General features: G+C 25.2%; 53 protein-coding genes, 1 other RNA gene and 1 pseudogene (1 of these 55 running past the window's edge). 28 read left to right on the forward strand and 27 right to left on the reverse strand.

Annotation, left to right across the window (positions count from 1 at the left end; translation table 11 throughout):
- Positions 1-184: 184 nt before the first annotated feature.
- The 5 genes from AWT65_RS03925 to AWT65_RS03945 all read left to right on the forward strand — a co-directional run bounded on the left by AWT65_RS03925 (position 185) and on the right by AWT65_RS03945 (position 9,589).
- Positions 185-394, forward strand: coding sequence for a hypothetical protein (locus tag AWT65_RS03925; protein ID WP_066728757.1), 210 nt, complete (start codon positions 185-187; stop codon positions 392-394).
- Between the two features lie 48 nt (positions 395-442).
- Positions 443-802 carry a DUF2513 domain-containing protein gene (locus tag AWT65_RS03930; RefSeq protein ID WP_066729578.1) on the forward strand — a complete coding sequence of 120 codons (360 nt, stop codon included), beginning with the start codon at positions 443-445 and terminating at the stop codon, positions 800-802.
- Between the two features lie 244 nt (positions 803-1,046).
- Positions 1,047-3,110: a hypothetical protein gene (locus AWT65_RS03935; protein ID WP_066729580.1), complete on the forward strand. Its 2,064-nt coding sequence runs from the start codon at positions 1,047-1,049 to the stop codon at positions 3,108-3,110.
- A gap of 8 nt (positions 3,111-3,118) precedes the next feature.
- Positions 3,119-8,131: a S8 family serine peptidase gene (locus AWT65_RS03940; protein WP_066729582.1), complete on the forward strand. Its 5,013-nt coding sequence runs from the start codon at positions 3,119-3,121 to the stop codon at positions 8,129-8,131.
- Between the two features lie 12 nt (positions 8,132-8,143).
- Positions 8,144-9,589, forward strand: a complete 1,446-nt coding sequence (locus AWT65_RS03945) for a hypothetical protein (protein ID WP_066729584.1) — start codon at positions 8,144-8,146, stop codon at positions 9,587-9,589.
- 30 nt (positions 9,590-9,619) lie between these two features.
- Here AWT65_RS03945 and AWT65_RS03950 read toward each other — a convergent pair whose 3' ends face one another.
- A complete protein-coding gene (locus AWT65_RS03950; RefSeq protein ID WP_066729585.1) occupies positions 9,620-10,348 on the reverse strand; it encodes an HAD family hydrolase in 729 nt (242 codons plus the stop codon).
- A 103-nt stretch (positions 10,349-10,451) separates the two neighbouring features.
- Between AWT65_RS03950 and AWT65_RS06795 the strand changes: the two genes are divergently transcribed.
- The 22 genes from AWT65_RS06795 (at position 10,452) to AWT65_RS04060 (ending at position 33,231) form a co-directional block, all read left to right on the forward strand.
- Positions 10,452-11,447 (forward strand): thymidine kinase, encoded by a 996-nt coding sequence (locus AWT65_RS06795; RefSeq protein WP_269744840.1) that lies wholly within the window; start codon positions 10,452-10,454, stop codon positions 11,445-11,447.
- An 8-nt stretch (positions 11,448-11,455) separates the two neighbouring features.
- Entirely contained in the window at positions 11,456-11,974 is a 519-nt protein-coding gene (locus AWT65_RS03960) for a hypothetical protein (RefSeq protein WP_066729586.1), read from the forward strand.
- A 1-nt stretch (position 11,975) separates the two neighbouring features.
- Positions 11,976-12,659: an ABC transporter ATP-binding protein gene (locus AWT65_RS03965; RefSeq protein ID WP_066729588.1), complete on the forward strand. Its 684-nt coding sequence runs from the start codon at positions 11,976-11,978 to the stop codon at positions 12,657-12,659.
- 2 nt (positions 12,660-12,661) lie between these two features.
- Positions 12,662-15,370 carry an ABC transporter permease gene (locus tag AWT65_RS03970; RefSeq protein ID WP_066729590.1) on the forward strand — a complete coding sequence of 903 codons (2,709 nt, stop codon included), beginning with the start codon at positions 12,662-12,664 and terminating at the stop codon, positions 15,368-15,370.
- Positions 15,370-16,044 (forward strand): tRNA threonylcarbamoyladenosine dehydratase, encoded by a 675-nt coding sequence (locus tag AWT65_RS03975; RefSeq protein ID WP_066729591.1) that lies wholly within the window; start codon positions 15,370-15,372, stop codon positions 16,042-16,044. The genes AWT65_RS03970 and AWT65_RS03975 overlap by 1 nt, the downstream gene beginning before the upstream one ends.
- Before the next feature lie 32 nt (positions 16,045-16,076).
- Positions 16,077-16,442, forward strand: a complete 366-nt coding sequence (locus tag AWT65_RS03980; protein ID WP_066729593.1) for a hypothetical protein — start codon at positions 16,077-16,079, stop codon at positions 16,440-16,442.
- 68 nt (positions 16,443-16,510) lie between these two features.
- Positions 16,511-17,209 (forward strand): pseudouridine synthase, encoded by a 699-nt coding sequence (locus AWT65_RS03985; protein WP_066729595.1) that lies wholly within the window; start codon positions 16,511-16,513, stop codon positions 17,207-17,209.
- A 1-nt stretch (position 17,210) separates the two neighbouring features.
- The gene (locus AWT65_RS03990; RefSeq protein WP_066729597.1) at positions 17,211-17,999 is read left to right on the forward strand and encodes a Rossmann-fold NAD(P)-binding domain-containing protein; all 789 of its coding nucleotides are present in this window, start codon (positions 17,211-17,213) and stop codon (positions 17,997-17,999) included.
- Positions 17,999-18,679, forward strand: a complete 681-nt coding sequence (locus tag AWT65_RS03995; RefSeq protein ID WP_066729599.1) for a hypothetical protein — start codon at positions 17,999-18,001, stop codon at positions 18,677-18,679. The genes AWT65_RS03990 and AWT65_RS03995 overlap by 1 nt, the downstream gene beginning before the upstream one ends.
- Before the next feature lie 10 nt (positions 18,680-18,689).
- Positions 18,690-20,054, forward strand: coding sequence for a DNA polymerase III subunit gamma/tau (gene dnaX, locus AWT65_RS04000; protein WP_066729601.1), 1,365 nt, complete (start codon positions 18,690-18,692; stop codon positions 20,052-20,054).
- 18 nt (positions 20,055-20,072) lie between these two features.
- Positions 20,073-20,525 carry a 50S ribosomal protein L9 gene (rplI, locus tag AWT65_RS04005; protein ID WP_066729603.1) on the forward strand — a complete coding sequence of 151 codons (453 nt, stop codon included), beginning with the start codon at positions 20,073-20,075 and terminating at the stop codon, positions 20,523-20,525.
- A 2-nt stretch (positions 20,526-20,527) separates the two neighbouring features.
- A complete protein-coding gene (dnaB, locus tag AWT65_RS04010; protein WP_066729605.1) occupies positions 20,528-21,898 on the forward strand; it encodes a replicative DNA helicase in 1,371 nt (456 codons plus the stop codon).
- Entirely contained in the window at positions 21,895-23,154 is a 1,260-nt protein-coding gene (locus AWT65_RS04015) for a peptidase U32 family protein (protein ID WP_066729606.1), read from the forward strand. Before dnaB ends, AWT65_RS04015 begins: the two co-directional genes overlap by 4 nt.
- Before the next feature lie 9 nt (positions 23,155-23,163).
- On the forward strand, positions 23,164-23,835 hold the full coding sequence (locus AWT65_RS04020; protein ID WP_066729607.1) for a response regulator transcription factor: 672 nt from the start codon (positions 23,164-23,166) through the stop codon (positions 23,833-23,835).
- Positions 23,832-25,319 carry a sensor histidine kinase gene (locus AWT65_RS04025; protein ID WP_066729608.1) on the forward strand — a complete coding sequence of 496 codons (1,488 nt, stop codon included), beginning with the start codon at positions 23,832-23,834 and terminating at the stop codon, positions 25,317-25,319. The genes AWT65_RS04020 and AWT65_RS04025 overlap by 4 nt, the downstream gene beginning before the upstream one ends.
- A 38-nt stretch (positions 25,320-25,357) precedes the next feature.
- Complete coding sequence (truB, locus tag AWT65_RS04030; protein ID WP_066729610.1) at positions 25,358-26,248, forward strand: tRNA pseudouridine(55) synthase TruB; 891 nt, start codon at positions 25,358-25,360, stop codon at positions 26,246-26,248.
- Positions 26,199-27,083 (forward strand): UTP--glucose-1-phosphate uridylyltransferase GalU, encoded by an 885-nt coding sequence (galU, locus tag AWT65_RS04035; protein WP_066729612.1) that lies wholly within the window; start codon positions 26,199-26,201, stop codon positions 27,081-27,083. Before truB ends, galU begins: the two co-directional genes overlap by 50 nt.
- Positions 27,080-28,408: a bifunctional ADP-dependent NAD(P)H-hydrate dehydratase/NAD(P)H-hydrate epimerase gene (locus tag AWT65_RS04040; protein ID WP_066729614.1), complete on the forward strand. Its 1,329-nt coding sequence runs from the start codon at positions 27,080-27,082 to the stop codon at positions 28,406-28,408. The genes galU and AWT65_RS04040 overlap by 4 nt, the downstream gene beginning before the upstream one ends.
- 750 nt (positions 28,409-29,158) lie before the next feature.
- Positions 29,159-29,362 carry a helix-turn-helix domain-containing protein gene (locus tag AWT65_RS04045; RefSeq protein WP_066729616.1) on the forward strand — a complete coding sequence of 68 codons (204 nt, stop codon included), beginning with the start codon at positions 29,159-29,161 and terminating at the stop codon, positions 29,360-29,362.
- 66 nt (positions 29,363-29,428) lie between these two features.
- Positions 29,429-30,427, forward strand: coding sequence for a DNA (cytosine-5-)-methyltransferase (dcm, locus tag AWT65_RS04050; RefSeq protein WP_066729618.1), 999 nt, complete (start codon positions 29,429-29,431; stop codon positions 30,425-30,427).
- Entirely contained in the window at positions 30,424-32,013 is a 1,590-nt protein-coding gene (locus AWT65_RS06620) for an AAA family ATPase (protein WP_198142950.1), read from the forward strand. The genes dcm and AWT65_RS06620 overlap by 4 nt, the downstream gene beginning before the upstream one ends.
- A gap of 15 nt (positions 32,014-32,028) precedes the next feature.
- Positions 32,029-33,231 (forward strand): LlaJI family restriction endonuclease, encoded by a 1,203-nt coding sequence (locus AWT65_RS04060; RefSeq protein WP_066729620.1) that lies wholly within the window; start codon positions 32,029-32,031, stop codon positions 33,229-33,231.
- 154 nt (positions 33,232-33,385) lie between these two features.
- On the opposite strand, the gene AWT65_RS04065 is transcribed toward AWT65_RS04060, so the two are convergent.
- From AWT65_RS04065 to AWT65_RS04140, 15 genes and pseudogenes are all read right to left on the reverse strand, one after another.
- Positions 33,386-34,597, reverse strand: coding sequence for an ABC transporter permease (locus AWT65_RS04065; protein WP_066729622.1), 1,212 nt, complete (start codon positions 34,595-34,597; stop codon positions 33,386-33,388).
- Positions 34,597-35,289, reverse strand: coding sequence for an ABC transporter ATP-binding protein (locus AWT65_RS04070; protein ID WP_066729624.1), 693 nt, complete (start codon positions 35,287-35,289; stop codon positions 34,597-34,599). The genes AWT65_RS04065 and AWT65_RS04070 overlap by 1 nt, the downstream gene beginning before the upstream one ends.
- Entirely contained in the window at positions 35,289-36,347 is a 1,059-nt protein-coding gene (locus AWT65_RS04075) for an efflux RND transporter periplasmic adaptor subunit (protein WP_066729626.1), read from the reverse strand. Before AWT65_RS04075 ends, AWT65_RS04070 begins: the two co-directional genes overlap by 1 nt.
- A gap of 7 nt (positions 36,348-36,354) precedes the next feature.
- On the reverse strand, positions 36,355-37,464 hold the full coding sequence (locus AWT65_RS04080) for a TolC family protein (RefSeq protein ID WP_066729628.1): 1,110 nt from the start codon (positions 37,462-37,464) through the stop codon (positions 36,355-36,357).
- Positions 37,465-37,478: 14 nt separating this feature from the next.
- Positions 37,479-38,942 (reverse strand): murein biosynthesis integral membrane protein MurJ, encoded by a 1,464-nt coding sequence (murJ, locus tag AWT65_RS04085; protein ID WP_066729630.1) that lies wholly within the window; start codon positions 38,940-38,942, stop codon positions 37,479-37,481.
- Complete coding sequence (locus AWT65_RS04090) at positions 38,935-39,627, reverse strand: segregation and condensation protein A (protein WP_066729632.1); 693 nt, start codon at positions 39,625-39,627, stop codon at positions 38,935-38,937. The genes murJ and AWT65_RS04090 overlap by 8 nt, the downstream gene beginning before the upstream one ends.
- Entirely contained in the window at positions 39,608-40,474 is an 867-nt protein-coding gene (locus AWT65_RS04095) for a bifunctional riboflavin kinase/FAD synthetase (protein ID WP_066729634.1), read from the reverse strand. Before AWT65_RS04095 ends, AWT65_RS04090 begins: the two co-directional genes overlap by 20 nt.
- Before the next feature lie 172 nt (positions 40,475-40,646).
- Complete coding sequence (locus tag AWT65_RS04100; RefSeq protein WP_066729635.1) at positions 40,647-41,063, reverse strand: HD domain-containing protein; 417 nt, start codon at positions 41,061-41,063, stop codon at positions 40,647-40,649.
- Positions 41,064-41,087: 24 nt separating this feature from the next.
- On the reverse strand, positions 41,088-41,762 hold the full coding sequence (locus tag AWT65_RS04105; protein WP_066729636.1) for a DNA alkylation repair protein: 675 nt from the start codon (positions 41,760-41,762) through the stop codon (positions 41,088-41,090).
- Positions 41,763-41,841: 79 nt separating this feature from the next.
- Positions 41,842-42,885, reverse strand: a complete 1,044-nt coding sequence (locus AWT65_RS04110; protein WP_066729637.1) for a Fic family protein — start codon at positions 42,883-42,885, stop codon at positions 41,842-41,844.
- An 85-nt stretch (positions 42,886-42,970) separates the two neighbouring features.
- Positions 42,971-43,150 carry a tail tape measure protein gene (locus tag AWT65_RS04115; protein WP_066729639.1) on the reverse strand — a complete coding sequence of 60 codons (180 nt, stop codon included), beginning with the start codon at positions 43,148-43,150 and terminating at the stop codon, positions 42,971-42,973.
- 1,074 nt (positions 43,151-44,224) lie between these two features.
- Positions 44,225-44,830 (reverse strand): CadD family cadmium resistance transporter, encoded by a 606-nt coding sequence (locus AWT65_RS04125; RefSeq protein WP_066729641.1) that lies wholly within the window; start codon positions 44,828-44,830, stop codon positions 44,225-44,227.
- A gap of 615 nt (positions 44,831-45,445) precedes the next feature.
- A pseudogene (locus tag AWT65_RS06750) lies at positions 45,446-45,772 on the reverse strand (replication initiator protein A); the annotation flags it as partial.
- Positions 45,773-46,052: 280 nt separating this feature from the next.
- Complete coding sequence (gene rlmD, locus AWT65_RS04135; protein ID WP_066729643.1) at positions 46,053-47,408, reverse strand: 23S rRNA (uracil(1939)-C(5))-methyltransferase RlmD; 1,356 nt, start codon at positions 47,406-47,408, stop codon at positions 46,053-46,055.
- Positions 47,402-48,562 carry a M20 metallopeptidase family protein gene (locus AWT65_RS04140; protein ID WP_066729645.1) on the reverse strand — a complete coding sequence of 387 codons (1,161 nt, stop codon included), beginning with the start codon at positions 48,560-48,562 and terminating at the stop codon, positions 47,402-47,404. The genes rlmD and AWT65_RS04140 overlap by 7 nt, the downstream gene beginning before the upstream one ends.
- A 137-nt stretch (positions 48,563-48,699) precedes the next feature.
- Here AWT65_RS04140 and AWT65_RS04145 point away from each other — a divergent pair, with 137 nt between their 5' ends.
- Complete coding sequence (locus tag AWT65_RS04145) at positions 48,700-49,164, forward strand: C40 family peptidase (RefSeq protein WP_066729647.1); 465 nt, start codon at positions 48,700-48,702, stop codon at positions 49,162-49,164.
- Positions 49,165-49,176: 12 nt separating this feature from the next.
- Here the strand turns inward: AWT65_RS04145 and AWT65_RS04150 are convergent, their stop codons facing one another.
- The 11 genes from AWT65_RS04150 to AWT65_RS04200 form a co-directional block, all read right to left on the reverse strand.
- The gene (locus tag AWT65_RS04150) at positions 49,177-49,794 is read right to left on the reverse strand and encodes a putative ABC transporter permease (RefSeq protein WP_066729648.1); all 618 of its coding nucleotides are present in this window, start codon (positions 49,792-49,794) and stop codon (positions 49,177-49,179) included.
- Positions 49,787-50,608, reverse strand: a complete 822-nt coding sequence (locus AWT65_RS04155; protein ID WP_066729649.1) for a tRNA pseudouridine synthase A — start codon at positions 50,606-50,608, stop codon at positions 49,787-49,789. Before AWT65_RS04155 ends, AWT65_RS04150 begins: the two co-directional genes overlap by 8 nt.
- A 7-nt stretch (positions 50,609-50,615) precedes the next feature.
- Positions 50,616-51,506 carry a hypothetical protein gene (locus AWT65_RS04160; RefSeq protein WP_066729651.1) on the reverse strand — a complete coding sequence of 297 codons (891 nt, stop codon included), beginning with the start codon at positions 51,504-51,506 and terminating at the stop codon, positions 50,616-50,618.
- Positions 51,503-52,468, reverse strand: a complete 966-nt coding sequence (gene trpS / locus AWT65_RS04165; RefSeq protein WP_066729653.1) for a tryptophan--tRNA ligase — start codon at positions 52,466-52,468, stop codon at positions 51,503-51,505. The genes AWT65_RS04160 and trpS overlap by 4 nt, the downstream gene beginning before the upstream one ends.
- Positions 52,469-52,483: 15 nt before the next feature.
- Positions 52,484-53,911 (reverse strand): nicotinate phosphoribosyltransferase, encoded by a 1,428-nt coding sequence (locus tag AWT65_RS04170; protein ID WP_066729655.1) that lies wholly within the window; start codon positions 53,909-53,911, stop codon positions 52,484-52,486.
- Between the two features lie 68 nt (positions 53,912-53,979).
- Positions 53,980-54,308: a transfer-messenger RNA gene (gene ssrA / locus AWT65_RS04175) on the reverse strand.
- Positions 54,309-54,324: 16 nt separating this feature from the next.
- Positions 54,325-54,759 (reverse strand): SsrA-binding protein SmpB, encoded by a 435-nt coding sequence (gene smpB, locus AWT65_RS04180; protein WP_066729657.1) that lies wholly within the window; start codon positions 54,757-54,759, stop codon positions 54,325-54,327.
- Entirely contained in the window at positions 54,740-56,542 is a 1,803-nt protein-coding gene (locus AWT65_RS04185; protein ID WP_066729659.1) for a ribonuclease R family protein, read from the reverse strand. Before AWT65_RS04185 ends, smpB begins: the two co-directional genes overlap by 20 nt.
- Positions 56,532-57,092 carry a bis(5'-nucleosyl)-tetraphosphatase (symmetrical) YqeK gene (gene yqeK, locus AWT65_RS04190; RefSeq protein WP_066729661.1) on the reverse strand — a complete coding sequence of 187 codons (561 nt, stop codon included), beginning with the start codon at positions 57,090-57,092 and terminating at the stop codon, positions 56,532-56,534. The genes AWT65_RS04185 and yqeK overlap by 11 nt, the downstream gene beginning before the upstream one ends.
- A 44-nt stretch (positions 57,093-57,136) precedes the next feature.
- A complete protein-coding gene (locus AWT65_RS04195; protein ID WP_066729664.1) occupies positions 57,137-57,589 on the reverse strand; it encodes a GerMN domain-containing protein in 453 nt (150 codons plus the stop codon).
- Positions 57,590-57,597: 8 nt separating this feature from the next.
- Positions 57,598-57,671, reverse strand: the 3' portion of a protein-coding gene (locus tag AWT65_RS04200; RefSeq protein ID WP_066729666.1) for an N-acetylmuramoyl-L-alanine amidase family protein. 955 nt of this gene lie beyond the right edge of the window; the window shows 74 of its 1,029 coding nt (coding positions 956-1,029); its start codon lies off the right edge, out of view — the gene reads right to left on this strand; its stop codon occupies positions 57,598-57,600.

Raw genomic sequence — 57,671 nt, forward strand, 5'->3', positions numbered from 1 at the left:
GTGAAATAATTGTGACATATAATGGTAATAATCTTCAATATTATGAAAATTATTATCACAATAGTGATATAGGAAAAACTTGGGATAGAATAAAGTTAATACATTATGATACTAAAAAGACTAGAACAATATATTCTAAAAAAGGATATCATGTGTATCCTGTATATTAAAATAGGAGGTAGGTATGTTAAAAGATGAATTATTAAAAAATATAGGTAAAACTATGAACATAAACACCAAAAGAAAAACAAAATATGATTTCAAAAATCTTAAATTAGTTGGAGTATATTATGATGAGGATTATCTTGAAACTTGGATGGCAAAATTTGATTTAGAAATATGTGGTTTAGAAATCGTAATAGATTGTATAGAATCAATAGATATATTAGATTAGAGCAACTGTAAAAGGTTGCTTTTTTTTTAGCTAATTAAGGAGGGATAAATGATATTAGATAAAGACTTAATAAGGCAAATACTACTGTATGTTGAAGAAAATGGAAATGATAAAATGCCAGTATATAACATTGAAATTGACGGATATACAGATGAAGAGATTAAGTACCATTTTAAACGATTATTAGAAGCAGATATTATTAATGGAGAAGTTGTAGGACTTCAAGGTAACAAGATCAGGTTTAATTGTTTAACTTGGTATGGTCATGAATACTTAGATAGCATAAGAGATAAAGGATTGTGGGAAAAGGTAAAAAGAGATATAGAGGTTTATGGTGTTAAAAGTGTTACTTTAGATATTATAAAAGCTTACGCAGAAAAAATAATTAAAGAAAAATTGGGAATATAAAAAAATATTGTCTTTGTAGCTAGACATTAAAGAAGCCTTTTTTAGTACATACAAAAATCATAAATAATACTAGAACTCACTAGAATAAAAAAGAAGAAAGGAATGATAAAGGTATGAAAGAAGAAATATTAAAGTTAGAAATTAGAGATAAAATTGGAACTAATTTAAAATAAAAGTGGAAAAAATATTTATTTTTTGTTAAAATTAGTTAATATTAATTTCAAAAAAGGAGATATTGAACAGTATGAAAAAAACATTCTTATTACTTGCATCGCTTATTACTTGTGCAGGATTTGCACATGAAGGCTATGTAAAAACAGGTATAAAAGTAGAAACTGAGTTTATACCTCGTACAAAAAATGAAGAAAAAAAGATAGATGAAAGTAAATTTTCATATAACAAAGTTATGTATGATGTTAACATTATAGATTTTAATATGAAATTTAAAAAATTAGGTCTTGATTTTGGGGGAGTAATAAAATCAAGAAGAAATAATTTAGAATTAAATGATTGGGACAATGATAAAAAACATACTGAAGATAGTGAAGCTCATGAAAAAAATCATGACTTAATGTCTAAGATGTATTTAACATATGAAAGCCCAGAATTTTTTGGATTGAAATCAAAGACAAAAATAGCATATTATCCAGATAAAGATATGTTTAAAAAAGATAATAAAATATTAGCTGAGTATATTGAAAATGAAAATGAAAAACAAATTGCAGGAAATTTTTTATTTGATACAAATTTGAGTGGAAAAATTAATAATAAAATTAATTTTAATACGAATTTAAAATATAAGGCTAATCAATTAGCAATTTTTGATAAAGATGAAGCATATATAAAATATGATGTTAAGGCAGATGGAGATATAAATGATAAGATAAATTTGTTAACCAAGTATGATTTAAATTATGATTTACATTTTGGTTCAAAGCCTTTTGATACATTTAAAACAGATTTGCCATCATATCCAGATTATTGGACAGGAAATTATGTTAAAAATTTAAAACATAATCTTGAGTTAAATGTAAAATATAAAGTAGACAAAAAAAATGAGGTTAATGTAGACTTTAAAACAACTATGCAACACTATCTACAAGGTGGAGAAACAAAAACACAAGGAATTCGAAATATATATTCAATTATAAATCCAGTACTTCGTTTAGGATATAATAGAAATATTTTAAAAGAACTAAAGCTTGGAGCAGAATTAGAAGAAAATTTTGAAATAAGAAAGGCTATTTATTTACCTGAAACTAAGGAAGAACCAAGAGATACAGATATATGGGCAGGATTAAAACCATATATAAATTTTGTCGCAAAGTATAAAAATAATTTTATTGATTATCAAGGAAGAATAGGTTATGCTTCAGGACTTACTTTAGCACCTATAATTACACATTTAGAAAATTTATCACATAGTGTTAAGACAGAAAATAAATTAGCAATTAATTATGAAATAAATGAAAAATCAAAATTAAATTCTAATCTTGAAGCAAATATTGAAATGCCAATAAAACATATTATGTTAGAACCAATTAATACAAAATTAAATGTTGATTTAAATTTTGAACATAAATTCAATGATAAGTTAAATTTAAACTTACAAATAAAAAACAAGTTGAATTTAAAATCACAAAAATCAGTTTTAGACTTAGATAATTATAGCGAAAATTTGAAATTATTTGGAAAAATCAACTATAATATTCATGATAATCTTAAATTAATTAATGAATTATCATATGAAAATAAAACAACCTTTAATTATTATATAGATTCAGATGAAAAAAAAGAAGATATTTCATATGTAAGAATTGATTCACAAAAGCAACTTATTTTTGCAAAGGGAGAATCAAAATTTCAAACACTTTTAAATAGATTTAAATTAGACACAAAATTAGATTATGAAAAGAAAATAAATGAACAACTTCTATTAAAAGCAGGATTAAATTTAAAAACAACCTTAGATTTATTTGCATTAAGAGAAAATAAGATTATGACATATAAGCAAGATGAAGTAGAAAGTAATATGGAAAAACCAAAGGCCTCTGATTATAAAAATTTACAATATAATATTGGTGGAAAAATAGAATTTATACCAAGTATAGGTTTAGAATATAAAATTATGGAAAAATTAATTTTAAGTTCAACAATAGCAAACAAGTTAGAATTTGGTAGAAAGGTTGTTAATCTTATAACAGAAGAAGATAGACCAGATAAAGATAGTTATGGTTATATAGAAAAAACTTTTGGCTTTAGAAGTTTAGCACCAAGTATAGAAATTAAATTAGAATATAGATGGTAGGTATAAAAATGAAAAAAAATATAATAATAGCATTAGGATTACTAGCATTAGTTTCATGTAGTAGTATAGATAAGACTGGATTACTGAAAAAAGAAGTTAAAGTAAAATTTGTTAAATCAAATAATTTTGATGATAAATTATATGAGCAAAAAGAAGGTAAGGAAAAATATTTAGATTTATTAAGTGCCAAAAATTTTGAATTTACAGGGGATTTTTTATACAAAGGAGAAAAAATAGCAATTGATAAGGAAATTTCTCCAGAATTAAAAATACTTTATGCTTTTTCTAAGAAAGTTAAGGATAAAAATTTAGTTTTTATTAAGATTCAAGATAAATTTGGTAAAACAAAAGATATTGAACTAAATCAAGAAGTTAGTGAAAAGGATTTACCACAAGTAAAAGATGGTATAAGATATAAAGATTTGAAAAAGAATAGTGATAATAGAATAAAATATTCTGTAATAACAATGGATAATTCAGAAGAAGAAAAAAAAGACTATTCAAAATACTATAAATTTGATAAATATGAAGACTTAGATGATTTAACAACGAATAAAAGAGCTTATGTTAGAACTTATACAAATGGAGATTTTGGTAATATATCAAAAGTTAATGTAGATTTTGGAGAAAAATTAGTTGATTATAGGGATAATTTGAATGAACTATTAACTAATCTATCAAAAACTACATTAAAATTTTCTAACGATGGTAAAACAATTGAAGGTGGCTTTAATACAGACTTAGTTAAAAAAATAGAAGCCAAAGAAAATGTAAAATTTGTAACAGAAATTTTGGATGAAGATAAACAAAGTATAGGTATACATAATATTTCAAGAAAAATAATAAAAGACGGAGTTGTAATTTTTGAAAAAAAAGAAAAAACATATGTGGCTTTTTCAGGAACAACTGTAGGAGTAACAGATTCAACTTTCTATGAAGTTTCTCCAGAAGTTGAAGCGAGAATGATAAGATATACTCCAAAAAATTTAGATTATTCTCCTAAAAAAAATCCTGAATTACAAGGTCTATTTCGTGAACATGGAACTACCGTAATAGGATCAATGATAGATGAAATAGCTTTAGGAGATGGTGATTGGTTTAATAAGCTACAAGTGCTATATATTCCAAAACAATTAGTTAGACAAGGTGCAAAGGGTAATTTAAAAATTGAATTCGATATAAAAAAAGAATTAACATATAATGAATTATCTAATCTTGTTCTAAATATAAGTCAAAGAAGTTTAACTGCAGCTTCAACAATTCAAAAAAATACAAATAGGGTTACTGATGAAAAATTAGATCAATTAATAAAAGAATTACTTGTATTACAAAAATATAATATGAAAATGGTAGTAGTTGATAAATTATTAAAATTAACAGATACTTCTAAGGTAACGAGTACTATTGAAAATGAAGCTGGTACATATTTGGCATTTATTTCAAATGGAGAACTTGAAGAAAATGAAAAAGATAAGATAAAAGAAGAATTTAAAAAATTTGTAAATGAAAAATATACTGAACTTAAGGCTTTAAATGATGAAAAAAGAAAAGAAAATATTAATAAAGGCTATAAGTCAATATATGAAGATCTTTTAAGATGCTATGAAGAATATTTTAATATAACAGAAGTAGATAATTTAAAACAAACAGATTTACATTTTGCAACAGTTTCTATGGGGGATAAAGATAATGGTAAATTAAGAAGAGATCCTTCAAAATATGTTGCAAAAATGCTTGAAGAAAATAAAAATATTAAAGCAATTAATATGTCATATGGGGCTGAACAAAGTTATTATGAATATGAATCAATAAAAAATATGACTCAAGAAGAAAAACAAAAAGCAGTTGATGAATATAATAAAAATGAAGAATTTAGAACAGCTGTAAAAATATGGCTTGCTTCAAATGATTATGGTCATATGGAAACATATCAAAAAGAATCAGCAGGTACTTTAGGAATACCAAGTGTTTTAAAATATTTTGAATCAAGAAATAAAATAACAGTAGCTGATTACCAAAAATTACTAGATTTGCGTATGTTAGAATTAAAGGCTGCATTAAATCATAATAAAGAATTAGTAAATACAAACTCTGATGTTTTATTTGTAGTATCTGCAGGAAATACAAAAAATAATGAAGGTAAAACAGATGTTGATTTATCTAGATTTAATCAAGATGGTTCAAAAGTTTTATATTTAGATCCAGATAAAAAATACTCACAAAATTTTGTTGATGTACCTCTATATTTAAATGATTTAGAAAAAGATAAAGCTAAAAAAGAAGGAAAAAAATATAAATATAACCCAAGTTATAGAAAGAACTTATTAAGTGTTGTTGGTTTAACAAATAATTTCTTGAGAAAAAATTCAACAGATAGTATTTCAGAAGAATGGGGCTTAATAACATTAAGTGGTGCATCAGCCCTTGAAAAGAAAGAATATGCTGTATTTATGCATGAAAGATTAGAACAACTTGAAAAAATTCTTTCTGATATTGAAAATAATCCTTCAAAATATCCTGAAAAATATAAAAATGAAATAAAAGCACAAATAAATACAATTAATAACTTAAGTATTATTGATAAAAATCATCCTATTGATCCAGATGGACGATTATCTAACTTTTCATTTGCAAGAGCTGGTAAGGCAAAATTATGGACAGTAGCTAGTGAAGGATGGTACGTATATAATAAAAAATTAACAAAGGAAGATAAAAAATATAATCCTGATGATACAAAGGATGTAAATGCTTTTTTAAATAATGACTATGTAGGTTCAAATTTTAATAATATTGGATCTAGTTTTGCAGCACCAAGAGTAACAGCAATAGCTGGAGTATTGTCAACAAAATTCCCATGGCTAACAGCACAACAAATAAAGCAAGTTATACTAACAACAGCTACAGATGATTATAGAATGAAAGTTGATGCTAAAACTAAAAAAGTAATAGGTATAGTTGGAAAGTATGGACCAGATGATGTTATTGGTTGGGGTATTGTAAATAAATATAAGGCATATTTAGGATTAGCAAGATTAACAAGAGCATTAACAATAGAAACAGGAAATGAAGATTTTATTGCAAATATTCCTTATGGTACATATGAATTTTCAAATGATATACAAGGAGCATTTGATCCATATTTATATGCTTCAAGTAGAAAAGAATCAAATCTAACTCAAATAGAAGGTATAATTTTACAAAATATTAGTAAATTTGATCCTTCATATGTTATGTCTGAACAATTTGATAAGGATAATCCAAAAATAATTGAAATTTTATCAAAAATTAATCAAACAAAAGGAGATATATATTCTAATATGTATCCAAAATTTGAAAAATATATGTCTACTTTAGAAGATTATGAAAAAGATATGTTTGTTGATGCAGGTCTAGTTAAAAAAGGAAAAGGAACATTAATTTTATCTGGAGATAATAAATATAAAGATCCTACTATAGTTGAAGAAGGTACACTGATTCTTAGAGGAAGTTCAACTTCACCAATTTTAATACATAAAGATGCAAAATTGAAATTAGATATGAAATATCTTGAAATTATCAAAAATGCTACTAAACAAAAAGAAACTGATCCAGACTATAATTCAAGTATAACAGCAGATGTTATTAATTATGGTAGTTTATATTCATATTCAACTTCAGATAGAATAAAAGCAACATATGCTCCAAAAAAAGATTCAAAGACATATATTGCATCTTTTGGGCATTTGGATATTGATAATTTAGATTTATCTGAAACAAATGAATTTGATTTTGATATATTCAGAAAAAAAGGAAGTTCTATATTCAATATAAGTTATGATGAAAATGAAAATGTAAAAAATGAAGATATTTATAGAAAAACTGTACTAACAATAAATAAACTTTCTAAAAAAGATGAATATAAAATAACTTTTGGTACTAGAGCGATTAGTCCATATGTTGATTTATTAATAGAAAAAGAAGAAATAGCTAATGATAAAGATAATATAAAAGTAAAAGCTACTTTAATTAAAAAAGAAATAAATCCTCAAAGTATGGAAACTGTTAATAAGATTATGGCAGAACTTAAAGGTAAGAAAGATAAATCATCTATTGAAAAAATTTGTAGTTTGTCAATGTTAAATGAAAATGATGAAGAAAAAATTAAGGCAAAATCTTTAGCAAATTCAGAAAGATTAGGTTATGAAATTGTAGATCTTAAAAATAGTAAAATATTAGAAAGATTGAATATAAAGGGAAATGTTGATAAATTTAATATTTACTTTGATTTGATGAATCAAAATAAATTCGACTTAGAATCAAATATAACAATCAATGGATTTAATTTAGGTTTTGAAAGAAATTCAAAATATAATAAATTCGGAGTAACTTTTAACTATACAAACTCAGTATTATTTGACTATAATAAAAAACAAAAGAAATTAGCTACAGCATTAGGTAATAATTTTGGCTTAAGTTTGTATGATAAATTTGAATATAATAAAGGATATGTTTCATTAATTCTAGGTTTTGATTATTTAAATAAAAAAATTGAAAGAGAAAAAGATAATTATTTAAATTCAAGTGATATAATAATGAATCTTAACTTAGAAGGAGGATATAAATTTGTATTACCAAAAAATGTATCAATAGAACCTTTTGTTGGAACAAATTTACTAGGTTATGTAAGAGGAAGTTTTGATGAAAATATTGAATTCGGTTATAAGGCAGATAGAGAAAAATATTTAAAAGCTAATATGACTATTGGTACTAGAGTAAGAGCACAAATAACAGATAGTTGGAATTTAGGTGGCTTTATATCTTATACAAAATATTTAACTGATCCAACACTTAAACTAAAAGCAACATTAAAAGAATATGATTTTAAGAACACAATTAAAGGTATTAGCCTAGAAGATAATTATATTAAATATGGTTTTGATGCTCGTAAAAAAATAAAAAATAATATGGAAATTCAAATATCATATATGGGTAAAAATATAAAAACACAAGGTCTAGGTTTAGGATTTAAGTATGAATTTTAGTGAGGTGAAAAAATGAAGAAAATTATTTTATTATGCACATTAATAGCTGGATTAACGGTTCAAGCCAAAAAACTTCCTGTATCTATTGAACTAGGTTTAGAAACTGGATATACTAAGGAATATATTTCTAAAAAAAGTTTTGATACAGTTGGACTTAAAAATATTTTTGATAAAGAATATAAAGCAAATGCAATGATTACAAAAGCAAATATTGATATAAAATATCCTATTAAATTGAAATATTTTAATATAAAGCTAGGTGGAGGTATTGCCGGATTTATAACTAATAAAGTAGCTAATGAATCATTTGTTAATAATGATGAAGAATACAAAAAATATATTGATTTTGAAAAAGATTTGTTAAATGAACAAAAAAATTTAGAAGATCTTTATGAAAAATTAGCTAATACTAAATATCTTTGTAGCATTAATGCTGAAAAATTAGAATATGAAGTAGAAACAAATCTTCCTTCTTTAAAAAGAAATTTAGCACAAAAAAGAAATTTAAAAACTAAAATAGAAAATGCAATAAAAAAATATCCAACAAAAGAAGCTGTAAAACAATTAAATGAAGCTCAAAAGAAAGCTGAAAAAGATGTTGATTATTATCAAGATAAAAAAGATAAATTATTTCAAGAAATGCAAGGTATTTTAGCTGAAGCATCTAAATATTCAACTAATCCAAACATTCAAAAAATTATTAAAGATGAAGATGAAAAGACTGCAGAAAAAAGATTGAAAAAATTTAATGAAAAAGAAAAAAAAGATATAAGAAATTTTAGAAAAAAATATCAAGATAAGAAAAATGAACGTGATAATGTGGCTCGTAAGTCTGCTGAAGCCTCTCGTAAAAAATTGGAATTACTTGATGAATTAATGCTAGCAGATGATGGAGCAGAAAAGCTTGCAAATTGTGTAAAAAATATAGCTGAAATAGAACAAAAAATTACTAAATCAAATGAAAATATTGAAAATTATAAGAAAGACAAAAAAATTGCAAAAGAAGAAAAGACAAAATTAAATAAAGAAAAAGAAAGCTTAGAAGAAAAGTTAAATACAAAATTAGAAGAAAGCAAAAAATTTGATAAAAAGAAGCTGGAAAATATTAGAACTTATGAAAAAGCCTATGATATTCTTAATAAAGAATTAGGGTATGGTTTTAGTAGTTATGGTGTAGCTGAAATTGAATATCAAGTATTAAAAGATTTAAAAGTATTTGCAAATACAAAATTAGGATTTTCAATAAAAAATAATCAATTGAACAAATTATGTAATATTTTGGAAAAAGAAGAAGCTATTGTAGATGGAGAAAAATATACTTATTTTAATAAAGAAAAAGTATTTAAAATTGATCCTTTATTTAATGTAGGAGTTGGACTTGATTATAAACATATCATATTTGAACTAAATAGTGGAAATAATGGATTAATAAATTTAAAATTAGCTTATGAATTTTAAAAATAAAGCCTAGATTTTTCTAGGCTTTTTTTATTCAATATAACTGATATGTTTTGTTGAAAGCTTGTATATAACATCTTTTCTTTCTACAATAATAATAACTTTTTTTTGTAAAATTTCATCTTCATATATTTTATTTAATAATTTCTTGGCAGGATTAATTGCATAGGGATGTCCAACTAATTTAAGCATAGATAAATCTCCTGTAGTGTCCCCATAAGAATAACATTTTTCTAAATCTAAATTATATTTATCAACATAAGATTTAATTGCTTTTTCTTTGCTTGGACTATCCCACATAGGTATTTGTTCACCAGTGTATACCTTATTTTTCTTAACATAAATTGTTGCAGAATAAGCATCAAAGTCTAGCTTTTTTGCCATTTTTTTAACAAGAAAATCTGGACTACCAGAAATTAAAATTAATTTATGTCCCATTTTTTTATGATAATCTATTGCATGTTTTGTGTAACGATAAAGTTTGTTAGCTTTTTTTTCGATTACCTCAGCTGCGATTTGATCAACGACATCTATGCTAATATTTTTTAAACCGTCAACATATTTATTGACTAGGTCTTCAAGATAAGTGTCATAATCGCCTTCTCTTTTTGCCCATTTTTCAAAATTTTTTTCTACTGATGAAGTCCAAGCATCCATACTTAAATTTCCTGATTTAATTAATAGTTTAAAATGTTCTATTAATAAGGAATTTCTGAATATTGTGCCATCAACATCAAAGAATGCTGCAATATTTTTCATATTATACCTCCATATTTGCTTAATTTTAGCATAGTAAAAAATATTTTTCAATATTCAAAAAAAACATAAAATATAATATAATAATACTCGGAGGTGAAATAAATTGAAAAAAACTGTTGGAAGCCTTGAAGTGATAACAGGGAGCATGTTTTCTGGGAAAAGTGAAGAACTTATCAGAAGAATTAGAAGAGCAAAATATGCTAAGCAAAAATTGTTAGTTTTTAGCCCTAAAATTGATAATAGATATGGAGAAAATGGTATATATTCACATAATCAAAATAATGTGAAAGCATATTCAGTAAAAGATGTAGATGAAATGTTGAAAATTTTATATGAAAATCCTGATGTTGAAGTTATAGGTATAGATGAAATTCAATTTTTTGACAAAAATGTTGTTGATTTTTGTAAAGAATGTGTAAAATTAGGAAAAAGAGTAATAGTTGCAGGATTAGATTTAGATTTTAAAGGTGATCCTTTTGCTCCCTTACCAGAACTTATGGCACTTGCAGATTTTGTAGAAAAATTATCTGCAATATGCACAATTTGTGGAAATCGTGCATATGCGAGTCAAAGATTAATAGATGGTAAACCAGCATTTGATGATGATCCCCTAGTTGCTGTAGGAAGTGTGGAAAAATATGAAGCTAGATGTAGATTACATCATATTGTAAAGAAAAGAAAGTCAATACAAGATGCAATAGAATTTATAATTTTAATGGATAATGAGGATATTGATATTAAGTCCATACAAAAATTAAAAAATTATGAATTTATAAGATTTGATATAAGTAAAAAAGTTAAAGATTTAAGAGATGAATTATTAAAAAAACATGAAGAAAATAAAAAATTAGCTGTTATTATAAAAAATAGTATTTCTACAAAAATAGAAGGTAACTATGAAATTATAGATTTACTTACAGAATTTGTAAAAATTTCAAATATTAATTTAGTTATAGTAAAAAATATAGAAAGCTTATTAACAACTTGTTCTTTATTGAATAAAGGTTCATTGAATATCTCAAAAATTTATTATACAGATGATAAAATAGATTTAAAACGAATAAAAGATAATACAGATGTAAATATGATAAAAATTTAGGAGGAATGATGAAAAAGTATTTAATATTAGCATTAGTATGTTTAAGTGCAAATTTATATGCTTCAAAAATAGTTTCAAAAGAAAGAAACTTTTTTGATAAAATTTTAATTTCAAAAACTGTAGAAGATAAAATAAATGGAAGATTTGATTATGAAAAAGACTTAGCAGTAGTATCAGATCAAAAATTTAGTAAAATATCAAGTGAAGAAGATGCTCAACAAGGTCTATATTCAATTATTACTTCTTATGCTTATGAGGATTTGAAAGAATATTTAAATAGAGCTAATTTAGTTGGTCCAGGATTTAATGAATATCAAATGAGTATTTTTTCTAAAGATGTTGCAAATAAGGTGATTAATCAAGAACTTTATACAGTTGCAGGTGTATGGCAAGATACAAAAACAAAAAATTATTATACACTATTGAAAATAGAAAAAAGTAAAATTGAACAATATGATAAAGAAATTTTCAAAGAAAGATTAGCTAAGATCATACAAGAACTTAAAAAATTGAAAGAAGGAATTTAAGTTGTTGAAGGTATGTAAATTATATAAAAAGTATGGTAATGTCATTGCAAACAATGATATTAATTTTCAGATAAATGATGGAGAATTTGTAATTATTTTAGGACCATCAGGAGCTGGAAAAAGTACATTGCTTAATATACTTGGAGGGATAGATGTAGCAACTTCAGGCGATATTATTATAGATGATAAGATAATATCAAAAATGTCTGAAAATAGTCTAACAAAGTATAGAAGAAATTATGTAGGTTTTGTATTTCAATTTTATAATTTAATGCCAAATTTAACAGCTCTTGAAAATGTTGAACTAGCATCTGAGTTAGTAAAAGATTCTATGGATGCTAAAGAAATACTTGAACAGGTTGGTCTAAGAGAGAGATTACATAATTTTCCACAAGAATTATCTGGTGGTGAACAACAAAGAGTTGCGATAGCTAGAGCTATAGCTAAAAAACCGAAAATCTTATTATGTGATGAACCAACAGGAGCATTGGATTATAAGACAGGGAAACAAATTTTAAAATTACTTCATAAAATTTGTCGTGAGACAAAGACTATAGTTATTGTTATAACACATAATAGAGCAATAGCACCGATGGCAGACAGAATAATAGAAATAAATGATGCAAAAGTAAAAAATGAATATGTAAATACTAATATTATTCCTATTGAAGAAATAGAGTGGTAATTATGAAAGCGTTGAATAAAGATATTATTAGAGAAATTATTAGATCTAAAAGTAGATTTTTAACTCTTATTATAATTGTATTTTTATGTTCTTTAACTTATGTAGGTTTGAATTCAACAGTATATGATATTAAAAAATCTATAAATAATAGTGTTATAAAAAATAATATGTATGATATCAGAGTTGAGGTTCCTATAGGTTTTACAGATTCTGATATTGCAACTTTAAAATCGTTGAATAATATAGAAAATATCAAATTTTATAATGAAACTGTAGATTATGATAAAAAAATTCTTTATATTGAAAATGATAATTTAAAAGAAAATACTGCATTATCTCTACAAAACATGGATAATAACTATATTTTACCGGGTTATAAAGTTATAGGTAAGGGTATGGATATTTCATATCCTCAAGATAAAATTATTAAGTCTGGAGTAACTATGGAAAAGGCATTTTTAATTCCAAAAACAAATAAAATTAAAAATGTTGCCATAATAAAATTAAAAAATTCAGAAAAATATGATACATTTAGTGATGAATATATAAATTATGTTAAAGAATATAAGGAAAAATTAAATTTACTTTTAGCTAAAAGACCTTCTGAAAGAGAACAAGAAATACATAAAAATTTATCTGAAGGTTTAGAAAAAATAGATAATGGTTTTATTGAAATTAATAAAAATAATGAAAAATTAGCACAAAATAAAAAGAAAATTTTAGTAGGACTAGATAAAATTAATGAAAAAAAAGAAGAATTTTTATCTTTTAAGAGTAAAATAGAAAAAAATAAAAAATTATTAGAAGAAAATTTGAAAAAATTACAAAGTGAAAAGGCAAAATTAGAACAAGTTCAAGGTATGGATGATGAAAAAAATGCTTTAAATAGTAAGTATGAACAAGTACAAAAAGAATATAAAAGTCTTATTATAAATGAAAAAGCATACAAAACTTCATATGAAAAAGCCTTGAAAAATTTTGAAAATGAAAAAGCTAAGTTACAAAATTCAAATAAAAAATTAAAAGAAGCTGATAGAGAAATAAATATAAAAAGACAAGAATTAGAAACTAAAAAGAATGAATTGAATAATCAAAAGAAATTTGTTATAAAACCAATGTATTCAGTAGGTTCAAGATATGACAATGATGCATTCTTGACTTTATATAATAATATTAAGTCAACAAAAATAATGTGTTATTTGTTCCCAGCTTGTTTTTTTATAATCGGTCTATTTGTAACTTCAACTACAATGATAAGATTTTCAACTGAACAAAGAATAAATGTTGGAATATATAAATTTTTAGGTTATGATTCAAAACATATAGTAATAAAATTTTTGATATATGGTTTAGTTCCTACAATAATAGGCTTATTAATAGGAAGTATAGCAGGAACTTACTTATTACCTCGATTTATCATACCAACTTTATTAGTCGGATTTAAGATATTTAAAGATATTAAATTATATTTTGTACCGACATATGCTATAGTAATTGTTTCTTCCTTTATAATAACTTCAATTATTACAATATTGATAGTTGTATATATACAATTAAATGATAAGACAATAAATTTATTAACTGGTAAAACAACAACCGTTGTAAAAAGAGTTATATTTGAAAAAACAATATTATGGAAAAAATTAAGCTTTTCAAAAAAAATATTATTTAGAAATTTATTTAAATATAAGGGAAGAATGCTTATGACAATTCTTGGAATAGGTTCTTGTACAGCTCTTATATATTTTGGTATTTCATTACACTTTGCTTTTAGTGATATTACAAAGTATCAATATACAAAAATAAAAAAATATGATGCTATAGTATATTTCAACTATAATGTAAGTAAAGAAAAGAAAGAAGAATATATAAATAAAATTTCAAATTTTGCCGATTTATATCTGGTAAATACAAATGAAAAGAAATTTAAACATAAAGGTTTAGATTATAAGATAATACATGAATATTTAATAAAGGGATCCGATAAGCAATTTTTCAATTTTAATTTAAAAGAACATGAAAGTGAAATATCACTTAAAACTTCAGAAATTTTGAAAAAGAAAAAAGGTGACTATATAGATTTAAGTGATATCTATAATGAAGTTGAAAGAATAAAAATTGATGGAGTCTTTCAAAATTATATTGCACAATATGTTTATACAAAGGATTCATCAAAAGAATCAAATGCAGTTATAGTTAAATTTAAGAATAATAATATCGATATAAATAAATTGTTAGATAAAGATGTTGTATTTAATATAAGAACAAAACATGATACAAAGGAATTTTTCATAAAGCAAATAAATAGTTTATCAATTGTAATAGTACTTATGATAATATTAGGAGCTATGTTAGCAACTATAGTTACATATAATTTGGGAAATATTAATATTATAGAAAGAAAAAGAGAATTAAGTACCTTAAAGGTATTAGGTTATACAAAATTAGAAATGAATTTATATATTTTTAGAGAAATCATTATTTTAGCCTTATTCTCTATATTGATAGGTCTATATTTAGGAAGAAAATTACAATTATTCTTCGCAACTCAATTTGTTAATTCACCAATACAACTTGTTATGAGGTTAAATTATATACCTTTTGTAATTTCATTTGTATTATCTTTATTAATTGTAATAATCGTTAGTATCTTTTTAATATTTAAAATTAATAAGATAAATATGGTTGATGCATTGAAAGTAGGAGATTAATGGCGAATTTTTATGATAGAACAGAAATTTTACTAAAAAAAGAAGGAATAGAAAAATTATCGACTGCAAAATGCTTGATCTTTGGTGTAGGAGGTGTAGGTTCGTTTGCAACTGAAGCATTAGCTAGATGCTCAGTAGGTGAACTTACCTTAGTTGATTTTGATATAGTGGATATTACTAATATTAATAGACAAATACAAGCTAATTTTTCAACTATAGGTCAATCAAAAGTTGAATTAATGAAAAAAAGAATTGAGCAAATTAATCCTGAATGTAGGGTTGAAATATATAAAGAAAAATTAACACAGGCGAATATAGAAAAATTTTTTAAAAAAAACTATGACTATGTTATTGATTGTATAGATGATATACAAGCAAAAAAAAATTTAATATCTTATTGCTTATATAATAAAATAAAAATTATATCATCTATGGGTTTAGCAAATAGATTAGATCCAAGCAAAATATATATTGGTAAGTTAAAAGATACTCTTGGTTGTGGAATGGCAAGAAGATTAAGACAAGAATTTAAAAATAAGAAGTTAACTGTAGTGGCTTCTAGAGAGCATGCAAAAAAATGTGGCATACAAAAGGGAAGTGTAAGTTTTGTTCCATCTGTAGGTGGGCTAATGATAGCAAGTTATGTAGTTAAACAAATAATTGAAAAAAAATAAAAATTATGCTAGACTATATCCGAGGTGATAGAATGAAAAAAATTATTTTTTTGTTATCAACATTAATAACTCTATTATCTTTTTCATATATTGATGGTAGATATACAGCTATTAAAAAAAATGGAAATAACATTTCTGAATTAACATTAATTTATAGAAATAATAAAATAATATCAGCTGCATTTGATAAGAAAAATTCAACTGGTCTTAGTGAAAAACTTACAAACAAAGAGTTTGCAACAAAATCAATTAGAGTATCAAGTCAAATATCTATGTATAATTCAATTGAAGGAGTTAAGATAAATTTTGATTCTGATACAGATAAAGATTTAAAAGAATTATTTAAATTTTTGGAAGAAAAGGCTAAAAAAGGTGAAAAAGGAACTTTTGAACTTTAATAGAAAGGCTTTTAGTTTTTTGACTAAAAGCTTTTTTTTTGGTATAATTTTTTAGAAAGGATTTGAATATGAGATTAGACAAATATTTAGCAAATTCTGGTATTGGAACAAGAACAGAAGTAAAAAAAATAATAAAATCTAAAAAAATAAAAGTGAATAATAAGATTATAACAGATCCTTCTTTTTGTTTAGATGAAGACTTTGCTGAAGTAAGTTTTTTAGATACTAAAATTAGTTATAAACCCTTTAGATATATTATGTTAAATAAACCTAAAAATGTAGTGAGTGCTAGTTATGATAAAACTTATACAACAGTTATAGATCTTGTAAAAAAAGATTTTTCAACATATAAGTTATTTCCAATAGGAAGATTAGATATTGATACTGTAGGTTTATTAATTTTAACTAATGATGGTGAACTTACACATAATTTGTTAAGTCCAAAAAAACATATAAAAAAAACATATTATGTTGAATATGAAAAAGAAATGTCTATTTCTGACATGAATAAATTAGAAAAAGGAATAGATTTTGGTTCATATATAACAAAAGCTGATGCAAAAGTTGAGATTCTGTCGGCTAAATCTTGTTATTTAACAATAACAGAAGGTAAATTTCATCAGATAAAAAAAATGTTCAAAGCATTAAAAAATGAAGTTTTATTTTTAAAAAGAGTAAAAATGAATAAACTTGAACTTGATGTAAAATTAAACTATGGAGAATATAGGGAATTAACAGAAGATGAATTAAAATTATTAAAGGATTGAAATGATATATATTATTAATAAAAATATAGAACATGATTTGATAGAAAAAATTTTAGAATATTTAAATATTTCTTTTGAATATATAGAATTAAATGAAGCTGAATTAGATAATCTAATAAAAAGTAAAAATTATACTGGACTTTTTTTGGCAGCTGAATTTTCAGAATATCTTAAAAAAATATTTCCAAAAAAATATAGCAAATTATTTAAGAATTTAGATTATATTTATTTAAAAGATGATGAAATTATTCAAACTAATATTGAATATTATTCATTTATGAATTTTATAAAGCAAGAAGGTTTAAATTTAGATTCTAAAAGAATACTTCTCTTAGGTAGTTCAAAACATGCAATAAGTGTATATAATGCTTTAAAAAGTGAGCAAAAGCCCATAGTTTTTATTTCAACAATTACAGTTGAAAGCGATACAAAATTGTTTGCAGGAGATAGAAAAATTAAAAAAATTGAAATTTCTAATTTATCAAGTGTAGATTATATTATAAACACAACAGAATTAGGTAATATAAAATGTATTAATTCTTGTATGATAGATAGAAATTTTCATGTTGATGCAAAAGTAGTAATTGATTTATTAGTTTATCCTATAAAAACAAATTTATTAAGACAATATGAAATAAAGAATTCAAAAATTTATTCAGGCTTATATTTATTGATATATAAGGTCATTTATGCCTTAAATATAAATGATTTAAATATTTCATATAAAAGAGTTCATGAAATATTTGAATATTTAGTAAATGATTTAAATTCCAAGGAGGTAAAAAAATAATGGATTATTCCGATTTATATAGAGTTTGGGAACTTTTAGGTTTGGATGTTGCAGAATATGAAAAAATGAAAATAAAATTTGATACAGATAAAAGTTCTTGTATAAAAGAATATTTAGATTATGAAGATGATGGTGAAATTAAAAATTTTTCTGAATTTTGGTATTATTATTTAGCTGATAATACTAATTGTATCTTTCATAATATAGGAGTAAAAGGTTACACAGAAAGTATAGAAAAATTTTTAACTAAAAATAAGATAGAAATAGAAAATATTGATTTTTCAGCTTACAAAGAAAAAGAAGCCTATTATTCAGAAACATTATTTGATATTTTAATATCAGATGTAAGATATTCATTAAAAGATAAAAATCTTGATATTTTTGGAATAAATGTAGGTTATGACTCTTTAATTTACTATATTTTACCTAAAGATGTTTTAAAAGAAATAAAGAAAATTGCTAAAAATTATTTAATCTTTGATTGTGAAAAACTAGAAGAACTTTATGGAGAAATATTTAAACTTAAACAAGATATACCAAATTATACAGATATAAAAGTAGGGGATTTTATAGAAAAGGATAAGAAAACAGCTGATTTTTATACACTTTTTGACCCTAAAGTTAGACAAAATTATAAATTATCACAAATTTCAGAAGATAATTTAGAGCTTTATCTATAGGAGAAAATAAATGAATACAACTTTATATAGAAAATATAGACCTAATACATTTGATAATGTTTTTGGTCAAAAATATATTAAAAAATCTATAATAAATTCTTTAAATGAAAATAAACTTGCACATGCTTATCTATTTTGCGGACCTCGTGGTGTAGGTAAAACAACAATAGCAAGAATCATAGCAAAAGGAGTTAATTGTTTAAAAAATGGTATTAGTTCTAAGCCTTGTCTTGAATGTGAAAGTTGTATTTCAATATCAAAGGGAAACAATTTGGATGTAATTGAAATTGATGCTGCATCGAATAGAGGAATAGATGAAATTAGATCTTTAAAAGAAGCAATTAATTATCAACCTGTTAGATGTAGAAAAAAGGTATATATTATTGATGAAATTCATATGTTAACTAATGAAGCATTCAATGCACTATTAAAAACTCTTGAAGAGCCACCTGAACATGTTATCTTCATTCTAGCAACTACGGAATTAAATAAATTACCTGAAACAATAATTTCTAGATGTGTTTGTTTTAATTTTAAACCTTTAGTTGAAGAAGAAGCCTTAGAAATGCTTAAAAATTGTACTACAAAGGAAAAAATAGATATTAGTGATGATAGTTTAAAATTAATTATTAAAAAATCTGGTGGTAGTGCAAGAGATGCTTTTTCAATATTAGAACAAGTTATTACAACAAATTTAAATGAAAAAATAAATTTAGAGCTTGTAGAAAAAACTCTAGGAATTGTTGCAAGTGATTACTATGTTAAATTCAATGATTTATTGAAAAAACAAAATAAAGAAGAAATAATTTCTTTCATTGATAAGCTTTATATAGAATCCATACAAATTGATGTTTTTTTAAGAGATTTTTGCGATTATTTAAAAGTAAATGAAAAAGATATTGAATATGCAAGTAAAATTATTGGAACAATTTATCAAGCTTTAAATGAATTTAAATATGAAGATGATCTTAGAATTATATCATATATAATAATTTTTAATATTCTTAAATTACAAAAGAATAGTGTAAAAGAAAAAGTTATTATTAATTCAAATAATACAATGCAAGAATTTTCATATGAAAAATTATTAAATAAATTGAAAAATGATGGTTTCAATATATATTATTCTTTACTTTCTGAATTTCAATTTGTAGAAATAAGAAATGCAACTATTTATTTAAAACAAATAACAAATAAGAATTCAACAAAATTATTAATCGAAAATGATGAGATTAAAAGAGAGATTGAAGAAGAAATATATGAATTACTTAATGTTCGATATATTATTGAAATTATTTATAAAAATAATAAGAGTGATAAACTTGATAACTTTGAAAAAAAGGTTAGAAGTTTATTTGAAGTACCAAGAATATAGGATTGAAAGGAGAATATAATGAAAATCAAGGTTATATTATTAGAAACAGTAAAAGGCATAGGGAAAAAAGATGAAATAGTCTCTGTAAAAGATGGATATGCAAATAACTTCTTATTTTCTTCTAAAAAAGCTATACCAGCTACTAATGAAAATTTAAATAAGCTTAGACAAAAAGGTGAAAAAAAGCTTAATGATGAACAAAAAGAAATAAAAAAAGCAAATGAAATAAAGGAAATTTTGGATGGTAAAACTATTAATTTATCAGTAAAATCTGGAGAAAATGGAAAAGTTTTTGGTTCTATTGGTTCAAAGGAAATAATGGCAGAAATAAAAAAACAATTTAATTATTCTGTTGATAGAAAACAAATGCCATCAGATATAAGAATAAAAGAAATTGGATTACATAAATTAATCCTAAAATTGCATAAGGGTATTAATGCAGAAATAAAAATAAATGTTATGGGGGTTTAATAATGGATGAACTTACAAGTACTGAAGAAATTGAAGAAGCAATTTTAGGTATTATGTTTAATAATAGTGATTCTATTATTTCAGTTTTAGAAAAACTAACTCCTGAAGACTTTAGTAAGAAAATAAATGGTAAGGTATTTCAAGTTTTAATTGATATATATAATAATGATTATTCTTCAGCAGATACAAAACTTGTAACAATAAAATTAGAAGAAGCTAATTTATTAGAATCATTCGGAGGAAGGGAAAAAATTGCTCAATTGGCAATGGATGCACCTTTATCAGATAATTTAGAGGCTTATGTTGATTCTTTAAAAGATAGATCAGTAAAATTAAAATTAAAAAATATTTGTACAGAAATAGGAAATGAAATTAATAGAAATTATAAGAGTGCAAATGACATACTTGATTATTCACAAGCCAAAATATTTTCTATAGAAGCTGAAAAAAATAAAAATCCTATAGTTAGTTTAAAAGACTTAGGAAAAGAAAGAATGCAAAGAATTATAAAAATTGGAGATGAAGGGGATAAAAGTTATATAGGTATACCAACAAATTTTAGAGATTACGATAAAATAACTGGTGGTCTACATGGTTCTGATTTGATAATATTAGCTGCAAGACCTTCAGTAGGGAAAACAGCCTTTGCCATTAATTTAGCCTATAATGTAGCAAAACAAAATAAAAAGGTTTTATTCTTTTCATTAGAAATGGGTAATGAACAATTATATACAAGAATATTAGCATTAAGTTCAGGAATAGAAGCAAGAAAAATAAAGGATTTTAACTTAAATAAAGAAGAAACTCTAGCCTGTGTAAAAACAGAAGAAAAAATTAGAAATTATCCTTTATATATTGCAGGAGATGCAACTGTTACAGTACTTGAAATTAAAAATTTAGCAAGAAGATTTAAATTAAATACTGGGCTTGATTTTATAATAATTGATTATTTACAATTAATAAATAGTGTTTCTCAAAATAAGCAAAGAGAACAACAGGTTTCTGAAATATCAAGATCATTGAAATTGTTAGCTAAGGAATTGGATGTTCCTATTTTAGCCTTATCACAATTGTCAAGAAGTGTAGAAAGTCGTTCAGATAAAAGACCTATGTTATCGGACTTAAGAGAATCTGGTGCTATAGAACAAGATGCTGACCAAGTTATTTTTCTACATAGAGAAGAGTATTATGGAAAAGATGAAAAATCTGATTCAGCTGAAGAAAAAAAAGAATTTGTAAAAAATGTACCTAACAAAGTTGAGGTAATAATTGGAAAACATAGAAATGGTTCAACAGGTACTGTATTTTTAAGCTTTGATTTAGCACATCAAAAATTTGACAATAATATCTATACACAAGGAGGAACAAATTGAATAAAGTAGAATTACTATCACCAGCAGGGAATATGGAAAAATTAAAAGAAGCCTTCCATTTTGGTGCTGATGCTTGCTATATAGGTGGTGGTGCATTTAATTTAAGAGGAATGTCTGCTAATTTTAGAAATAAAGAACTTGAAGAAGCGATAGAATATGCACATAGTTTAGGTAAAAAAATTTATGTTACTCTTAATATCTTTGCACATAATAAGGACATAGATTATATGCCTAGATTCATAAAATTTTTAGCAAGTGTAAAAGCTGATGGAGTAATTGTCAGCGACTTAGGAGTATTTAGCATGGTTAAAGAATATGCACCAAGTCTTGATATACATATTAGTACACAAGCAAATAGTATAAATTGGGCAACAGTTAAAATGTGGAGAGATATGGGTGCAACAAGAGTAATACTAGCTAGAGAAATGACATTAAAAGAGATCAAAGAAATAAAGGATCGTGTACCAGGAATACAAATAGAAGCATTTATACATGGTGCAATGTGTATGGCATACTCAGGTCGTTGTTTATTAAGTAACTATTTTACAAATAGAGATGCAAATAGAGGTGTTTGTGCTCAAGATTGCAGATGGAAATATAAAATAGTTGCTGAAGATCATGAAGCTACAGGGGCTCATGATATCATTGAAGATAATGAAGGTACATATATCTTAAATGCAAAAGATTTATGTACAATTGAATTTATTGATAAAATAATAGAAGCAGGAGTAGATTCACTTAAAATTGAAGGTCGTATGAAAAGTATCTATTATAATTCAACAGTTACAAAGCAATATAGAGAAGCGATTGATTGTTATTATACAGGAAATTATAAATATAATCCAAAATGGAAATATGAATTACAAACAATAAGTCATAGACTATACTCAAAAGGATTTTTCTTTGGAAAAACTTCACAAGAAGATCAAAATTACGATACTAATATTTCATATAGTCAAACATATCAATTAGTTGCAAATGTAATGGAAAAAGTTGCTGAAAATAAATATAAAATATATATTAGAAATAAATTAGATACAAGCAAGGAATTGGAATTGATAAGACCTAAATCAGATCCGATAAAATTTTATGTTAAAGATTTTCTCAATACAAAAAATGATGAGTTTACACAAGTAGTTAATCCGAATACGATAGCTATTATTGAAACAGATATTGAAATGGGAAAATATGATTTAATAAGAATAAAATTACCTGTTGGGCAAGCTGAAAGTGATTTAGATACTGAAAATATTTAGAGGTTAAATATGGAAGATAAAATATTAATTATAGAAGATGATGAAAAAATTTCTCGTTTAATAGAAATGGAATTAAAATTTGAGGGTTATGAAACCGAAAAAGCCTATGATGGTCGTGATGGACTAGAAAAAGCTCTAAAAAAAGATTGCGTATTAGTATTACTAGATCTTATGCTTCCAAAAATGAATGGTATAGAAGTTTGTAAAAGAATAAGAGAAGTTTCACAGGTTCCAATAATAATTTTAACAGCAAAAGATGAAGTTACAGATAAGGTTATTGGTTTAGATTATGGTGCTGATGATTATATGACAAAACCATTTTCAAATGAAGAGCTTATTGCAAGAATTAAGGCTTTGTTAAGAAGAGTGAATCATGTATCAAAACCAGATGTATTTGTCTATGAAGATTTAAAAATTGATTATAAGACTTATGAAGTGTATAGGGGAGATAAATTAATTTCGCTATCAAAGAAAGAATTTGAATTATTAGACTACTTGGTCTTAAATAAAGGAATTGTTCTTTCTAGAAACAAAATATTAGAGGAAGTTTGGGGTTATGATTATGTTGGCAATGATAATATCCTAGATTTATATATAAAATATGTTCGAGATAAAATTGATAAAAATTATGATAGAAAATTTATACAAACAATAAGAGGTGTGGGGTTTATTTTTAAATGAAGAAAGTAAAATTAAAATTCGCAAATAGAATTTCTCTAATATTTGTTATAATTTTTCTTATTACAATGTTTTTTTGTGGTTTCTTCGTTATTAATTTTATCAATTTAAAAAACACTTCATATAATAAGCAATTATATAGCAAAAAAATAAGTGAAATTGATATATTTTTAAATAAAATTTCTAATTTTGCAACTAAATATAAGACTATTACTTTGGAACTTAATCCAAAAATAGAAAATCAACAAATAGTATATTCGCAACCTTTTGAACCTGGAGTTGAAAAATATAGCTATATTATAAGAGTTAGAAATGCAAAGAATTATGACCAAATAGCATTAAATACTTTTAATGCAAAAAAAAATGATAATTCTACAAAAATAAAATTAACAACTATTAATGAAATTATTGGAAAGAAAAAAATAAATAAAAATATTGCAACACATTACACTGAAAATGAACATATTTTTGATATTATACGAATAAATAGGACTATTTGTGGTAATGTTTTTGATATTTATATTTTTAAAGATGTTACAAGTGATGTTATTATTACAAAAACTTTAATTCTTCTTTTTATACTTTATACTTTAATATCACTTGCGATTATTGTTTTTATGTCTAATAAAATTACAAGTAAGATGTTAAGACCAATTAATGATATTATTAAAATTGCTCAAACTATATCAACAAAAGACTTAAAGGTTAGAATAAAACAAACAAATAATGGCGATGAAATTGATAATCTAATTACAATAATAAATAATATGTTAGAAAGATTAAATATTGCCTTTGATAATCAATCAAAATTTATTTCAGATGTTTCACATGAACTTAGAACACCTCTTGCAATTATAAAAGGTTATGCAGAGTTAATTAAAAGACATGGTGATAGTCAAAATGAATTAATAACTGATTCTGTTGATTTAATAATTGATGAATCTAATAATATGAAAAGTTTGATAGAAAAATTACTATTTTTGGCAAAGGGAGATGCAAATACTGTAAAAATTAATATAGACACTTTTGATTCAGTTGCATTTATAAATCAAGTATATACAGATGCCTTGTTTTTAGCTAAAAAGCATAATATAATAATAGAAAATAATGAAAAATATACTATTTTAGCTGATAGAAGCTTATTATTACAAGCAATTAGAACTATAATTGAAAATAGTATAAAATATTCAAAAAATGGTACAAATATTTATATAAATTCATATTATGAACAAAATAAAAAAGAAGCTATTATCTCTATTAGAGATGAAGGAATAGGTATAGAAGAAAAATATTTTGAAAAAATATTTGAAAGATTTTATAGAGTTGATGAATCTAGAACAAAAAATACTGGTGGAACAGGTTTAGGTTTATCCATTGTAAAAAAAGTAATGGATATACATGGAGGACTTGTAGAAGTTAAATCTAAAATTAATGAGGGAACGACAATAATCTTACACATACCTTCAAAAATAAAAAGCAATAAGTAGCTAAGTTCTTTTTAGCTACTTTTTAAAAAGGAAAAATAATGGAAAATTCAAAAATAATTTTAATAAATAAACGAGCTGGAGTTAGCTCACATACTGTAATTAAGGAAGTGCAGAAAAAATATAATTTTAAAAAGATAGGACATGCAGGGACTTTAGATCCAATGGCAGAAGGTTTGCTAATAGCGATGAGTAATAATGCAACAAAATTATCTGATCTACTTATGAAGAAAAATAAGACTTATGTTGTAAAAATGGAATTAGGTTATGAAACAGATACCCTTGATTCTGAAGGTACTATTTTAAAAAAAGCAAATTATAATGTTGATTTGCCTAGTGTTAATAAGGTTTTAAAAGAATTTATAGGTGAAAGCTACCAAATTCCTCCTATGTTTTCTGCAATAAAATATAAGGGACAAAAATTATATAAACTTGCTAGAAAAAATATACAAGTTGAACTTACACAAAGAAAGATTTTTATTGAATCCTTTGAAAATGTTGAGTATAATAAGGGTATAATTAGCTTTAAAGTCACAGTATCTAGCGGTACATATATAAGATCCCTAGTTAGAGATATAGCATATAAATTAAAAACATATGGTACTATGATTTATTTATTAAGAGAAAGAATAGATAAGCTTTGTGTACCCCAAAATGATGAAATTACTTTTTATAATGTGCAAGACTATTTTAAGTTGAATAAAATAAATTTAAATTTTAATGAATTGATGCATATTTTAAATGGGATGACTTTAAAAATGGATAAAAATATACCTGAGGAAAGCTTACATTGTTATTTTAATGATGAATATTTAGGTATAGTAAATGTTATAAATTCAAACAAAATAAAGAAGAGTAAATTCTTTGTAACAAAGGAGGATTATGAAAAGAGTAAGAAAAGCTGTAATTCCTGCTGCGGGGATAGGGACTAGAGTTTTACCAGCAACTAAAGCACAACCTAAAGAAATGCTTCCAATTATTGATAAACCTGCATTACAATTTTTAGTAGAAGAATTAATTGCTTCAGGCATAACAGAAATATTAATTATAACAGGTAGAAATAAGGAATCAATTGAAAATCATTTTGATTATTCATATGAATTGGAAACTATTTTAAAACAACGAGGTAAAACTGAATTATTGAATGTTGTAGAAAAAATTTCTAATTTAGCAAATATATATTATGTAAGACAAAAAGAACCTCTTGGTTTAGGTCATGCAATATCAAGAGCTGAAAGTTTTGTAGGAGATGAACCTTTTGTAGTATTATTAGGTGATGATATAATGTATACTCAAAATAAGCCGGTATCTAAGCAATTAGTTGATAAATATTATGAATTAGGTGGAGGAAATATATTAGGTATTCAAAAAGTTCCACATGACCAAACATATAAATATGGTATTATTAACATCGATAAAAAAATAGATGATAGAACATATAAGGTAAATGATTTTATTGAAAAGCCTAATGTTGAAGTTGCACCTAGTGATTATGCTGCTTTAGGTAGATATGTCTTGGAACCTAAAATATTTGAATATTTAAAAACAATAAAGCCTGGTGCTAATGGTGAAATCCAGTTGACAGATGCAATATTAAAAATGGAAAAGGATGCTAATAATTTATATGCTTATGATTTTGATGCACTTAGATATGATACTGGAGATAAGTTTGGAATGTTTAAAGCAACAGTTGAATTTGGTTTAAGACATGAAGAGTTAAAAGATAAAATAAAAAAATATTTGAAAGAATTGGTTAAAGATTTATGATTAATATAACAAATAATTTAGAATCCAAAGAAATTGATAATATTTTAATTAATGACTATGGTTATACTGAAGAAATATTAATACAGATGGCTGCAAATAATTTATTTAATGTGATTGATAAAACAAAACAAAAATATCTTATTCTTGTTGGTCCAGGTAATAATGGTGCAGATGGATTAGCATTAGCAATATTATTGCATTCTATTGGAAAAAAAGTATATATTTGGTGTTTAAAAAATCAAAGTATTTATTATACTATATGCAAAAATTTAAAGTTAGAATTTATAGATGAAATAAAAAATATAGATATTGTTATAGATGCCTTATTTGGTATAGGAGTGCAAGGTAAAATATCAGATGAATATCAAAATATCATTGATATTATTAATAGCAATAAAGAAAATGGATATAAGATAATATCTATTGATATGGTAAGTTCAAATTTACAAGCTGATTTAGTATATATGCTTTCATCATATAAAGAAGCTTTACTATATTCAAATCTAGAAGTTAAACTGTGTAAAATAGGTGTAAATCCTAGCATTTATTCAAAATCTAGTAATAAATTTTTAATAGATAAAGAAGATATAAAAAAAATAAAAAAAGAAAAAAATATTTTTTCAAATAAAAGTGATTTTGGTAGAGTGAAAATTTACGCAAAAAAAGGAGCAGCTTTATTAGCAACATTAGCTTCAAAAAAATGTGGGGCGGGTTATACTTATCTTGTTAGTGATGAAATGACTAAAAATGCTAATTTAATTGTTAATCCTGAATGCATAAATTTAGATAGTAATAGGGGAATAGATGCTATAGTTATCGGACCTAATAATGGCGTTGAATTCGACTATAAATCAATAATTTTAGCGAATTTAGATAAAAATATAGTTATAGATGCAGATGCACTAACATATTTGTCAAATAATAAAGAAGTATTGAATATTCTTAACGAAAAATGTGTTTTAACACCTCATCCACTTGAATTTGCAAGATTGTGTGGAGGAAGTTTAGATAAAATATTAGATGATCCTTTTAAAATGCTTGAAAAATTTTATAATAAAACAAAATTTAAAGGTACTATAGTATATAAATCAAAAAATAACATAATTACAGATGGTAATAAATTTTATGTAGTAAATATAGGAAATAGTAAAATGGCAAATGCAGGTATGGGAGATTTACTTACAGGAATGATAGCTTCATATCTTGCGCAAGGATATGAGTGTGTAAATGCGTGTATATATGCAACATATAAGCAAGCAGAAACTGCTATGAAATTAAACTATAAGGATGTAATTAACCCAACGGATATAATAAAAGAAATATAAATTTTAAAATGTAAACATTAATTTGTTTACATTTTTTTGTTGAAAAGTTGAAAACTTTTAATTTGTACAACACCATAGTACATTGAAAATTGTTGTTTTTTTCAATAAACAAAAATGTTTTCAACAAATAATAAACAAAAGGTAAATAAAAAACTACCAACTATTTAAGGTAGCTTGAAAGATGTTTTTTCTAGCTAAATAGGTCGCCTTGGGAGATAGCAAAAACTATGATTATATGTTGTAATAACGTTGAAATGAGAAATACACTAGAACAAATGAAAAAACGAAAATAACGAAAATTTTGCAAAGGCACTAATTAGTTTTGAAAAAGGAATCAATGATAAAGCAGTTGCTCATCTTACGGAGATAAGGTAGATATTCCAAAGGATTTTAAGCAAGGTAATTTTGTAAAGCTTTTTGGTCAGGTAAGAACATCCATTGATGATAATGGAAAGGAACATACTAATGTTAGAATTCTATCGTCTAAGCTTTTAAAAGAAAAGGAACAGATGAAGAACCAAGAAAAAAAAGAAATATAAGGCTGAAGAGAAAGCAAAACCTATGTAGAAGAAAGAAGCTTCAAAGGAAACGGATAGATAGAATATGTCGGTGTGGTATTCTGGCTACAATGATTATTTTTTTATTATAAAATCAGTTCGAGAAAAAAGAAGATAATACTACTAAAAGTTCTATTGTTATGTTATAATAGAAACGATGTGATGTTAAGATGGATAAGACTGGAGGATAATCATGTCTAAACTAAGCTATAAAAAATTATTTAAGAAATTAATAGATATAGAAATGAAAAACACTGAGCTTATGGAAAAAGCAAAAGTAAGTAAAAGTACATTCTACAAAATAAAAAATGGTGAAAATGTTACTACTGATGTATTGCTAAGGATATGTGATGTGTTGGAATGTGATATTTCGGAAATTGTAGAGTGTGTAGAATGATAAATATAAGTTTCTATGAAGTATAAATATTTTAATATCATAGAATTTTGAAAGGAACTATTTAAAATGAAGAAATTAAAACGCCACAAAAAAGTAAGAGTTTTTGAGGGCTTTGCTGGATATGGTGGGGCAAGTTATGGATTAGAGAGAGCGGGAATAAATTATGAAGTAGTTGGATATTCTGAATTTGATAAATTTGCATCCGAACTTTATGATGCAAATCATAAGGACAAAAAAGGTAATAAAATAAAAAATTGGGGTGATATAACGGAAATAAATCCAAATGAATTACCTGACTTCGATTTATTTACTGGGGGATTTCCGTGTCAGCCATTTTCGTCTGTTGGACTGCAGCATGGGGAAAAAGATAGATATGGTAGAGGAACTTTAATGTATGACATAATAAGAATTTGTGAAATAAAAAAACCAGAATATATTCTTTTAGAAAATGTTAAAGGTCTTGCTACTAAAAGATTTAAAAATACTTTTGATACATTGAAACTCGAGCTTAAAAATTTGGGATATGGGGACTTGCGTTACGCTGTATTAAACACAAAAGATTATGGGGTTCCTCAAAACAGGGAACGTTTATGGATGTTTGCAAAAATGGGAGGATTACCAGAAGATTTTTCTATGGAGCCACCTAAAGTAGAGAATGATTTGAGATTAAAAGACTTTGTTGATAAGGATCCAGATAAATTTCTATATTTGACGGAAAAGCAAATTAAAAGAATTAAAGATTTTTATGGAATTGAGTCATTTATTGTAGATGAGGTATCTTGCTTTGATCTTTATAATAAAAAGATTAGAGATGATGGTATAAGCATTACAATTTTAGCACCTGAACATAATAAGATGAGACTTGTTGAACCTTGTGAAATAAATGGTAAAGAAGTGGTTAGAAAATATTCAGTACAGGAACAATTTAGGTTAATGGGATTCCATGATGGAGAAGTTGATTTTATTGATCAATCATATACGCAACTATCTAAACGTGCAGCAAATGGTTGGGATGTAAATCTTGTAGGAATATTATTGAATCATATATGGAGGCAATTATTATGAAAATTGATTTTGGAACTCTAGCATTCGGATTTCATATTAAATCTGGAGGAGGAACACCTAACTGGGCAACATCATTGGGACAAGGTAAAGAATATAAGATAAATGATACTCCAACAATAAATGAAGTTGTAAAAGGTGTATTATATTCATCGGTTTCATTATCTAGTGTTAAAACTAAGATTGGAAAAGGTGGGAGATTAGTACAAGGGGGTGATGTGGACTCTCCAATTATAATGGCAGGCGTGTTTTCTAAAGTTTATATTAATGATATACAAATAGTAAATCAGAAATATATATTATTGATAACTAGAGACACATCTAAATCTCATGCTGGAAGATTAAGGTTGAAATATGGACCAAGCAATACCTACGAAGAAAAGGATATTGTATACACTAACGAAATGTTTATAAAGGAAGCCCAGAAACAACTTGGTATGTCCGAAACTGCGTGTTGGTTCGTATATGATATAGAAATAAGAAATCAAGATGAACTCATATTAAATGCAGTAATTGTTGATGAAAAAAATGAAATAGAATATGAGAATAGCACAGAAATTCACAAGGCGTGGAGTGAATTAATTCCATTAGACTACGAAACCAAGGATAGCAATTTATTACCTAATACTATTGATACTTCTTATGAGGATATGGATTGCATAAAGTTGAATTATAACATTCAAAATATATACTTTGGAGCACCTGGAACAGGAAAAAGTTATGGAGTGGATAAGTTAATAAGAAATTGCTATCCGGACATTGAGAATAAAAATAATCCATTTGTTTTTAAAACAACCATTTATTCAGATTATTCATATTACAATTTCATAGGAGATATTATGCCAACATCAAAAAATGGTGAAATTGGATATGAGTTTAAGGCTGGGATTTTTTCGCAAGCACTTGCTAGGGCATTTGAGTATAGTGATAAAGAAATATTTTTAATTGTTGAAGAAATGTCAAGAGGTAATATTGCAAGTATATTTGGAGATATTTTTCAATTATTAGATAGAGATGAGAACGGAGTCAGTGAATACTCTATTAATAATGACTTAATAATTCAATATTTTGATGAAAAAGGCATTAATATTGGTAAAAAAATATACTTACCAAGGAATTTTCATATTATAGGTACAGTTAATACAAGTGATCAGAACGTAAATGTAATAGATACAGCGTTTAAAAGAAGATTTGAATTTTTATATGTTGATGTAAGCCCTATATCTGATGAAAATGGAAAATTCATGAATGGATATACATTTACTCTTACTGATAAAGAATTTGAATGGAATAAATTATATATGTCATTGAATGAGCTTATAACTACAAAACTAGAACTTAGTGAAGATAAGCAAATCGGACAGTTCTTTATTAAATTCAAAAATTATAGTAATGAGGAACACAAATTTGCTGCAATACAAAATAAACTATTGCATTATTTATGGGATGATGTACAAGGTGCAGTTATTTCTGATGAGTATACGATATTTAATAAAGAATACAAAACCTTCTCTTCTCTTTATAAAGATTTTGGTAATAAGGTTAACGTATTTAGTAAAGAACTACTTTATTTATATGATAAACAATAATTATAGAGGTGCGAAATGAGACAACAGGAATTTCAGATAGTAAATGATGGTCAAACTGTTGATAAAGACTTCGTAAACTCTTGGGATATATTTGATTATTGTGATCAATATAATGGAAGTCTTACAATCTCTTTTGTCGGAGTTATTATAAAAAACGAGAAAATTTTATTTTCATTTCCAAAACATTATAAAGTTGATGATGAACACAATCAAGTTTCTTGTATGAAACAAATACTTTATATTTTATCAAAATCAAAAGCAAGTTATGGTAGTTTTGATAAGGGAATAAAAGGAGAATTTCCGATAAAAGCATATTTAGGCATTTTGATGCATTATAAGAAATATGGTTTATATTTATCTAATGAACATTATTATGAAAATGGATATGCAGGAAACATAGATTGGAATAGAACAGTAAATAAATCAAACAAAATCATTCAGAAAAAAGGTGTAATATTTTTCCCATTCACTATTAAGAGGACTAGGGATAAAAGTGTATTTATTAGCGAATGTATGAATTACGTTTTATCCGATGCAAGCAGATATAAGAAATTTATAAATATGATTATGCCGTATGAATATATTAATAAAAACAATATATTCAAAAACTTAAGATATGTACTTAATGAACTAAAAAGGATTAGAAATCTATATTTTAAAGATATAGAAAAAAGGCTTATTAACAATTTGATTGAATATATAGAGTGGAAAAGCACAACTAGAGATAATGTCAGACTTATAACATTGAAATTTGAAAATTATTGGGAAGTAATGATAAATGAATATCTTAACGATGGTTTTTGTGGAATAAAAGAAGATCAAATTATTTGGGGAGAAAACAAACAAAATAAATTCTTTAAGCCAGAAATGGAATATGTAGAAAGCGTAGAAAAAAGATTGCAATATAAGAGCAGAAGTCCATATAAAATACAGTACGATCATATATTTATTGATGATGATAATCACAAAATTGTTCTTTTCGATTCCAAATACTTTAATGCAGAAGTTGATCAACTGAATTATAAACAACTATTCTATCATTATAATTTAAAGCAGAAGTACCCTGAATTTCTTATATACAATGGATTACTGTTACCTACAGAAAAAAACTACTATACAAAAATTCATGTGGATAGAACTGATTTAGATGGAGTTAAGATTGTAGAACACTATATTAACTTGAATTCAGTTCTGGACCATTATTCAAGAATTATATAGTTGAAATCAATATTTAAAATAGAATATGAAATAATTTACATATTTATGAAGAAACGACCATACAAGAGTATGGTCGTTATTTTTTTTTATCGCTTAAAGGTAGGTCTTTTATTTTAAAATTGTTAGTCCGATAATGTATCTTATGAAATTTTTATTATTCTTTTCTTAATGCTTCTATTGGTGATAATTTCGCTGCCTGCTTCGCTGGATAAATTCCAAATATCAAACCTGTTACTGTCGATATTATAAATGCTGTTAACATCGTTGATACTTGTAATATTGGAATAACTTTTAAGAAAATACCAATTAACATCGCTAAAACATAGCCACTTATAATGCCTATAATACCACCAATAAGCGTTAATATTATGGTTTCAATAAGAAATTGATTGATTATTTGCTTATTTTTTGCACCAATTGCTTTTCTTAATCCAATTTCAACTATTCTTTCTTTTACACTAACAAGCATTATATTCATTACACCGATACCACCAACAATTATTGAAATTGCTGCTACAAACATTATAAATAAAGATATTTTATCCATAATATTGGTTATTGTATCAATTTGCTCTTGTAAAGGTTTTATTTTATATAAATCAGTCTTATTAGTTTTGAATTTAAAATATTGTTCTAATTCTTTTTGTGCCATTGATAAAGATTTATTATCTTTTGCTCTTACTACTATGCTACTATATTCACTTTCTTTTTGACCATTTATTTCTTCAGCATAAAGTTTTGGAATAGTTAATCTTATTGTAGGATCGTGAAATGTGCTTGAAAGTTCTTCTCCAATTTCTTTTACTGTTCCTACTATTGTTACTACATAGTTCATAGTTCCATCAGTAAGAGTTATTTGTTTTCCTATTGCATTATTTCCAAAAAGTTCTTTTGCCTTTCTTCTATCAATTAATGCAACATTTGCACCATTATTAATTTCGTCTTCTGTAAAATATCTTCCAGCTGTTATTTTCGGTTTCATAGTTGATAAGTAATTCTTATCTGCAGGAAAAGTATACACATAATCATCTTTTGTTTTTTCCCTAATATCTTTATCAATAGTTGTAGCACTTGTTGCTGATACAATCGATTGAAAATTTTTAAGAATTTCAAGATCATCATCTGTAAAATATTCTTTTTCTAATATACCTTTTGATTTATATTTAGGGTTAAAACTAACTTCTAATAAAGAACCAGCATCTTCAGATATGTCCGATAATAACTTGCTCTGGAAGCCTGCTCCTAATGATGAAATTAAAACAACTGAACTTATACCTATTATTATTCCTAACATAGTTAAAAACGATCTTAATTTAAAATTTAATAAATTTTGTATGGATAATTTAAATATTTCTATTATATTCATTATACACCTCTTCTTTCAATAACAGGCATATCGCTATTAATTATTCCATCTTTTAATCTAACTATTCTTTTTGTATGTTCGGCTACATCTTCTTCATGCGTAACCATTATAATAGTCACACCAGAATCATTTAATTTCTTAAAAATTTGTAAAATTTCTTCTGTTGATTTACTATCCAAATTCCCTGTTGGTTCATCTGCAAGTAAAATCTTTGGATTATTAATCATTGATCTTGCAATAGCAACTCTTTGTTTTTGTCCACCAGACATTTCATTAGGTTTATGATTAATTCTATCTGAAAGTCCAACTAAATCAAGTAATTCTAAAGCGTGTTTTCTTCTTACATCTTTTTTTGTACCTAAATACATCGCTGGTAATTCTACATTTTCTAATGCTGTTAATTTTGATAATAAATTATATGATTGAAATACAAAGCCTATTTTTTCACAGCGTATTTCAGATAATTCATCATCTGATAAATTATCAATATTTTTATTATCTAAAATATATTCTCCCGTTGAAAGTAAATCAAGGCAACCTAAAATATTTAGAAACGTAGATTTTCCACTACCCGATGGTCCCATTATTGAAACATATTCACCATTATCAATATCAAGATTTAAACCTTTAAGAACTTCAACAGATAATTTACCAGTATGATAAGTCTTTGTTAAATTTCTTATTTTTATCATTAAAATTTATCTCCTTCTTTATACAATCCTTCAGAATTATTAATCAATCTATCATGTTCTGAAATACCACTAATAACTTCATAATTTATATTGTCATTTTTACCAAGGACCAATTTTCTTTTTTCAACTATATTTTTTTTGTTTAAAATGAAAGTATAGGCTTGGTTATTTTCATATAAAATATATTGTAAAGGTATAATCAACTTATTTTTTAGTGATAAATATGAAATTTTTGCTTCAACAGTATCTCCTGGCTTTAAATTTGAATAATTATTTAAGCTAACTTCAACTAAGGTTACAGCATCATTTGTATTATCACTTTTTTTAGAAATTTTTCCAATGCTTTTTATATTACCAGATAAAACTTCATTATTTTCTAAAGAATCTGAGCTAACTGTAACTTCTTGTCCTATAGATAAGTTCTTAGCTTTATAATTAGGTACTTCCAAAGTTATTTTTAAATTTTCAGTATCTTCTATTTTGTATAAGGGTCTTGTTGGATCTATTTTGTAATTATCGTCCGCATTAGCTTCAGTTATTACTCCTGATATTGGAGCTATCAAAACTCTTGGACTAGCTTTGTAACCGCTACTTGCAATTTTTACATCAATTACGGCACTTTCTAGTGCTTCTTTAGCCTTATTTAATTCTGATTTTGATATTCCACCTGCAGAAAATACTTTTTTAGCTGCTTCATATTCTTCTCTTAAAAAAGGTAAAACTGCTTTTGCTTTTGCTACATTTAATCTTTGAGAATTATTATCATCATTTGGTTTAAAGGTCAATAAAATATCTCCTTTATTGACTGTATCATTTATTCTAAAATTAACTTTATCTACTGTTGTTGCATTATCTGCAAATACAGAAACAATTTTTTCAGATTCTACTACTCCGGTAATAGTATATGTAAAATCTATATTTTTCTTTACAATTTCATAAGTTTGAGGGGCTACTACACTTGTTTTAGAATGTTTTAGATAAACACCACCTACAATACCAAGTAATAGTACTATTATTATAGATATAATTATTCTTTTTTTCTTTTTCTTTGTTATCATAGTTTAATCACAATCCTCTCTTTAAAAAATATAGAGCTAAATTATTTTTACTTTTAACTAAATCAATTTTTGCAGTATCTAATTTAACTTTTGATTCTGTTAAATCTTTATAACTAAGCTTACCTACACTATATTTTACTTTATCTATTTTATATGTTTCACTTGCTAAAAATTCTTTTTTTTCATCAATTATATATGTTCTATAAAGAAGTTCATATTTAGCCATTTCATTTTTTAAATTTAAACTTTTTTTATTAGGTACATAATTAAGATTAGCTTCTACTACATCACTACCATCCAATGTAAATAATTTATTAATATTAAGACTTACACCGTAATTTTTAGTTTCAAATTGATAATTTGCACCTACATTAATGTCTGGTAAATATGAATGTAGTTTCTTTTGTTTAATCAAATCATTATCTAATTTAATTTTATAATTTTCTTCTTCTATATATTTAGTTAATTTTTCTTTATCCAAATTTTTTATTTCAAAATCTTTAATATTTTCTATTTTTTCTTCAAAACCATATTGTTTTAGAGAATCTAATAATTCTATTATATCATTTTTTAAAATATTTACTTTATTTTGATAAGCTAATAAATCTACAACTACAGTATCATAGTCAATTTTTGATATGACCCCAGCCTTATATTGAGTTTCTAATATTTTTTTATCACTTTTAATTTTACTTATAGTATCTGTTAAATATGAAATTTCATGTTTTTTAATAATTAAATTTGAATAAATATCTAAGGCATTATAGTAATCATTCATAAGTTTGCCTTTATTTACATAATAATCATTTAAAATTTCTTGTTTTTTACTTATAGCAAAATCTCTTAAATTTTTTGATACACTTATAGTATTTAAAGTCTTTTTTTCTGCTGTATTATATTTAAAATCATGAGTAAAATATCCAAAACTTATACGATTATTAATATTGAACTTTTCATCTTTACTATATCCAATTTCAAAAGTTTCATTTATTTTATTAAAATCTCCTAAAATAGAGCCAATTTTCTTTTGTTTGTAATATAAATCTAAATTAGGTTTTTGGATTGAATATGCCGAAAAGCTATTTAGTATAAGAAGCATAAATAAAGCTTTTTTCATGTTTTTTTCTCCTTTCAATCAAACAATTTTGTTTTTTTATTAATAATTTCATAAGACCATAAGGCAAAATATACCAAGGCAAAAATTAATAATTTTAAGAATATATTAGTAAAATGTTTTGAAATCACAAGACAAATTATGGAAATAATCAAAGTCTTTATAATAAATAAGAAGTATTTTATTATTGAAAAATTAATATATCTTGTTCTTGTTGAAATAAATAAAATTATAAAATTAACCATTGCTGCTGTTGATGTAGCTAATGTTATCCCCATATGTGTATATCTTTTATATAGTAAATAATCTAAAAGGACATTTATCATTATTGAAAAAAATGAAGCAAATACAGGTATTTTTCTATCTTTATGAACATAATGTGCCCTTGTTAATAAATGATTTGTTGAGAAAAATAATAAACCTATTGAATAACATTTCAATATTTCAGCCGTCATTATTATGCTATCTTTTCTAAAACGACCATAACCAAAGATCAAGCTTATAATATCTTTTGAGTAAAAAAATAAAACTAACATTGATGGAATTATTAAAAATGCTAACATATTTAAACCACGTATAAAAATAGATTTTTTTAATTTATCATTTTCCTTTACTACTGCAATTGTTAAACTTGGAAAGATAACAACAGATAATGAAATTGCAAAAACACCTACAGGTAGCAAATATAATCTACTTGCATAATTTATAGCACTAATAGTACCAACTTTTAAAAATGCTGCAAAATTAGTATCAATTAATTCATTAATTTGGTAACCAAAGATACCGATTAATGTTGGAAACATCAATTTAAAAAATTCTTTAACATAGGGATCTTTTAAATTAATCATAAATTTGTATTCTTTTATTATTTTAAAAAACATAGGAAGTTGCATTAAAAATTGAAAAATTCCTGATAAAAGAAAACTAATACCCAATCCGTAAATTCCAATTGTTTTATATGATAATAAAGTTCCAACTATAATAGTAATATTAAATACTAAAGCTGTTGATGTAGAAACAATAAATTTTTTATGATTATTCAAAAATGATGCAACTACACCTGATAAGGCTATAAAAATTAAATAACCAGCCATTATTTTTAGTAAAATATTAGCTGTTTCTATTCTTTGTGCGTCATTAAATCCAATTAAATATTTCAATATAAATCTAGAAAAAATTATTGTAATAATTGATGTTGTTAATGTGAAATTAAAAACTAAATTCATAATTGAATAAACAAATTCATTAGCACTTTTAGTTCCTAATTTTTCTTTTTTTTCAGTATATAAGGGTATAAAAACGGTTCCTAACGAACCTTCACCTAGTAAAGTTGTGAAAAAATTAGATATTTTAGCACTTGCAAAGTAAGCGTCTGTTAAACCACTACTACCATAAAAATATGCTACTAAAATTTCTCTAATTAGACCAAGAAGTCTACTAAGCATATTGATACCCATAACAATAAATCCTGCTCTAAACATTGTTCCCCTTTTTTATGTAAAATTCATTATTATCGATAATAAGGTCTATTAGATTATTTTTATATAATTCTAATATAGTAATAAAAAATATAACTATTCTTTTTTTAGAATATTTATTATTTAAAATTTCTTTAAATGATATCAGTCTATTATTCGGTAAATTTAAAATATTTTCTTTTGCATCATCAACAGTAAAATCATCATTAACATCTATTTTCATGCTATCTTTTGTTCCTAATAATCTTAATACTATATCATTTAAGCAAATATTAATATTTTCTTTTGTTAATCTTGTATTATCATGTTCTATAATATCCTGCATATAATCTTCGCCAGTATTTTTTGAAAATGATTTATAAAATTCATTTTCATTTTCTAAAAAAATACTTGCTATTTCTTTGAATAATTTATATTCTTTTAATTTTTGTTCCAATTTTGTAGCATTAATATCAGAATTTTTTTTCCTAATTATAGAATATGCTTTTATTTCTAATAAAATGCTCGCCATCTGTAAAAATTCAACTTTTACTTTTAAATTATTTTTTTCATATTTATATATAACCTCTAAATAATCATCAATCACATTACTAATCTTAATTGTTTTAATGTCAATTTTTTTTTCTTCTATTAAATGCAATAATAAATCAAAAGGTCCTTCAAAATTTTCAATTTTTATTTGATGCACTTGCTATACTCCTCCATAAATCTTTATCAGTTGTAATTTGCTTCTTTAGTTCAATCAAATTTTTGAATTTTTTTTCAGCTCTTATACGCTTTATTAAATAAATACAAATTTTTTTACCATAAATGTCTTCATTAAAATCGAATATATTCGCTTCAGCTGTTACCGTATTTTCATCATTTACAGTTGGATTTTTTCCTATATTCATTATCGCTAAATGTCTTTTTTTATCTCCTTCGATCTCAAGATATGCACCATAAACTCCATATGGAACAGAAATTTTTAAGGCATTTAATCTTAAATTTGCAGTAGGAAAGCCTATTGTTCTTCCTAATTGTTTTCCATGTATAACAGGTCCAGAAATTTGGAAAGGTTTTCCTAATAACTCTGTTGCCTTTTCAAGTAAGCCTTCTTCAATATATTTTCTTATTACACTACTCGAAACTGTTATATCATTGATTTTTATTTCATCCACAACACTTGTATCAATTAATTTAGACAATTTTTCTATATTTCCTATCTTATTGTGCCCAAAAGTATAATTAAAGCCACAAAAGACTTTTTTTGCTTGTAATTTTTCTATTAAAATATCTTTTACAAATTCTTCAGGCATATAATTTTTTATATTATAAAAATCATCAATATATACTTCATCAACACCAAGTTCTTTTATAGCATTTACCTTTTCTTCAACTGTCATAATATATTTTTTATTATTCGGTAAGGTAGAAAAAGTATAAACTATACATTTCAAATTATTTTTTCTTGCATAGTCTAAAGCCATAGTAATTAATTTTTGATGTCCCCTATGAACACCATCAAAATTCCCTAAAACTATTACATTTTTCATTAGTTATACCCCATTTTTTTTGTTTATATTATATCATATAAAAAATTAAAATACTAATAACAACTTATATACTCATATAGTACACTATAAAATTAAAAAAATCAACTATTTTTAATATAAGCTAAAGACAGCTATATAAAAAAAACACCCCTAAGGGTGCTTAAAATTGCAATTAACTTAAATATAATAATGCCTTTTGATATTTTTCATATCTTTTTTTATCTTTTTCTGTTATTTCTTTTAATCTACTTAAATCTGAATTGTGTGTTAAATCTGCTATTTTTACTTTTCTAGCTAATTCATTATCTTTAATTTTTGCAACATAATCCATATATGGTACATTTTTATTATGTGTCAATAATTTTACTGCTTCTACTATTTTATTTGGAAACCCATAATCTATTAAATCTTGTTCAGTAATATTCGTATCTTCAATAGTGTCATGTAATAATGCAACTATCTTTTCTTCTTCCGTATCAACAAGACTTGCTACAGTTAAAGGATGATTAATATATGGAACTCCTGCTTTATCTACTTGACCCTTGTGTGCTTCAGTTGCTATTTTCAAAGCTAATTCATAATTATTCATAATATTCACCTAATTATCAACTCCTTATTTTTTGAGTAACTTTAAATACTCTTTTTGTTTACTTGTAATACGGTTACTTTCACGAGCTTTCTGTATTGCCATATTGTGAATTTTTGTATCTAATCGATGATCTTCAATATATTTTATGGTTGTATTCCATTGCTTTGCCAAAGCTGTTGCAAAAAACCATGCAATCATCATTTGAACATAATACTCTTTGCTATGAATAGAAGTGGGTATTTCCAAATACTCAGGCTTAAAATCCTCATCAAGATAGTAAGTCATTAACATTTCAATTCCAAAGCGACAGGTATATGTTTTTTTTGATATGGACCATTCTTTAATTTTTTGCAAAAGTGCCGTCTTATTTTTCTTAAAGATTTTAGGAGACATGATGTCACAAACAGCCCAATTGTCTACAAAAGGTAGAAACTTATCAACTGCCTTAATACATTTATCATAGTCCTTTATTTCAGAAATAAGTAGTCCATGAAGCATATTTTCATCATAGTATTTATGTGGAAGTTCTTCTAGAAATTTAGATACTTTCTCTTCTTTTAAAAGCCTTTTGGCAAGCTTTCTGCCTTCTGGAACTCTAACCCCTATAATATGCTTTCTAGGAATTCCAGGAATCAATTTTGACTGAAAATTCCCATAAGAAATATCTTGCAACGCAAATAATTCTTCTTTGATAGTCACTTCTTACTCTCCTCCAATCAATACAAAAATTTTATCTTTTTCATATATATGCTATACTTTTAACATGCTCATAAATTTATTACTTTTTTACATAAAAGGTCGCTCTTCCTTTACCATGCCTTTCAATGTACTCTTTCTCAGTCAATTGCTTAAGCATATTTTCGATTGTAGCCTTTCCTACACTTGGAACTAATTCCATTATATCACTTTTAGTAAATTTACCTAATCTACTATCAATTGCATTTCTCACAAGTTCGATTGTAGGCACTTTTTCGTCTATATAATCAACCCTTTCTTCAAAATCAATATAAGCAGCTAATATGGTTCTAAGAATATATTTTATAAATGGCACAGAATCTTCTTTATTTTCATACCAACCTATCCCACTTTTTTCTAAAGCTATATAATAACTATCTTTATTTTTTTCTATTTTACTTTCTAAACTGATATATTTTCCAATTACATATCCTTGTTTGTATAACAAAAGGGTTGTTAATAAACGGCTCATCCTTCCATTTCCGTCATTGAAAGGATGAATACAAAGAAAATCATGAATAAAAATCGGAATTAAAAGCAACGAATCCACATCTTTTTTGTCAAAAGCTATATTCAATTCATTACAAATTTGCTCAATTGCACCTGGTGTTTCATATGGAGATAATGGCTTAAATCTTTCGATAGCATTACCCTCTTTATCTTTTTCCACAATAGAATTCTGCGTATTTTTATAACTACCACCAATTCCTTTTTCATTATACTTAAATAGGTCTCTATGAAGTTGTAAAATATAGTTACTGTTGATTGGAATATATTCATAACTTTCATGAATTGTATTTAATACATCTCTATATCCAAGAATTTCTTCCTCATCCCTATTTCTAGGAGTTGTTTTTTGATTCATTAACTCTTTTATTCTGACTGCTGTAGTAACAATTCCCTCTATTTTATTAGAATCTTCTACGCTTTGAATTTTAGCAATCTCTACTAATTTATCTAAAAAAGCAGGTTTGCGTGTCAAAAAAAGTTCTTGTTTTCCTTTGTGTTCATGAATTTGTGAAAGAAGATTTATTATTTCATTATCCCACTTACTTCTTGCTAGATTTTCATAATTAAAAAACCTCATTCGCCTACCTCCTTTTTATTTCGCCTAATTATACCATATTTCTAGGTGATTATTAAGAGCTTAGGCGATTATTGTAGTTTCCAATCTACAAACGCTTTTGTGAGATAAGTTCAGTGTTGCCAGGATCAAGTTTAAGAAGTCTGTTAATATCACGAAGTTCAGACTGAGTATGTTTATTCTCTGCACTAACTTGTTTTAAAGCTGTCTGTAATTTGGTAGTATCTCCACCAATCTCAACAGTTATCCCTTTTATTCTATTTGCCAATATCTCACCTCCTTAATTTTAGGCATCAAAAAAGCACCTACAAATTAGTAAGCGCTGTAAACATTATTCAATATTAGTATAAAATCAATTTTCATTTAGTCGTTTATATTTTAAAATAGATACAGAGTTAACAGCTATAGACAATATAACTAGAACCCATAATGCTTTGCTCATTGTAGGCATAATGTCCACAAGACCTCCCCAGTCTTCTTTAATTATACGACTAGTTCCATCAAAATAGAATGCGCATACTGTCAAAGCTTAAAAAAAACTCAAAAATCTATATCTTTCCCTCTCCAACTTCTATATCAATATCCTGATATCTATCGCTAAACTTCATAATGGTATGCCTCTCACCAATTCTAACTTATATTATCTTATACCCCATCCATACCGTTAAGCAATTTTCAGACTCTTGTTATTGAATCTAAAAACAATAAACCTATTGATTTCAAGCCTTTCAGAATGTCTAACAGACTATTACCTTGTCATCAATACTAGAGTCTCAGCCGTAGCTTTCACCAATCGAAGCTCGTTATTCACTCGCTTCTCTTTGGGAAAACCTGGCATGAGACCTACCTCTGCTTCGCATAGATTAGCTTTGCTAATTGCGTGATAGCAGGGTTAGGGCTTCAACGTGGCTTGAGTGGTCAGTATGCATAAATTTTAATATTTTAAGTAAGCGTAGTATGTGAGAATATATCCATAAGTATATTTCTTATGTTTTAAATTATCTCTAAATCTAAATTTACTTATAATATATAATTATCATTTTTATAAATAAAATACCATAAATATAGTAGACGAGATTTATCGAAATTTATTTATTATTTTTGGTTTTGCTAATACATAGTCTTTTGAGTGTTCTTCAAATAAAACTTCTTTTTTCTTATTCAGTTTTTCTATTCGATTAATTTACCTCCCATATAACAGGCAAGAAAATAAACACTTATTTTCAACTTCATACACAATTCTTGCTTATCATATTTCTTGGGACAGATAAGATAATTTTAAGTAAACAAAAAAGACCTACTAAAGATTTCCTTTAATAGGTCTGAAATATAAAAATAACTATTAACTTGTGATTAGGGATATGAAATAATTAATCGTTCCATTTTCAATCAATATATAGAGACCGAGCCCAATAAACACGACTGGTACAATTATTTTTTCATACTTTTCTACAATCTCTCCGATAGCAGAAATTGAGGCGAGATTTTGAGATAATTTGCATAGAATCAAAATTCCTAACGCAAATATTACTAAACTTATACTAATCTCAATCAAACTCTTTCCTGTAAAATAGGGTATATAAATTCCTAAATTATCTCCACCCATTGCCACTGTTAAACTTGTAAATGCTAAGATTTTTGATCCATATCCGGTAATTTTTCCCTCGATGTCTTCTTCATCAATATCTTCATCCACAAAAATTGCTCTTATACCAAGACCTAGTGGAATTAGACCAAGGAGTCCGATAATCCAATCTTGTGGAATAAAATTTAAAAAGTAAGCGGCTATAAGACTAACCAGAACAAGCAGTCCTGTACCTAAATACTGTCCTGCATAAATTGATTTCAAACCTTTCTTGCCTTGACTGGCGAATAAAATAGTCAAAACAACTAAGTAGTCAGTTGATGTAGAGACAAAAACTAATAAAGCGGATACTATTGTTTCCATTATTTCTCCTTTCAAAATATTTAATTTTTATAGTCAATCAAAAGTGATTGCACACACATTCTGCCTTGGCAGTTGCCAATGGAGACATTTGAATAAATAATTTCAAAATTTTCCAATCTTTCTTTTAAGTATTATTTAAACTCTACTTAAATTATCAAATTTTGTCAAGTATGATAATAGATATCCACTCAAACTACGAAGATTGTATATACATAAGATTAGATCGAACAAAGATTATTTATCTAATATTGAATCATCTCATTCACTATTTTTAATGCTGCTTAGCCTTTTAATAAAAAAAATTAATAATATGATTATTTAGTTCAAAATTCATAAACCTATTAATTTCAAGCTTTACAGAGCCTCTAACCCTCTATTCCCTTGTCATCAATACTAGAGTCTCAGCCGTAGCTTTCACCAATTGAACTCTACTTCGCATCGATTAGCTTTGCTAATCGCGCGATAGCAGGGTTAGGGCTTCAACATGTTTCGAGTTGCCTTGATAGCTATCAAAACTGCGTTCTCAACCCCTATGGTTAAGGGGAACATATCCACACTCGTAGTTGGAAACATATCCAACATTGGCTCTCGTTTGTGGGAAGATATCAACTCAAATCATTTCATGGTTAATCCCTTATCAATGGCTTCCTGAATAATCTTATGACAACATACCCCAAAAGGATTGTTTTCCTTACAAAGCGAATTTTTCATTGCTCCAGTTATGGCATTTACTTCTTTAACGGTTTTCGCACCATGCTTTACAACTGCTTCAATTACCTGATCTTCTGTGACTTTGCTGCAATAACAAGCATACTTAGGATCTGCATCTTTCTTAACATTTTTATATGAAAGACCCATTCGATTAAGCATATATGAATACAAAACTTTTGCTTCAATAGAAATGCTCTCAAAAATCTCATCTTCCATCAATACCATAGGTAACCTAATGAAGTTATACATTTCGGATTGCCTATTATAAAAATAATCAAAATTCATCCCTACCTCCTTTCTTTGAATAAAAAAAGAGCAGCCTTATTTAAGCTACTCTTGTAGAAAGTATAAAATGGGTTTTATCTTATTATATTTTTTTTGTGTCTCCTCATACCAGTTGCAAAACTAATCTTACGTCCATGTAGTTTTTTTGAGTCTTTTTGACGTATCCTTCTTCATATTTATCAAAGACAAAATGTTTAAAACTTCTTAAAATGCAGGATTTCTAAGTTTACATCTTTTGTATCAACGCTACCGTCTCCACATGATGCGTGTTTGGAAACATATCGACAGCCGTAATTTTTTTCAATTTATATCCTTTTTCAATAAACATATTTAAATCTCTTGCAAATCTTGATGGTTCACAAGAAATATATATGATATTCTTTATTTTTTTATTTGCAACGGCTTCAATTACTGATTTTTCTAAGCCCTTTCTTGGAGGATCAAAAATTATACTATCTATATTTTCTTTTTTCAATATTTTATCTATACTATTTTCAACCTTTGCACAAATAAATTCGATATTTTTTATGCCATTTTCTTTTGCTGTTTCAATTGCTGATTTTACAGAACTAGCCACACTTTCTATACAATATACCTTTTTATATTTTTTTGCTAATATCATACCTATAGTTCCAGTTCCTGAAAAAGCATCAATAATATTCATATTATTAACCTCATCCAACATAGAATAGGCTGTATTATATAGCTTTTCGACTTGTTTTACATTAATTTGAAAAAATGAATCTAAATATATTTTAAAATTAATTGAAAAAATATTTTCACTAATATATTTTTCTCCAAAAACTAGAATATTTTTTTCACCTAAAATTATATTGTCCTTTTTTTCTTTTATTGAAATATATATGGATTTTATAAAGCTATTTTCTTCATATATTCTTGCTAAAACTTTCTTTAATTTTGGTAAAAGACTTGTTTTATTTATTACGACACAAAGCATAGCTTCACCTTTTCTATTATTTCTAATAATTAAACTCTTCAAAAAACCAGTATGATTTTTTTCATTATATACAGTAAATTTTTCTTTATTTAATTCATTTAAAAATTGTTCTTCTACTTTTTTTGCTACATCGGATTTTAATAAATCTTCTTCAACTGCAAAAGTATCATGAGATTTTCTTTTATAGAATCCAAGATATATTTTATCCTTTATTTTAATAAAAGGTTGTGCAACCTTATTTCTATAATTTTTAATTTCCAAACTAGGTACGATGCCATTATAAATTGGTTTTATATCAATTTTTGAAATGCTAAAAAACATTTCTTCAAGCATTTTTGTTTTATACTCTAATTGTTTTTCATATTTTAAATGATTAAAATCACAGCCTGAATTATCTTCAAAGCTAATTTTTTCTGCAGTTATCCTATCTTTAGAAGGAAGCAATATTTTTTCGATTAAACCCCTAGCATATGTTTTTTTTACAGAAATTATTTTAACTTGTAACCTATCACCTATTGCAGAAAGTGGCACAAAAATGACTATTTGATTGTAATAAGCTAAGCCCTCTCCACCAAATACTATCTTCTCTATTTCAACTTCTATTATATCTCCAATTTTTAACATAAATACTCCAATGCTATCTTTAATTGTACTTTTAATCCTACATTCAATGCTTCTTCATCAACATAAAAATTTGTTGTATGCAATTGTGTAAAATTATCTTTTGAAACACCTAATCTATAGAAGGTACCTGGAATTTTTTCTAAAAAGAAGCCTATATCTTCTACATCCATTCTAGGTATTTGTATATATTCTATTTTATCTTCTCCTAAAATATCCTTTGCATTTTTTAATAAATAATCAGTAAATTCTTTATTATTTATTACGGGTGCATAACTATCCCTTATATTAATTTCTATTTTTGCACCATATGCTTCAACAAATTTGACCAAATCAGTTTTAAAAATATTTAAAATATATTTTTTCATTTCTTGTGTTAATGTTCTCACTGTTCCAGTTAATTCTGCTTCTCCTGCGACAATATTTTCAGCTGTACCAGCATTAAAAGTTCCAACAGTTATTACGGCACAATCTCGTGCATCAATTCTTCTTGAAACTATTGTTTGTAAAAAATCTACTACCTTACTTCCTATCACTACACTATCAATTCCAGTATATGCTAAAGCACCATGAGTTGCCTTACCTAATATTCTAAATTTAAACACCATAGATGTTGCATGTAATTTATCATATTTTATTCCAATTTTTCCAACTTCAATTTCAGGGGCACAGTGAAAAGATAAAATATTATCAATTTTTTCTGTATCAATGCCTTCTTCTAACATTCTTTTAGCTCCACCGACAGTTTCTTCTGCTGGTTGAAAGAAAAAATGTGCACTACCTTTCCATAAATCCTTATTCTCTGCAAGTATTTTAAGTAAAGTTAGTTGTACTGCCATATGCACATCATGCCCACAAGCATGCATAATACCTTCATTTTTTGATTTAAATTCTAAATTATTATTCTCAATTAAAGGTAAAGCATCCATATCTGCTCTAAATGCTAAAGATTTGCCTTGCCCATTTTTTATTTTTGCATATATTCCTGTTTTAGCTAAAATTGTATATTCCACATTATATTTTTCAAGAAAATTTATTATATACTTTTGAGTTTCAAATTCATGTTCACTTAGTTCAGGATTTTGGTGTAGATGTCTTCTAACTTTTAGAAGATATTGTTTGTTTTCATTTAAAAGTTCTCTAATTTTTTCGTTCATTCTTTCTCCTTTTTTCTTCATTTATTAAATTATATTCTAAATTAAGTATAAAGACAATAAGAAAATATTAATTATTTTCAAAGATAAAACTAAGATTAATGAGTTATAATATATTAACTTATAACTTGGAGGTTTATATGATTAAAAAAATTTATATTTTATTGGCTTTTCTTTTAAGTATTAATTTTTCCTTTTCAAAACCCTCATCAAATAAAGAAAATCTAGCAAATGACATTAGAATGCAGATCCACGAATATGCTTTAAAATATTTGGATACTCCATACCGTTGGGGAAGTAATGGTCCAAATAATTTTGACTGTTCTGGTTTTGTAAATTATGTTTATAAGAAGAAAGCGAATATTACTTTACCAAGAGTATCTTCAGATATATCTAAAATGAAAGCTAGTAAAGTAGACAACTTTAAAGTAGGCGATATTCTTTTTTTTAAGACAACAAAAAAAGAAAGAATTTCTCATGTAGGAATTTATATAGGTAATAATAAATTTATACATGCCTCTTCTGCACAAAAAAAAGTTATTATCTCTAAATTAGAAGGATATTACAAAAAAGCATTAAGAGGTGCAATAAATTTATTTGAATAAAAAACCATTGATTTATTTCAATGGTTTTTCTATTTTATCTATTAATTTTTTTAATTTTGGAAAGGATGTTAAAAGTCTTTCATATCTTTTTTCAAGTCTATCTTTTATTAGTCTATTTAAAAACTTTATATCTTGTTTTAACTTTATTATTTGCATAATTGAAATAATAAAGTCATAAAGCATTAATGCTAAGATAAAATGAAGAATAATTGAAAATTGCACTATATTATCTACAATTATACAAATCTTTGGCTGAATTATATAAAGTAAAATTAATGATGCTATTCCCCAATAAAATGAAAATTTTATGCAAATATAACCCTTAATATTTAAAAATTCTGTAGTATAATCCCACCATTGTAACTTAAATATCTTTTCCAATATATAACCTGTTAAAAATTCTATAAAACTTGTTAATACAATTGCTACTAGAAAAAGTCTTATTGGTCTGTCCAAAAAATCACTTAGGCAGTATATTAGACAAACACTAGAAAATCCGTATATTGGACAATATGGTCCAATTAAAAAACCACGGTTAATAAATCTCTTTTCTTCAAAACTTTTATAAGTTACTTCTAAACACCAACCTAAAAATGAATAAATAACAAAGTCCCATAAATATCTATACATTTTTTACCTCACATATTATAACCTTATTAGATATATTTAACTTCTTTATATTTTTACCATTTTTACCTATTAATTTTGCCTTATCTTTAGTATAAATATATGTGAATTTTTTTGATTTTTCACAATATATAACATCTGGATTATCTAAATTTTCTCTTTCAAAAATTAAGTCTTTTAGAAAATCTTTTAAATATATTTTTTCCAATTTTAAATATTTACCCTCTAATTCCTTTAGTGAATTTGTCAATATATATGAACTCATTATTCGAACTTGATGTGGTAAAAAACTATCCCCAATAAAATATAGTTTCCCATCAATATAGCTAATCTCTATATTTCTAAAAGTGTTCAATATATTCCTTCCCTTTTTTGTTGTAAATTTTGAATAATCCCTATATCCACTTAGTTCTTGGCAAAGTTTTATAATCTTTTCATAAGAATTTTTTATTTTTTCTTTGGGATATTCAAAGATATATTTTCTTTTTTCTATTAAACTTGGAAACTCTAAATAAGGTATTACTTTTTTTACATCTTTTATTAATGAATATTTTTTTAATCTGTCTACATTCGCTTCATTTGTCATAAAATATATTATATTTTCTGTTGCAGATACATTTTTATCAGTTCTTCCTGCTTGTTGTAAACCTTTAACTAATTTTATTTTTTCTTTTTCTAATATTTCCTTTATATAGCCTTTTACACTTTTACAAGCCTTATTTTCATCAAAACTATCAAAATCTGTTCCACAATATGTTATATATATCATATATGCAAACAACTTTGTTTTTTCTAATCTTCTCTCATCTATATTCATACTAATCCTATTTTTGTATTTCTTTAATTATATACCAAAGTGCTGTTTTTTCATCTACTTTTGCTTGTTTTATATTTGCTTCCATTTCAATACACTTTTTTAAAACTTTTATACATTTTTCTTTACTATATTTCAAATTTTTATTTTTTAAATATACTACATAATAATTTAAAGAAAAAATATTCTCATATTTTGAAAAATTTTTTTTAAATTCTTCATAGTCTTTACTTAAATTTAAACTTGCTAATTTATGAAATATTTCAAAATCCTTATAAATAGAATAAAGTAATAAAAGATAATACTGACCTTGTATTTTATTAAAATCTAAGGTCTTATCATATATTTTTTCTAAATAATTTGAAATCTTAATGTCAACATTCTCTAATAAAATTTCCTTAAATTTATTAAAGTCAAATTTATCTCCAAAAATACTCTTATACTTAAAAATTTCATTTTTAACATGATAATAATTTTTTCCTATTATAGAAATTATTTTTTGTGCTTCAATTTTTTTTATTTTTAATTCATTTATAATATAGTCTTCAATCAATTTATCGTCATTTTCAATATTTATAATTTCACAATTCATATTTTTAAATTCATTTAAATAAATATTTTTATTTTTAAATTCACAGTAATAATCAATAACGATACCCTTACTATCCTTATAATTTTTTAAAATAGCTAGTAAATCTTTAAATTTTTTTAATTTTTCACTTCTTTTTAAAATCACTAACTCTGAACTACTATCAAAAATTGAAACATTTCCTATATCTTCTAAAAATTTTTCATATTCTCCTTGAATGCCTGCATCATAATTTTTAATAACATCATAATCTTTAGATATTTCTTCTAGTTTTATAAGTCTTGTATTAACTCCAGTTAAAAAATATATCATTTATATAATCCCACAGTTTTTCTTACTATTTCCATTTTTTTCTCTGCTATTTCACTAGCTTTCATCTTACCTTTTTCAAGTATTTCACGAACATAATCTAAATTATTTGCTAATTTTTCTCTTTTTTGTCTAGCATCTGAAAAATATTCTAAAATTTTACCAAGTAGTTCCTTCTTAGCTGTTCCATATCCATAATTACCCTTGATAAATTTTTCCTTCATTTCTTCTACTTCTTCTTTTGTTGCAAATAACTCATATATTTTTGTAATATTATTATTCGGATCCTTAGCTTCTTCTAAGCTTTTACTATCTGTAACTATTGACATTACTTGTTTTTTTAATTCTTTTTCTGGTAAAAACATATTAATTACATTTCCATATGATTTACTCATTTTTTCACCATTTGTTCCATTAACAACAGCAACACTTTCCATTATCAAAGCTTCTGGTAATTTAAAAATATTTGAATTATAGAATTCATTGAATTTTGTCGCTATATCTCTTGCAAATTCTACATGTTGTTTTTGATCTTTTCCAACTGGTACTAAGTCTGTATCGTACATAAGTATATCTGCTGCCATTAAAACTGGATATGTAAATAAACCAGTATTAGGCTTCAAACCTTTAGATATTTTATCCTTATATGCATGACCCCTTTCAAGTAAAGCCAAAGGTGTAATATTATTTAATATCCACATTAATTCAGCATGAATTGGTATATCTGATTGTAAAAATATTGTTGATTTATTAGGATCCAATCCTAAAGCTAAATAATCTAAAAGTACATTTATTGTATTTTCTCTTAACTTATCTGGATTTGGATTTGATGTTAAAGCATGATAATCAGCTAAAAAATATAGACCTTCATACTTTTCTTGTAAATCAACAAATTGTTTTAATGCTCCAAAATAATTACCTATATGTAAAATACCACTAGGTTGTATTCCCGATAAACTTCTCATTTTTTCTCCTACTTTTTAAAAAATTCTTTTTAATTCTGGTCTGTAATATTTATTTTCATTTTCTCTAACTTCATCTAAAGTATAGTCTTTCAAAATTTCACCATTTTCAAATACTACTTCCATTAATGAATCTTTATGATATTCATTTTCTTTTAAATTTGAAATATTAATTGATTCATATTTACCATTATTTAATTTTATTAAATCTAATCTACCTTTTTTACTAATTTTTCCACTATCAGTTATTGGATTTTTATATACATCTCTATATGCACCATTTACTTTTACACAACTACATTTCATAGCAAATTTATGTGTATCTCTATTTAAACTTGAATGTTCATTTCCTTGTAATAATGAACCACCACAGCCTAGAGCTATATTATCTACTGAATATCCATTGTTCATTACACATTTCAATATATCCCATGTTGTGTCTTCATGGATATTATCACCTTGTATAATTGCTGTATTATTCAATACCTTATATCCCTTACTATTAATTGTAACACCAAAGGCAGCTTCTAATTTTTCTAATGCAAATAATACATTAGTTATTGCATCTCCACTATCAGGTCTTACAATAACATTATATTTTCTTGATTTAATTAAATCTTTTAGATCTTTACATAATATATTTTCTACAGCATTAAAATAATTATATGAATCTGAAACTACAGATACAGGATTATTTGGGAAAGATTCAATAATATGTCTCATTGCTTCTTCTTCATTTTCTCTACCCCATGATGTTACAGTACTATGTTCTGCAGCTGGAATACTAAATCCTGGACATTTACAGTGGTAATATTTTCTTCCACATTCTAATGCATTAATATTATCTGTACCTAAAAAATTAGTTAAATGTGCTAAACCACCTATAGCTGCACTTTCATCACTTGAAGCTCCTCTATATCCAAAATCATGTAATTTAAATGGCAATTGTTCTTTTACATTATCGGAAGTTATTTCCAAAAAATGAGATATTATTTGTTTCATTTTATATGAATATGTTGCAACAGTTATTGGATACCAAACTTTCAATATTAATGGTTCTAACCAAGAAACTATCCATGGTGTTTTTTCACAAGTTGATTCAATAGTAATTAATACATTATGATTTGGTATAATAGCCCCTTCTGGAACGGCTCTAATTCTTAAAGGTAATTTACCACCTAATTCATTTACAATATAATCCCAACCAGCTCTTTCAAATGGAACTCCATGTAATTTAAAAATTTCAGCAGCTTCATCAACCATTTCTTTTGTTATTCTAGTTGATAAATACTTTTTTAAATAATATTGTAAACCAAAAAATTTAGTATACCCATACAAGCCACCACGGCTTTCAATGTAACTGTGCATATAAGTCATACCTTCTGGATATTGTTTAGGATGAGTAACCTTATATGAATCGCAATCTAAAACAATATTTTTACTCATTGTTTGTTCCTCCTTAAATAAAAAAGCTACTATTGTAGCTTATAAATATTCTTTTTATTATTATTTTTTGGTGGAAGTGACGAGAATTGAACTCGTGTCCAAATTAAGACTACATACTACCTTCTACAAGTTTATGTAATTTAACTTTTTCATTTAAGGATGCTAAACTACCAAAGGTCCTTAAATTAGGTTATAATAGTCCCTTACTTCTATAACCATCGTCGTAAAGCAAGCTATGTAAATAACATTTACGAAAAATCCATAGCAAATTTTAAGTAAATGACCACGTTACTACGCAGCTAATCTATAATTTTTTCCAATTATTAAAAAAAGATTTAAAGTATCGCTACTACTTGCTTATAATATGGTTCTTAATCTGTCGAAACCTTACACTCCCTTTTGTGTTAATTATATCAATTTCTTGATTTTAAATCAAGTAATATTGCTTTTTGTTTTAAAGTTTCTCTTTTATCATAATTTTTTTTACCTTTTGCAAGTGCAATCTCAATTTTAATATATTTACCATTAGTATATACTGATAAGGGGACTAAAGTTAAACCTTTTTCTTGTATTTTTTCCTTTAATTTTCTTATTTCTTTTTTATGTACCAATAATTTTCTAGTTCTAGTTTCATCAATTTTAAAATTTACATTTGAAAATTCATATGCCTTTATATGCATATTTAAAATATAGAGTTCACTATGCATTATTTTAACATATGATTCTTTAATACTAACCTTACCTGCTCTTATTGATTTAACTTCATTACCTTCTAGTGCGATACCACACTCATATTTATCTAAAATAAAATAATCAAAATTAGCCTTTTTATTTCTTGCTATTACCATTTTTTCTTACCTCTTTAACATAAATTTTACCCTTTAATACATCTACATCAGATATTTCAACGATTATTTTTGAACCTAATTGTAATTTTCTACTAGAATTACTTAGTATAACTTCAATATAGTTTTCTAATAATATATAATATCTTTCATTATATTCAGAAGACACTATTCCCTTGTATTGTATCCCCTTCATATCTTTCATATATTCAGCTAATTTTATATCCCTAGCTAAATATTCTAATTTTTGAGCTCTACGTTCATTTTCAGATATTTTTTTGCATATTTCTTCTAAATTTTTACTCAATTTCTTTCTTCGTTTTATGGGTATATATTTTTCCAAAGCTTCACTTAAAATTCTATGAACATATAGATCAGAATATCTTCTAATTGGCGAAGTAAAATGTAAGTAATTTTTTAATGCCAAACCAAAGTGTCCCTTATTTATACTAGAATATTCAGCTTTTTTTAATGACTTCAATATTTTTTTGTGTATCAAAAAGCCTAGTTTTGTGCCTTTAGTTAAATTTATTATATTTTGCAATTTTTTAGCTATTTTATCCTGTGTTTTCAATGAATAATCAAAATCTTTCAATTCCTTGCTTAATGCCTCAATGCTTTCTAAATCAGGTTCTTCATGTACTCTATATATACAAGGTAATTCATTGAAATACATATAATTAGCTACTTGTTCATTTGCTAATATCATAAAATTTTCTATTAATATTTCTGCCTTTTCTCTTTTTCTAAGTACAATATCTACTAACTCATTTTTTTCATTTAATTTTAATTTTATTTCTGGAATATCAAAATCTATTATACCACGATTTTTAGATTTTTTGCTTAATATTTCTGATAATTTTTGCATTACAAAAAGCATTTCTGAGTATTCAAAAGATTTATCATTAGAATTTAAAATTTCATTAACCTTTGTATAAGATAGTTTATATTTACTATTAATGTAACTTTTAACTATTTCACTTTCTAAAATTGTAGCATTTTCATCTAATTTCATTTTCACACTAAGAGCCAATTTCTTTTCATTGGGATTTAAAGAACATAAATCTTTAGTTAACTTATTTGGCAACATAGGTATTACTCTATTATACAAATAAATAGAATTTGATCTATTCAAAGCTTCCTCATCTAATTTACTATCTTTTTTTACATATGCACTAACATCTGCAATTGAAACTACTAAAAAGTATCCATAATCTGTTTTTTCTATGTATACTGCATCATCCATGTCCTTTGTATCTTCGCCATCTATTGTGACATGTAAAAGTTGTGTTAAATCTTCTCTTTTAATCTTAGATACTTTTATATTATCTGCTTCTTTTTTTATTTCATCTGTAAAAACATGAGGTATTTTTAATTCATCTATTTTAGAACTTACTATATTTTCTGCTATCTTTATATTTCCATAATTTTTCAAAATTTCTGCTTCTGGTTTTCTATCCTTAGTAGCCCACTTTAGTATTCTTATTTTTACTATATCCGAATCTTTTATATTTTTTTCATATTTTTTTGGTATATATATATCTTTATTTATATTTTCGCAAATTACAAAAGAAAAATTTTTATTTTTATCTACTCTACCAATAAATTCCTTATTTTCTCTATTTAATACCTTAGTTACTTTGACATTATCTCCTTTTATAATCTGGAATTCAACTATGTCATTATTTGAAGCATCTAGCATATTTTTACCTGATACAAAAAATTTTTTATCTTGTTCTTTTATAAAGCCAAATTCTTTATTTACTATTTCTAATCTACCCTTCATTGAGTTCCTCCACCAAGCTATTCCAAAAATCTAAAGAAAAAGGATGTATTTTTCCATTATTTTCTAATAAATAATTAAATTTATGCTTTAATTCAAATCTTATTCCCTTATCCAATGATTTATACACTTCTTCTCTTATTTCTTCAACACCTTCATATGTTCTACCTTCTTCAATTGCATCTGAAATATACACAACTTTTTCTATATCCGTCATATTTTTTTTACCTGTTGTATGATATTTAATAGCTGTTATAATTCGTTCATCTTTTATATCAAAAAGTTTTTTTACCAAATTAGCTCCGGCATAACCATGCAAAATATTAGAATTATAAAAAGAGGCACCTACTTCTTTCTTATCATTTTCTGTTATTAAATCAAGCATTTCATCTACACTCAATTCTTTTGCTATATCATGCAATAAACTCGCTTTTATAGCTATTTTATCTATATTATATAGCTCACATAAATATTCTGCCATTTTTGCTGTTCTTAAACAATGTTCAAATCTTTTATTTGACAAATGTTCTTTTAAATATTGTTCATATTCCATATTTTGCCTCCTTTTTAAAATAACCCTACAAAAAAGATGTAGGGCTAATTATTTGAATCAACTTGTATTTGTATATTATTAATATCAGGAAATGCTGATTTTAAAGTTTTTGTAACCGAAATTTGAAATTTTTTCATTGAACTATTTGATAATTGTTTGAATTCTTCGCTCAATTTTATTAAAACATTTCCATTTTCTAATTTATATACAGCTAATAAAGTCATGTTAGGTTTCACAAATGAAGAATTATCAATTACATATTGTACATAATCATCATAATCAATGAATTTTTGATTATCTACAAATATTTGTGTTTCTTCAATTTTATCTGTTTTACTATTATATACAAAAATATTTATATTACTTTCTTCTTTATTTTTTGTATTTTCTACATTTACTATATTTTTAATAGGACTTATTTCATTTTTAAAAAATGAAAATATTGAAACTATAACTATAGCAATTACTAGACATATAGTCAAAATATATTTTTTCATAAAATACCTCAATAATGTTTTCTAACTGCATTTGCAATTGCATTTGCTGCATTTCTTTGACCTTCTTCAGAAGTGTATAATC

Source organism: Sneathia sanguinegens (assembly GCF_001517935.1).
Lineage (GTDB): Bacteria > Fusobacteriota > Fusobacteriia > Fusobacteriales > Leptotrichiaceae > Sneathia > Sneathia sanguinegens.

Bases quoted from the DNA above. Each gene is read 5' to 3' on its own strand.
- AWT65_RS04145 (WP_066729647.1), top strand. From the start codon at position 48,700: ATGATTAAAAAAATTTATATTTTATTGGCTTTTCTTTTAAGTATTAAT.
- AWT65_RS03995 (WP_066729599.1), top strand. From the start codon at position 17,999: ATGGATTATTCCGATTTATATAGAGTTTGGGAACTTTTAGGTTTGGAT.
- AWT65_RS03970 (WP_066729590.1), top strand. From the start codon at position 12,662: ATGAAAGCGTTGAATAAAGATATTATTAGAGAAATTATTAGATCTAAA.
- AWT65_RS03940 (WP_066729582.1), top strand. From the start codon at position 3,119: ATGAAAAAAAATATAATAATAGCATTAGGATTACTAGCATTAGTTTCA.
- AWT65_RS03945 (WP_066729584.1), top strand. From the start codon at position 8,144: ATGAAGAAAATTATTTTATTATGCACATTAATAGCTGGATTAACGGTT.
- AWT65_RS03950 (WP_066729585.1), bottom strand. From the start codon at position 10,348: ATGAAAAATATTGCAGCATTCTTTGATGTTGATGGCACAATATTCAGA.
- AWT65_RS04020 (WP_066729607.1), top strand. From the start codon at position 23,164: ATGGAAGATAAAATATTAATTATAGAAGATGATGAAAAAATTTCTCGT.
- murJ (WP_066729630.1), bottom strand. From the start codon at position 38,942: ATGTTTAGAGCAGGATTTATTGTTATGGGTATCAATATGCTTAGTAGA.
- galU (WP_066729612.1), top strand. From the start codon at position 26,199: ATGAAAAGAGTAAGAAAAGCTGTAATTCCTGCTGCGGGGATAGGGACT.
- AWT65_RS04040 (WP_066729614.1), top strand. From the start codon at position 27,080: ATGATTAATATAACAAATAATTTAGAATCCAAAGAAATTGATAATATT.
- dnaX (WP_066729601.1), top strand. From the start codon at position 18,690: ATGAATACAACTTTATATAGAAAATATAGACCTAATACATTTGATAAT.
- AWT65_RS04095 (WP_066729634.1), bottom strand. From the start codon at position 40,474: ATGAAAAATGTAATAGTTTTAGGGAATTTTGATGGTGTTCATAGGGGA.
- AWT65_RS04070 (WP_066729624.1), bottom strand. From the start codon at position 35,289: ATGATAAAAATAAGAAATTTAACAAAGACTTATCATACTGGTAAATTA.
- AWT65_RS03935 (WP_066729580.1), top strand. From the start codon at position 1,047: ATGAAAAAAACATTCTTATTACTTGCATCGCTTATTACTTGTGCAGGA.
- trpS (WP_066729653.1), bottom strand. From the start codon at position 52,468: ATGAGAAGTTTATCGGGAATACAACCTAGTGGTATTTTACATATAGGT.
- AWT65_RS06620 (WP_198142950.1), top strand. From the start codon at position 30,424: ATGAAAATTGATTTTGGAACTCTAGCATTCGGATTTCATATTAAATCT.
- AWT65_RS04045 (WP_066729616.1), top strand. From the start codon at position 29,159: ATGTCTAAACTAAGCTATAAAAAATTATTTAAGAAATTAATAGATATA.
- AWT65_RS04170 (WP_066729655.1), bottom strand. From the start codon at position 53,911: ATGAGTAAAAATATTGTTTTAGATTGCGATTCATATAAGGTTACTCAT.
- AWT65_RS04125 (WP_066729641.1), bottom strand. From the start codon at position 44,830: ATGGAAACAATAGTATCCGCTTTATTAGTTTTTGTCTCTACATCAACT.
- AWT65_RS04150 (WP_066729648.1), bottom strand. From the start codon at position 49,794: ATGTATAGATATTTATGGGACTTTGTTATTTATTCATTTTTAGGTTGG.
- AWT65_RS04185 (WP_066729659.1), bottom strand. From the start codon at position 56,542: ATGAAGGGTAGATTAGAAATAGTAAATAAAGAATTTGGCTTTATAAAA.
- AWT65_RS03990 (WP_066729597.1), top strand. From the start codon at position 17,211: ATGATATATATTATTAATAAAAATATAGAACATGATTTGATAGAAAAA.
- AWT65_RS04080 (WP_066729628.1), bottom strand. From the start codon at position 37,464: ATGAAAAAAGCTTTATTTATGCTTCTTATACTAAATAGCTTTTCGGCA.
- AWT65_RS04160 (WP_066729651.1), bottom strand. From the start codon at position 51,506: ATGATATATTTTTTAACTGGAGTTAATACAAGACTTATAAAACTAGAA.
- dcm (WP_066729618.1), top strand. From the start codon at position 29,429: ATGAAGAAATTAAAACGCCACAAAAAAGTAAGAGTTTTTGAGGGCTTT.
- AWT65_RS04155 (WP_066729649.1), bottom strand. From the start codon at position 50,608: ATGAATATAGATGAGAGAAGATTAGAAAAAACAAAGTTGTTTGCATAT.
- AWT65_RS04025 (WP_066729608.1), top strand. From the start codon at position 23,832: ATGAAGAAAGTAAAATTAAAATTCGCAAATAGAATTTCTCTAATATTT.
- AWT65_RS04100 (WP_066729635.1), bottom strand. From the start codon at position 41,063: ATGAATAATTATGAATTAGCTTTGAAAATAGCAACTGAAGCACACAAG.
- AWT65_RS04075 (WP_066729626.1), bottom strand. From the start codon at position 36,347: ATGATAACAAAGAAAAAGAAAAAAAGAATAATTATATCTATAATAATA.
- AWT65_RS03925 (WP_066728757.1), top strand. From the start codon at position 185: ATGTTAAAAGATGAATTATTAAAAAATATAGGTAAAACTATGAACATA.
- yqeK (WP_066729661.1), bottom strand. From the start codon at position 57,092: ATGGAATATGAACAATATTTAAAAGAACATTTGTCAAATAAAAGATTT.
- rplI (WP_066729603.1), top strand. From the start codon at position 20,073: ATGAAAATCAAGGTTATATTATTAGAAACAGTAAAAGGCATAGGGAAA.
- AWT65_RS03975 (WP_066729591.1), top strand. From the start codon at position 15,370: ATGGCGAATTTTTATGATAGAACAGAAATTTTACTAAAAAAAGAAGGA.
- AWT65_RS04065 (WP_066729622.1), bottom strand. From the start codon at position 34,597: ATGAATATAATAGAAATATTTAAATTATCCATACAAAATTTATTAAAT.
- AWT65_RS03930 (WP_066729578.1), top strand. From the start codon at position 443: ATGATATTAGATAAAGACTTAATAAGGCAAATACTACTGTATGTTGAA.
- AWT65_RS03960 (WP_066729586.1), top strand. From the start codon at position 11,456: ATGAAAAAGTATTTAATATTAGCATTAGTATGTTTAAGTGCAAATTTA.
- AWT65_RS03985 (WP_066729595.1), top strand. From the start codon at position 16,511: ATGAGATTAGACAAATATTTAGCAAATTCTGGTATTGGAACAAGAACA.
- rlmD (WP_066729643.1), bottom strand. From the start codon at position 47,408: ATGTTAAAAATTGGAGATATAATAGAAGTTGAAATAGAGAAGATAGTA.
- AWT65_RS03980 (WP_066729593.1), top strand. From the start codon at position 16,077: ATGAAAAAAATTATTTTTTTGTTATCAACATTAATAACTCTATTATCT.
- dnaB (WP_066729605.1), top strand. From the start codon at position 20,528: ATGGATGAACTTACAAGTACTGAAGAAATTGAAGAAGCAATTTTAGGT.
- smpB (WP_066729657.1), bottom strand. From the start codon at position 54,759: ATGGTAATAGCAAGAAATAAAAAGGCTAATTTTGATTATTTTATTTTA.
- truB (WP_066729610.1), top strand. From the start codon at position 25,358: ATGGAAAATTCAAAAATAATTTTAATAAATAAACGAGCTGGAGTTAGC.
- AWT65_RS04060 (WP_066729620.1), top strand. From the start codon at position 32,029: ATGAGACAACAGGAATTTCAGATAGTAAATGATGGTCAAACTGTTGAT.
- AWT65_RS04110 (WP_066729637.1), bottom strand. From the start codon at position 42,885: ATGAGGTTTTTTAATTATGAAAATCTAGCAAGAAGTAAGTGGGATAAT.
- AWT65_RS04195 (WP_066729664.1), bottom strand. From the start codon at position 57,589: ATGAAAAAATATATTTTGACTATATGTCTAGTAATTGCTATAGTTATA.
- AWT65_RS04140 (WP_066729645.1), bottom strand. From the start codon at position 48,562: ATGAACGAAAAAATTAGAGAACTTTTAAATGAAAACAAACAATATCTT.